This window comes from Micrococcus sp. R8502A1 (assembly GCF_006704135.1).
GTDB lineage: Bacteria > Actinomycetota > Actinomycetes > Actinomycetales > Micrococcaceae > Micrococcus > Micrococcus luteus.
The window spans coordinates 1-57,156 of sequence record NZ_VIGS01000002.1 but is presented as its reverse complement, the minus strand read 5'-3'; the positions used below and the strand labels follow the sequence as shown (position 1 = coordinate 57,156).

Below are 57,156 nucleotides of genomic sequence, written 5' to 3'. Positions count from 1 at the left end.
GAAGATGTCCCGGCTGAAGATCGGCAGGGCCACGACCTGGGGCAGGCACCACAGGACGGTGGCGAGGTTGACCGTGCGCAGGGCGCCGCGGCCGAAGGGGCGGATCGTCTGGCCCAGCCGCAGCCAGGCCCAGAACATCACCCAGCAGCCGAGGGTGAGGAGCGCCGTGCCGGCGAGCACGCCGGTCTCCTGGGTGCGCCACGGGATCAGCCACTGCCAGCGGTTGATCGGGGAGGCCGAGGCCAGCCAGCCGACGGAGTACGAGCCCACCACCAGGAGGAGGGAGCCGAGGGTCCCCACCAGGATGGGCCACCAGTCCGCGCCGGCGACCTGGGGGTCCGAGCGGAGGCCGCCGACTCCGACGTACTCCGGCCGGTGGGCCGTGGACCCGGACGGACGCGGGGTCGACACGCTCATGCGACGGGTCCTTCCGTGCGGTCCTGCGAGGGCGCGCGAGGGCGCGGCTCGCTCGAATCTACCATCGTGACACGCGAGTAGCCTGGGGGCATGAGCGAGACGAGCACCCCCACGCCGGAGAGCGCCCCCCTGGTCTGGATCGACTGCGAGATGACCGGCCTGCACCCCCAGGTCGACGAGCTCGTCGAGGTGGCGGTGCTCATCACGGACGCCGAGTTGAACATCCTGGACGAGGGCATCGACCTGGTGATCCGTCCCTCCGAGGCGGCCCTCGAGCAGATGGACCCGTTCGTCCGGGACATGCACACCACCTCCGGCCTGCTGTCGGAGCTGGCGGAGGGCCTCGAGCTCGACGACGCCGCCGCGCGCGTCCTCGAGTACATCGCCGCCCGCGTGCCCGCCGGCAAGGGCCTGCTGGCCGGCAACACGGTGGGCCAGGACAAGCTGTTCCTCGCCCGCTACATGCCCGCCGTCGTCGACCACCTGCACTACCGGATCGTGGACGTGTCCACCGTGAAGGAGCTGGCCCGGCGCTGGTACCCGCGCGCCTACTACCAGGCCCCCGCCAAGACCGGCGGCCACCGCGCCCTCGGGGACATCAAGGACTCCATCACCGAGCTGCGCTACTACCGGGCCGCCGTCATGGCCCCCGCCCCCGGCCCCACCACGGAGGAGGCCCGCGCCATTGCGGAGGTGGTGTCCGGGGCGCAGGCCTGAGCCGGCACCCCGGCCCCGCCGCCCCGATTCGGCGCTGCGCGGGATCTCGTGTACTGTGGACCCCGCTGCGCCGCGCGGATCCGTCCGTGTGGAGCAGGCATGGTGGGCGTAGCTCAGTCGGCAGAGCGTCTGGTTGTGGTCCAGAAGGTCGCGGGTTCAATCCCCGTCGCTCACCCCAAATGGGTCAGGTTTGAACTTTCGACCAAGGGACCGCCCTTGGTCGAGGTTCGAGCCTGGCCCAACTTTCTTGCCTCGGCGGCCCAGGTGAGCGCGTCGTCCTGCAAGCCTTCGATGCTCAGCCCGTCGTATGGGGTCTTGTACCCAACTCGCACGTCGTTGTCCTCGTCAATGTAGATCGCCTTGAACAGCGCCTGATTGCATAGCCGCCGGTTGAAGCGTCCCGGGTGTGATGCCGCTTCCTTTCGAGTTCGAGAGGATGTTGTTCATGCCGAAGAAGTTCGATCCCGAGGTGAAGGACCGCGCGGTGCGGATGGTCCTGGACTGAAGCGCCCTGGGTTTGGTTCCGATCCAACTGAAGGAGAATCGGAACATGCCCAAGAAGTTCAGCCCCGAGCTGCGTGAGCGCGCCGTGCGGATGGTCCTCGAACGCCAAGCCGCCGAAGGCGGGCCCCGCTCGCACTCGATCCGGGCCATCGCCCCTCAGGTCGGCGTGGGCGAGGAGACGTTGCGGATGTGGTGCAACCGCTACGGCCACGAGGTAGCCCAGGAGCGGGCCGGCGAGGACTTGCGCGAGGAGAACAGGCGCCTGAAGCGCGAGCTCGCTGAGGCCCGGGTCAAGTCCCTGGAAGTGGTGTAACCGTCTTCGAGGCATGAGAATCAGGCCAGGGCCGGCATCACCTCCGTGTCCATCACGGTGCCCGGTTCTTGCGTGAGGGGCTCGCGGCAGCGGGCCAGCAGCTCGAGACCGAGGTACCGGCGGCCCTCGGCCCACTCATCCGTCTGCTCAGCCAACACGGCCCCCACGAGCCGCACCACGGCATCCCGGTTCGGGAAGATGCCCACCGCGTCCGTGCGGCGCCGGATCTCCCGATTCAGGCGCTCGGCAGGGTTGTTCGACCAGATCTGGGACCACACGTCCTTCGGGAACGAGATGAACGCGAGGATGTCCTCCCGAGCAGCATCGAGGTGCCCAGCCACGGCGGGCAACCGCTCGGCCACGTAGTCCAAGAGCCGGTCGAACTGGGCGTGCACCGCCGGCCCGTCAGGCTGGTCGTAGACGCTGTGGAGCATGGCCTTCACCGCCGGCCACATGGCCTTCGGGGTCACCGCCATCAGGTTCGCGGCATAGTGCGTGCGGCACCGCTGCCACACGGCCCCGGGCAGGTTCGCCGCGATGGCTTCGACCAGGCCACGGTGGGAGTCCGAAGTCACCAGTCTCACCCCGTGAAGGCCGCGGGCGACCAGATCAGCGAAGAACTCGTTCCACGCCGCGCCTGACTCCGTGGTGGCCACCCGCAGCCCGAGTACCTCACGTCGCCCGTCAGCGTTGACGCCGGTGGCGACCATGGCCACCGCGTTGATCACCCGACCACCCTCGCGAACCTTCATGGTCAGGGCGTCCGCGGCGAGGAACACGAACGGGCCGGCATCCCCCAGCGGGCGGTGCCGGAACGCGTCGATGTGCTCGTCCAGCTCGGCGGCCATCCGGCTGACCTGGGACTTCGAGAGCGAGTCGATGCCCAGCTGGCGCACGAGCTTGTCCATGCGTCGGGTGGAGACCCCAGCGAGGTAGCAGTCGGCGACGACCGTGATCAACGCGGACTCGGCCCGCTTGCGTCGCTCGAGCAGCCACTCTGGGAAGTACGTGCCGGCGCGCAGTTTCGGGATGGCCACGTCGATCGTGCCGGCGCGGGTGTCGAGGGGCCGGTGGCGGTACCCGTTGCGCTGTGCGGTGCGGGTATCAGAAGCGGTGCCGTACTCGGCGCCGCAGACCGCGTCTGCGTCAGCGCTGAGCAGGGCGTTGATCACGGTCTGCAGCAGGTGGCGCAACAAGTCCGGCGAGGCTTCGCCGATCGCTTCGCGTAGCAGGCGTTCAGAGTCGACAATGTGAGGAGCGGTCATCGTGGTGATGTCCCTTTCGAGAGTGCTGTGGAAGGTTCACTCGAAGGCTCCCACGGTGACCGCGTCCATGCTGGGGACGGTGTTGGCGGCCGGGGAGGGTTACACCACTATCAGGGACTCAACTCCCACCAGTTGAGTCCCGCATAGTGGTGTAGCGCCCGGTGGTTGGCCACGTCGTCTCGGACGTGGACGCGGCCACCGTGTGATCCTTCGAGTGAACCTCTCACAGCACCCTCGAATGGAGTCATCACGATGACCGCTCCTCATATTCTCGACCCTGCCGGCCTGCTGCGCGAAGCCCTGTCCGAGGCGTCCCCGGACATGATGCGCCACCTGCTGCAGACGATGATCAACACCCTGCTCTCCGCGGACGCCGACGCGGTGGTCGGTGCCGAATGGGGCAAACCCACCCCGGGCCGAGCTACCCAGCGCAACGGGTACCGGCACCGGGACCTGGACACCCGGGTCGGCACCGTCGATGTGGCCATCCCCAAACTCCGCTCTGGGACGTACTTCCCGGAGTGGCTGCTGGAGCGCCGCAAGCGCGCGGAGTCGGCGCTGATCACGGTGGTGGCGGACTGCTACCTGGCCGGGGTGTCCACCCGCCGGATGGACAAGCTCGTCAAGACGCTGGGCATCAACGCCCTGTCGAAGTCCCAGGTGAGCCGGATGGCCACCGAGCTGGATGAGCACGTGGAGTCCTTCCGCCATCGGCCCCTCGGCGAGGCCGGCCCGTTCACCTTTGTGGCCGCGGATGCGCTGACGATGAAGGTCCGCGAGGGCGGGCGGGTGGTCAACGCGGTGGTGTTGCTGGCCACCGGGGTCAACGGCGATGGCCACCGCGAGGTGTTGGGCCTGCGCGTGGCCACCAGTGAGACCGGGGCGGCGTGGAACGAGTTCTTCGCCGACCTCGTGGCCCGCGGTCTGGCCGGGGTCCGCCTGGTCACCAGTGACGCCCATGCCGGGCTCAAGGACGCCATCGCCGCCAACCTGCCCGGCGCGACCTGGCAGCGCTGCCGCACCCACTACGCAGCGAATCTGATGGGCATCACCCCGAAGAACATGTGGCCGGCCGTGAAGGCCATGCTGCACAGCGTGTACGACCAGCCCGACGCCCAGGCGGTGGACGCCCAGTTCGACCGACTGCTGGACTACGTGAGCGAGAAGCTGCCGGCGGTGGCCGAGCACCTGGACGCTGCCCGGGCGGACATCCTGGCCTTCACGACCTTCCCGAAGGACGTGTGGACGCAGGTCTGGTCGAACAATCCGGCCGAGCGGCTCAACCGCGAGATCCGCCGCCGCACCGACGCGGTGGGCATCTTCCCCAACCGGGCAGCCATCGTCAGGCTGGTCGGTGCGGTGCTGGCCGAGCAGACCGATGAGTGGGCCGAGGGCCGCCGCTACCTCGGCCTCGAAGTCCTGCACCGCTGCCGGCTCACCCCCGTGAGCAACACCGGAGACGAGGTGGACACCGACACCGCCCTCGAGCTCAGCGCCTGAGCACCCCCACGAAGGATCCAACCGCTACACCACTTCGAGGGACTTGACCCGCCCACCTACGGGCCGCTTGAAGACATCGCCTGGACCAGCCTCGACCACCTTGAGGGCCCCCAGCCCGTCGGCATGAAGAAAGCCAACCCGCACGGTCTGCACGACATGCTCGGCAACATCTGGGAATGGTGCTGGGACTACGCCGATCCCGCCCGCTACGGCGACTACCGCAGTCTGCGCGGGGGTGGCTGGGCGGATGAACCCTGGAGCGTGCGCGCCTCAGTGCGCCGGGGCAGCGCCCCGGACGCCGTCCTGGAGGACGTGGGACTCCGCCTGGCCCGGGGTCTGGTCGGCAGCCCGGGACAAGCTCAGGGCTGGTCCCATGAGGCAGACAGGCAACGAGCCGCCATCTGCGGGCCGCTTCCCGTGGGGTGGACACCCTTGCGGGAGATCTTCGCCTGAGAAGGGAACCGCCCAGCCTCATTCGGCGGAACGGAGCCGATCCGTAGGCAACGACAACATCACCGTCGCGGTGAGATCCGGCGCCTTGGCCACCGCCCTGTCATCGAGCCGCGGCGCCACTGTGACGGCCTCTCGTGAGAACTCCTGGATGCCCACGGGCACCCATGCGTCACCCTCGGTGCGAAGCAGCCATTGTTCGCCCAACGCCTGCAAACCGACGGTGTCAAGCAGTTCTTCGGCCTCGGTCGACTCCATGGGTTCACCGCATCGCCGACGCAGGAGGTCGTAGGGGATGAAGAGGCCTTCGTCGGTCATCTCGATGTACCCGACGTGCTCGCGGTCATCAGCGCGGAGGTGATCTAAAACAGTGGTCACGGTGACAGCCTAGAGTTGTCGACTCGATACCCCAGCCTGCTCCCCGCCCCAGCACGGCAGGGGCGTCCGGCCAGGCTCCCTCACACACCGGATCCCGCCCCCTCTCCGAACGGTTCACGGCGAGTCGCGTGCAGTCTTTGCTGCATCTCGACAACCCCGAGGGTGACGACGTCCTCCACGGGATCGGCCCGGCCACTGACTGTCCCCGTGCTGCTGCGCCCGCGCGCCTTCACCAGGGTCACCGTCAGAGACCCCTGCCTGGGGTCTCCGGCACCGCGCTTCCCGAGCGTTGACCCCACTCACTGACGGGTCTGGGCGCGAGTCGGTTTCGTACCAGTCTTCGCTGCCTTCGTCGATGCGGCAAGGCAGTCCACGGTTCTGATGAGCCGAGGGGTCACTACTCTCCGACGCGCAGCGCCAGAACCCAGCGGATCGCCCCGCAGCATCGGTGCACCACAAGGCACACCTCGGACGCTCCAACCATTGTTTGCAGCACTTGCGCAATGCAGCTCACACGATCGCCTCCCTCCTTGCGGAATACCTGACATGGGTATACGTTTGACTAGTACCCGTACCCGGTAGGGGTACTCCCGACGTACAACCCGACATACAAGGAGGACACCTGATGGCTTCGAACGATTACCAGGTGACGGGCATGACCTGCGGCCACTGCGAGATGTCGATCCGCGAGGAGGTCAGCGAGATCCCCGGCGTCCAGGACATCCAAGTCAGCGCGCAGACCGGCAAGCTCAACGTCACCGCCGAGGGCGAGATCGACGACGCCAAGGTCCTCGCGGCGGTCGAGGAGGCCGGCTACTCGGCGGTGCGCGTCTGATGAAGGCCGGAGGACGGCTCGCGCTCTACGGGGCCGGGTTGGTGGTGGCGTTCGGCGGGGCCTTCGGCCTCGCCAGCGCCGTCATTCCCGATAGCTTCGCAGCAGCATGGGCAGAAGGAAGCGGCGTGAACGCACACGGTGAAGGGCACGGCGACGCTGCGCAGGAAACCGCGGAGCCCGCTCTGAACGGGGTCTCCGCAAGCGCGGACGGCTTCGTGCTCTCTCCGGTCCAGGCCCCCACGGCCGCAGGCGAGGATGGAGACCTGAGCTTCCAGATCCTCGACGAGTCCGGCGAACCGGTGACCGAATACACCACCGCGCACGAGAAGGACCTGCATCTGATCGCCGTGCGCACCGACGGCGCCGGCTTCCAGCACGTGCACCCCGAACTCGACACGAGCACAGGCACCTGGTCGGTGCCGTGGACCTGGGACGAGGCGGGCACCTACCGCGTGTACGCCGACTTCACACCCGCGGGCGAGGAAGCCGAAGGCATCACTCTCACCCGCGCAATCGAGGTCGCGGGCGACTTCACCCCTGTCGAGACCGAGGCGCAGCCCACCGACGAGGTCGACGGATACACCGTCTCCCTCAACGGCGACCTCACTGCGGGCACCTCAAGCGAGCTCACCATCTCGGTCGAGCGTGACGGTCAGCCGGTGACCACGCTGGAGCCTTACCTGGGCGCGTTCGGCCACTTAGTGGCGCTGCGCGAGGGTGACCTCGCCTACCTGCACGTCCACGCCGAGGGCGACCAGCCCCAGGCCGGGGACACGGCCGGACCCGACATCGGATTCGCAGCGGAGGCCCCGACCGCCGACCGTTACCTGCTCTACCTGGACTTCCAGGTCGACGGGCAGGTGCACACCGCCGAGTTCGTGATCGACGCCGAGCATGGTGACGGCACGAAGACAGACGATTCGCATTCCGACGGCCACTGACCCGCAGGGCCCGGCGTCGCACGAGAGCTGAGAAAGAAGGAAGAGGATGAGCACATCAGCGCCCCCAACGGGTGGGCTGGACATCGAGTTGGAGATCGGCGGGATGACCTGCGCCTCCTGCGCGAACCGGATCGAGAAGAAGCTAAACAAGCTCGATGGCGTCGCGGCCACCGTCAACTACGCCACTGAGAAGGCTAAGGTCACCGTGCCTGCCGGCTACGATCCGTCACTGCTGGTCGCCGAGGTCGAGAAGACCGGGTACACGGCCGCACTGCCCAAGCCCAAGGACACTACGGCGAACACGTCGGAGACCGAGGCCGGGGAGGAGGAAGACAGTGAGCTCACCTCGCTGCGGCATCGGCTGATCGGCGCGATCGTGCTCACTGTTCCCGTAATCGCGATGGCGATGATCCCCGCGCTGCAGTTCACGTATTGGCAGTGGGCCTCACTCGCCCTGGCCGCACCGGTGATCATCTGGGGAGCTTGGCCGTTCCACAAGGCGGCGTGGACAAACCTCAAGCACGGTGCGGCGACGATGGACACGCTCATCTCGATGGGCACCTCCGTCGCACTGCTCTGGTCGCTCTACGCGCTCTTCCTCGGCACTGCCGGCACTCCCGGCATGACGCACCCCTTCGAGTTCACGATCGCTCCGTCGGATGGCGCGGCGAACATCTACCTCGAAGTCGGCGCGGGCGTGACGATGTTCATCCTCGCCGGCCGCTACTTCGAGAAGCGATCCAAGCGCCAGGCCGGGGCCGCGCTGCGCGCCCTCCTGGAGCTGGGCGCGAAGGAAGTCGCCGTACTCCGCGACGGCGTAGAGGTGAAGATCCCCACCTCTGAGCTGGCGGTCGGCGACGAGTTCATCGTCCGTCCAGGCGAGAAGATCGCCACCGACGGTCTCGTGACCTCCGGCTCCTCCGCGGTGGACGCCTCGATGCTCACCGGCGAGTCCGTGCCGGTCGAGGTCCGCGAGGGCGACTCGGTCACCGGTGCCACCGTCAACGCCGGCGGCCGCCTGGTCGTGCGGGCGACTCGTGTGGGTTCGGACACACAGCTCGCACAGATGGCGAAGCTCGTCGAGGACGCGCAGACCGGCAAGGCCGAGGTGCAGCGTCTGGCCGATCGCATCTCCGGCATCTTCGTGCCGATCGTCATCGTCGTCGCGTTCATCACCCTCGGCGCCTGGCTGGGAGGCGGGTTCCCCGTCGCCGCCGCGTTCACCGCAGCGGTCGCCGTGCTCGTCATCGCCTGCCCCTGCGCGCTGGGTCTGGCAACCCCGACCGCGCTGCTCGTCGGCACCGGGCGCGGTGCGCAGATGGGCGTCCTCATCAAGGGTCCGGAGGTGCTGGAGTCCACTCGCAAGGTCGACACCGTCGTGCTCGATAAGACCGGCACCGTCACCAGCGGCAAGATGACTCTGACCGACGTGATCACTGAGCCCGGTGTGGAGCGTGCGGAGCTGCTGCGTTTCGCCGGTGCACTGGAAGACTCTTCCGAGCATCCGATTGCGCAGGCGATCGCCAAGGGCGCGACCCAGGAAGTCGGCCAGCTGCCTACTCCAGAGGACTTCGCCAATGTCGAGGGCAAGGGCGTGCAGGGTATCGTCGAGGGGACCCCGGTCGTCGTCGGCCGCGAGTCTCTGCTGGCGGACTGGTCGCAGAAGCTCTCTCCGGAGGTCGCACAGGCGAAGGCCCAGGCCGAGGGCGAGGGCAAGACGGTCGTCGCGATCGGCTGGGACGGTGCTGCGCGTGGCATCCTGGTCGTCGCCGACACCGTCAAGCCCACGAGCGCCGAGGCGATCCGCGGGCTCAAGGAGATCGGCCTGACCCCGGTGCTGCTCACCGGTGACAACGAGGCCGTGGCCCGCCAGATCGCGTCCGAGGTCGGCATCGACGAGGTCATCGCCGAAGTGCTACCCAAGGACAAGGTCGACGTCGTCACCCGCCTCCAGGAAGAGGGCAAGATCGTCGCGATGGTCGGCGACGGCGTCAACGACGCCCCCGCGCTCGCGCAGGCCGACCTGGGCCTCGCGATGGGCACCGGCACGGACGTCGCGATCGAGGCCTCCGACATCACGCTCGTGCGCGGTGACCTGCGGGCCGCCGTCGACGCGATCCGCCTGTCCAGGAAGACCCTGTCGACGATCAAGACCAACCTGTTCTGGGCATTCGCTTACAACACCGCCGCGATCCCGGTCGCTGCGCTCGGCATGCTCAACCCCATGCTCGCAGGTGCGGCGATGGCGTTCTCCAGCGTCTTCGTCGTCGGCAACAGCCTCCGCCTGCGCGGGTTCACGAGCGTCGCCTCGAAGTGACGTACGAGAACCCACCCATCCACACGAATCCAATAACGAAGGAACACCAGAGAATGAGCAGCTGCTGCAGCACGAACGAGACCAACCCGGCCGTGGAGAACGGTGGACGCGAGAACCTTCTTGGCGGGGGCGCCGATGACATGACTACCTGCCCGGTCATGGTCGGCACCCCGGTCAGCAAGAAGACCGCCGAGGCCGCCGGCCTCTACCGCGACTTCGAGGATGAGCGCTACTACTTCTGCTGCGCTGGCTGTGGGCCCGCGTTCGATTCGGACCCAGCCAAGTACGCCGCCAACATGGCGTAATCCACCAGCGTGCGGGGTGCCGCGGCACCGCTGCGGCACCCCGCCACCTGATCGGAGCGAGCCGACATGACCACTACGACTCCCACCACCGAAACCCATCTCGACACCTGCCCCGCAGGAGGCGACGGCGACGCGTCCGTCCACGGATACATCAGCGATAAGACGAAGTACCGCAATCGCCTGCGCCGCCTGGAAGGCCAAATCCGCGGCATCGATCGGATGGTCGACGAGGACCGCTACTGCATCGACATCCTCACCCAGATCTCCGCAGTCACCAGGGCACTCGAAAACGTCGCCCTCGGCCTGCTCGACGATCACCTCAAGCATTGCGTCCTCGACGCCGCACTCGCCGGCGGACCAGTCAGCGAGCAGAGGCTCGGCGAGGCGTCCGAGGCCATCGCCCGCCTCGTGCGCTCCTGACGCCGGCGCATCATTTCGATCACGACCAGCATCCAGGAGTTCTTCTATGACCCCACAGCACGTCCTCATCCTCGGATCGGGAGCAGCCGGGGCCGCAGCCGCCCGCACTCTCGCCTCACGCGACGATGTCCGGGTGACGCTGGTGACCCGCACCGGGGAGACGCCCTATACGCGGATGCTCATCAAGGGAATCGCGTTCGGTCCGACACCGCCGGAGATGATCAAGCTCCCGCTGCCTCAGATCGAGGTCATCGCCGACACCGTGCTCAAAGTCGATACCTCGGCGAAGCAGGTCCAGCTGACCTCCGGCGCACAGGTCTCCTACGACGCGCTCATCGTCGCGACCGGGAGTATGCCTCGCTCCCTGCCCGCTGACGTGTTCGGCGGCGAAGACGCCGGACAAGGGCGGGTCACCGCTCTTCACTCCGTGGAGGATGCCCTGGGCATCCGAAAGCTGCTGACCGGACTGGGGCGACCCGCGCGGGTAGCGATCTACGGCGGTGGAATCATCGCAGCCGAGACAGCCTCGTCTCTGCAAGCCGACGGACACATGGTCACGCTGGTCTCCCGCAGTTCAGTTCCCGGCGTCGGAGCGTTTGGGGCGCCCGTGGCTGAGCGCCTCGCCGCCGACCATGCCGCCAAGGTGCAGGCCCGATTCGGTCGCACTCTCCAGCATGTCAACGAAACAGAATCCGGTGTCACCATCACCCTCAACGACGGAAATCCCGTCGTGGCTGACTTCCTTCTCCTCGCGCTCGGCACGACGCCCGCAGCCCCGTCACCGTGGACGAACGGTATCGACGTCGACGATCACCTCCGCGCCGCGGCAGAACACGTCTACGCAGCCGGAGGTGTGGCCACGCACCACGACGAGGCACTGGGCGCCTGGCGCATCGACCATTGGGAAGACGCCGCCGCACAGGGTGCGCATGCCGCGCAGGCCGCATTGCACGACCTCGGCATTAGCGACGATCCGGGCGCCTACCTGCCACGCAGCCCTTACATGGCAATGGTCTACGGTCAGATGATCTCCGGAGTCGGGTACACAGCCGGCGCAGACGCCCACCTGGAAGCCGGTGAGGAGTTCATCGTCCGCCACGAGACCGACGGCATCGTCGTCGGCGTCACTGGCATCGACGCAGTCGGCACCGTCTACCAGTGGGGGCAGCAGCTCCACGGCGTGCGGGCATAGGCGATGGCGGGAGACTGTATTAGGCAGATCCCACGGCGGGGCTTCGTGCTCTCGCTGGCAGCGACCATTCTCATGATGGCCGCTGCCAGCGCGCCGTCCTTGTTCTACCCCCAGATCGCCGAACGGCTCGGACTCATCCCCGTCGCCACCACACTCGTGTTCGCGGTCTACACCTTCACCCTCCTGGCCGCGCTGCTCTACCTCGGACCACTCTCCGACCACGTCGGCCGACGTCCGGTCTGGCCGCCGGTTCTTTGGCGCTGGCGCTGAGCGTGGCCATGTTCTGGTTCGCCGGTAGCCTCGCGGCGCTCCTGGTCGCCCGAGCCTTGCAAGGGCTCGCAGCGGGTGTGCTGATCCCGGCGCTGTCGGCGATGATGATCGACTTCGAGTCCCCGTCGCATCGGAACATCGCAGCCCTGTGGAACACGATCGGCCCGATGATTGGCCTTGGGGCCGGGGCTCTCGGTGCTGCGCTTCTCCTCGATCTCACCTCCGAACCGACAACTGCCGTCTTCGGGTCGCTCGTGCTTGCCTTCCTCATCGTGGCAACGGTCGTGTGGAGCACATCGGAACTGGCCCCGAAGACCCGGATACGACGTGGCGACCTCCGTCCGCGGTTCACCGTGCCACCGCACCTGCGCCGCATGTTCACCGCCGGAGTGCCCGTGATCATCGCCGGGTGGGCGACCAACGGGCTTTTCCTCGCGCTCGGAGCCGACCTCGTCGGCAGTGAGCTTGGGGGCTCCACGCACACCCAAGCTGGGATCGTCATCTTCGCACTGGCGATCTCCGGAGTCACCGCCTCGTCCGTCCTACAGCGGCGTTCCGCCCGCACCATCAGCCTGTATGCGACCAGTGCCCTGGCGTTCGGCACCGCAGTGAGCATCGGCGCCCTCGCACTCGGTTCCTACTCAGCCTATGTCGCCTCGGTCGCGATCGTCGGTTCCGGGTTCGGCACAGCGTTCCTCGGGGTACTGCGCACACTCATGCCCCACACGGCATCGTCGGAACGCGCCGCCGTGATGGCTGTGATCTACACAGTTGCCTACCTGGCATTCGGCGTGCCCACCATCGTCGCCGGATTGCTCGTGCCGGTGCTCACCCTGTCGGGGACGATGACGATCCTCGGTGCGATCATCATCGCCCTCAGCCTCGTCGCCACCGTCCTGCGCCTGCGCATCCCGCACCCGGCCGCAGGCCCGGCAGAGACTGACGACTTCCCCGAGCCTCCCACCGGCTCTCACCGCCGATCCGCACCCGACCGAGAGGAGCAGCCATGACCTACGTGATCGCGCTTCCCTGCGTGGACGTCAAGGACCGCGCCTGCATCGACGAATGTCCTGTCGACTGCATCTACGAGGGCGAACGCTCGCTCTACATCCACCCCGACGAATGCGTCGACTGCGGAGCCTGCGAACCGGTCTGCCCCGTCGAGGCCATCTACTACGAAGACGACCTGCCCGACGAATGGTCTGACTACTACAGGGCCAACGTCGAGTTCTTCGACGAGTTGGGTTCTCCCGGAGGAGCCGCGAAGATCGGACCGACGGGCTTCGACCATCCCCTCATCGCCGCATTGCCCATCCAACACGAGCAGACCCTCTGAGAAGGGGCTTCCGATTGATCCATACCGACACAACACACAAGCCTTGACTAGTACCCCCTAGGGGTATAGGGTAGGCATATTGATGAAAGGAAATGACATGCAGAGGAGACTGCGAACAGGACTGGCAGCGGGAGCGCTCGGAGTGGCGCTCGTGCTCGCCGGTTGCGCCAGCGGAGCAGACGACGACCAGCAGACCGACCCTTCGGCTACTGAGGAGCATCAGGGCCACGGCGGCAACAACGCAGAAAGCGCTGATGAGGAGATGGAGCACCCGATGGACGGCGGACCGGCACCCGAGGGTATCGCCGAAGCCAGTGAGCCCACCTACCCTGTCGGTACCGAGGTGCAGCTCACGGCCGACCACATGGAAGGCATGGAAGGGGCTACAGCAACGATTTCCGGCGCATTCGACACGTACACGTACTCCGTGAACTACACGCCCGCAGGTGGCGGCGACCCCGTCACTGATCACAAGTGGGTCGTGCAGGAAGAAATTGAGGATGCCGGCGACGAGCGTCTGGCCGACGGCACAGAGGTGACTCTGCTCACCGAGCACATGGAAGGCATGGAAGGCGTAAAGGCCACCATCGCTTCGTCCACCGATGAGACGGTCTACATGGTCGACTACGAGACGGACGGCATGAAGATGACGAACCACAAGTGGGTCGTCGAGAGCGAGATCCAACCAGCGTCCTGAGCCGACGTTCGCTTGCCCGGCCACCGGGTGAGCGGCAATCGGCCTGGCTCGATGACGGAGGAGAGGAATCATGACGGACCCGAACTCACACCAGCACCACGGCCACGAAACCGATACACCCGCCCACGGCGAGCATCACCACGGGTCTGTGTCCGCGCACGCCTCGGCGGATGCGCACGGCACGCTCGAGGGTCAGCACACCGGGCATCAGGGCCACGCCATGGACCACGGGCAGCACTCAGGCCACACGGGCCTCGACGAGCACGGCGGCCACGATGAGCATGCCCAGCACGGTGGGCACGGAGATCACAGCGGCCATGGCGGGCACGGGGACCACGTTGGCCAGTTCCGCCGGCTGTTTTGGATCAACCTCGTCATCGCCATCCCCGCGGTTGCCCTCTCACCGATGTTCGCCATGCTGCTGGGCTACGAGGTCCCCGGCTGGGCGGGCTGGGTCGCCGCGGCACTGGGCACCGTCATGTACGTCTGGGGCGGCAGGCCCTTCCTCACCGGTGCCGTCAGCGAGTTGAAGTCCCGCAAGCCCGGGATGATGCTGCTCATCGCTCTGGCGATCACGGTGGCCTTCTTCGCCTCCTGGGCCGCCACGCTCGGGCTCGTCCATCACGAGCTCGAATTCTGGTGGGAACTGGCGCTGCTGATCGTCATCATGCTGCTGGGCCATTGGATCGAGATGCGCTCCCTGGCCCAGACCACCTCGGCGCTCGACTCGTTGGCGGCACTGCTGCCAGACGAGGCCGAGCGCGTCGAGGGCGAGAACGTCGTCAAGGTGGCCCCAGCCGACCTCGACGTGGGCGACGTGGTCATCGTGCGCCCCGGCGGCAGCGTCCCGGCCGACGGAACCATCGTCGACGGCCGCGCCGAGATGGACGAGTCCATGATCACCGGCGAGTCCCGCCCGGTCTCTCGCGGCGAGGGCCAGACCGTCACCGCCGGCACCGTCGCCACCGACTCCGGCCTGCGGGTGGAGATTACCGCCACCGGTGACGACACCGCCCTGGCCGGCATCAACCGGCTCGTCGCCGAGGCGCAGAACTCATCCTCCCGCGCCCAGCGGATCGCCGACAAGGCCGCGGCCTGGCTGTTCTGGTTCGCTCTTGGCGCGGCGCTGGTCACTGCGGTCGTCTGGACGCTCATCGGCATGCCCGACGAGGCCGTCGTGCGCACCATCACCGTGCTCGTCATCGCCTGCCCCCACGCCCTCGGCCTGGCGATCCCGCTGGTCGTCTCCATCGCCACCGAGCGAGCCGCCCGCGGAGGCGTCCTAGTGAAGGACCGCCTGGCGCTGGAGTCCATGCGGCAGGTCGACGCGGTGCTGTTCGACAAGACCGGCACGCTGACCAAGGGCGAGCCCACCGTCACCGGCGTCGAGCCGACCGGCGAACTCGACGCCGACCAGGTCCTCGCCCTCGCTGCCTCGGCCGAGGCCGACAGCGAGCACCCGCTCGCCAAGGCCATCGTCACCGCCGCCAAGGACAAGGGCCTTGCCCTCCAGCAGGCCAGCGGCTTCTCATCCTCGCCCGCCGTCGGCGTCACCGCGACCGTCTCCGGCCAGGAGGTCCGCGTCGGCGGGCCCCGGCTGCTCGAGGAGACCGGTCAGCACGAGGTCGGCACGGCCGAGGCATGGCGCTCCGAGGGCGCGATCATTTTGCACGTTCTCCGCGGCGGCCAGGTGGTCGGCGGGCTGAGGCTCGCCGACGAGGTCCGGCCAGAATCCCGCGACGCCGTCGACGCCCTCCACGCCCTCGGTGTCGAGGTCGTCATGATCACCGGCGATGCCGAGGCGGTCGCAAACGAGGTGGGACGGGAGCTCGGCATCGACCGCGTCTTCGCCGGCGTGCGCCCGGAGGACAAGTCCGCGAAGGTCTCCCAGCTGCAGGAAGAGGGCAAGAGGGTCGCGATGGTCGGCGACGGCGTCAACGACGCCCCGGCTCTGGCGCAGGCCGATGTCGGCATCGCGATCGGCGCGGGCACCGATGTCGCCATCGCCTCGGCCGGGGTGATCCTGGCCAGTTCCGACCCACGCAGCGTGCTCTCGATCATCCAGCTGTCGCGACGCGCATACGGCAAGATGAAGCAGAACCTGTGGTGGGCCGCCGGCTACAACCTTCTTTCGGTGCCGTTGGCGGCCGGTATCCTGGCACCGGTGGGATTCGTCCTGCCAATGTCGATCGGCGCGATCCTGATGTCAGCCTCCACCGTGGTTGTCGCGCTCAACGCCCAGCTGCTGCGGCGCATCGACCTCACACCCGAAGCCAGCACGCGTTCCGTCCTGGAGCGCCAGAAGTAAGGACATGCCCATGTCTGTCGATACCGATTCCCACCAGCACGGCTACATCAGCGACAAGGAGCGCTATCTCGGCCGCATGAAGCGCATCGAAGGACAGGCGCGTGGGATCGCGAAGATGATCGATGAGGAGAAGTACTGCATCGACATCCTCACCCAGGTCTCCGCTCTGACCCGTGCCCTCCAGGGGGTTGCGACTGGTCTGCTCGACGACCATCTCAAGCACTGCGTGCTTGATGCCGCCAAGCTCAGCGACGAGGCGGCCGTCGAGAAGATCCAGGAAGCCACCGACGCCATCAACCGGCTCGTTCGCTCCTGAACCCGGACCCCGATCACCGCGTTCCAGGACACGGCGGGCACAAACCCTCAGGATGCCAGCGCGCTTGATCCTTGCCGACGCGCCGTCCGCCCGCGACGCGCTCACCTTCGCTAAGCGGGCCGCGCAGGCCGGTGCCCACGGCGTGCGCTTGCAGGCCGCGGCCGGGCTGCTGCGCATGAGCGCAGCCGCGCTAACGCCCCGTGGTGCGCTCGACCGCACTCCTACGATCCTCGTCCTTCGCACGCTCCGCTCCGACCCTCAGCTGCAGTGCGACGTCACCGTGGAAACGTTAACCGCGACCGCCGACCCTCTTACCCTGGCGTTGCCGGAAACCGCGCTGGCACCCGCCTGGACCAGCGTCGAACCCCCGCAACACGGGTGGAGACTTATTGCGGATGTGTCCAGCCTTACGCTGATGCGCAGCGCCCGTGCCGGCATCGAGGCCGTCGCCCAAGCACTTCCCGACAAACCCGGCGACGATGTCGTCCGCAAGATCCGGGGCACGGTTTGGGGCACCCCGGACACGGCACTCGCATCGCCGCCACAAGGCGTTGCGTTCGCCGCCTACGTCTGCGGGTTCCTCAGCCGAGGAAACGGGGCCACGATCTCAACCGCCGGCCGTTGGACGCGGTTGACCCTCCCGACTGGACACGTGCTCCTGCGCGGACCCGTCGCCTCTGGCCTCACCCCGATCCGCCGCACCCGGCCACGCGTTTCCGAGTCCGTCACATCGATTGAATAACCCTTGATACCCTATAGGGGTATGGGGTAGTATTGATGACTATGAAAAAGGTTGAGCACGTGCACGCCACGTATGACACACCGCATCTGAATGCGGCGGTCGGAGTCTTCGCGTTGCTGGCGAATCCGGTGAGTGTGAAGATGATCCTCGCCATTCGCGACATCGAGGTCTCTGCCAATCATCTGGCGGACATCGTCGACCTTCCCGTCGACCAGACCTCCCACGAGCTTCACCGCCTGGAGTCGGCCGGGATCGTGAGTCGGCAGCGACGCGAGTCCGGCGACTTCTACCTATTGAACGGTGTGCCTGCCGGGGCGCTGGCTGAGGCTGCGATCTTCCATGCCGAACATCAGCAGCAGGAACGCACTCGTGCGGGTTCTCCCACCTCGAACTCGCGACCGAACTGACAGAGGAGGCATCATGCCCCGTTTTTCCCGATTGACCCCTGAGACCGCAGTGGGGGCCTCACGAGACTTGCTCGGCGATCTCGTCGAGCGGCACGGCCAGGTCGGAGACATGGTCTCGACGATGGCGCACTCCCCGGCGGTGCTCGGCGGCTATCTGCAGCTGAGCAAAGCCATGCGTCGCGCCAAGCTCGACCGTAAGGTCAGCGAGCTCGTTTCGATCGCCGTGCAGTCGAAGCAGGGATGCGGAATGTGCCTGGCCTCGCACATCAGCGCGGCACGATCGCTCGGGGTCAGCGATGACGAGATCGCACTCGCCCAGCAGGGTACGGCGATGACCGGCCCGGTCGCGGCGATGATCGCGCTCGGCCTCCAGGTCTACCGTGACCCTACGTCGATCACCGACGAGCAGATTGACGAGCTTCGGGGATACGGGTACAGCGACCGTGAGATCTCTGATGTCGTCGGGGTCGTGTCGCTGAACATTCTCACCGGCGCCTTCAACCTGGTTGCTGGCCTCACGCCGGGCGACTGACTTCGCCGGCGACTTGGTGCCTTGGCCGAGAGGATAGGCAGCGGTCTGCAAAACCGTTTACACGGGTTCGAATCCCGTAGGCACCTCCACTTCCCGCTGAGCCCAATAGGACACACGTCGCTGGAGGCGAGTGATGGAGAGCCAGCACATCTTCAACGGTGACATGACACGCGCCGCGCGCATCCTCGTGAAGGTGAGCGCCCAATATATCGCCCGTGAAGCCAACGTGACCAAGGAAGAGTTGCGCGACTTCGAGAAGGGGCGACACGACTTGTCGTAGAAGAAGCAGGAGCGTGTGCGGGCCACCCTCGAAGAATTGGGGGCAGAGCTTCTGCCTGACGGACCCAACGGCGGCTACGGCATCCGTCTGAAGTTCGGCCGTTCCAGGATCTACTCACTTGAACGTTGCGAGGGCGAGGGCGGGCCGCGGCTCACAACAGAGTCTGATCGTCGGACCCAGGCCCATGTGCCCTTCTCGGAACCGGATTCAAACCTACCTTTTCACCTGGAAGATCGCACCACGGCCTCACTGCGCATCCTGGTGCCGTTGCGCCTGGGCCGGCTTTGGCCGTCACACCTTGCCTCTGCTCCAGGAATGGAAGCGTGGGCACGCTGAGCTCATCGAATACAGTCGCCCGACGGACCCGATCTGGGCCCTGCGCGACGGGGGCGATCGATGCCGCACTCATCCGCTCTTCTTCACCCAAACGTGCCATTGGTCCGGGTTTGGAGCGGTTACCGCTGTTCACCGAACGCCTGGTTGCATCGGTGACGAGTACCGACTCGCGTGCCCGGCAGGAGTCGGTGACCCTAGCCGATCTCGCTGACGGGCCGGTGGCGGTCTGCGCGACCGCTCCGACGGCCACCGGGGAGCTGTGGAGTACGACTGCTCGCATGCCGCGCACGATCTCGGTGGCGAACACGGACGAGTGGTTAACCCGCATCGCTGTCGGCGACGCCATCGGCATCACTGCAGAGGCGACAACGCACAACCACCGCGCGCCGGAGGTGGTCTATCTGCCCATCGAGGATGCCCCACGGGTGACCGTGGCGCTGACCTGGCCAGGGCAGAGGAGGAGCCACCCGCAGGTAGGGGTCTTCGCCACCTGCGCACAGGACTACTTCACCCGACTCATCGACATCGGCTCCCCACCCCGGCTGCTCTCCACCGGGGCCGATGGTCAGCTGACGTAGCTCCCCACTGCAGCTATGCGACCGACCATCCCCCAGGTAGCCCATCCTCGGGTGCGACGGGACCCCTGAGCTTCATTCCGTGTCGGAGCTACAGATCACACTCGACAATCTCGCTCTAGCGCGATATGATCGCCCTATGACGATGATTCAAGAGGAGGGGGCAACCCTCGACGAAGTGGCGACAGTAGCGTACGCCCACCTGTTCCAGGCATTTGCGGAGCCGACGAGGTTAGCGATCGTGCAGCACCTCGCCTCCGGGGAGCACCGGGTCCGGGACCTGGTCGAGCACATGGGCCTGGCCCAGTCCACGGTGAGCAAGCATGTCGGCTTCCTCGTCGAGTGCGGCCTGGCGACGATGCGCCCGGAAGGGCGCTCCACCTGGTACTCGCTGGCACAGTCCGAGCTCCTGCGTACCCTCATCGCCGCTGCCGAACGCCTCCTCGATGCCACCGGTACGCAGGCCCTGCTCTGCACGCACCTGCGACTCCCACATACCCACCACGCGACAGATACGGACCAGAAGTAGACATGGGCGCAGGACACAATCACGGCCCCGCCGCCAGCGAGACCGGTCACCCCGGAGATTTCCGCAAGAAACTCTGGATCGCATTCTCGATCACCGCGACGATCGTCGTCGCCCAGGCCATCGGCTCGATCATCACCGGCAGCCTCGCACTGCTGACCGACACCGCCCATGCCATTACCGATGCCTCCGGGCTGCTGGTCGCACTGATCGCCGCGACGCTGATGCTCAAGCCCGCCAACTCCAAGCGCACCTGGGGGTTCCGGCGTATCGAAGTGATCGCAGCCCTCGGACAGTCGGCACTGCTGCTGGCGGTGGGCACCTACGCCGCCATCGAAGGCATCCGGCGACTGTTCGAGCCGCCGGAGGTGCCCGCAAGCGAACTGCTGATATTCGGCATCATCGGCCTGGTCGCGAACATCATCGCCATCACCATCCTCGCCTCCAGCCGCGGCTCGAACTTCAACATGCGTGCCGCGTTCCTCGAAGTTCTCAATGATGCCCTCGGGTCGCTCGGAGTGATCATCGCGGCGATCGTCATCGCCACGACCGGGTTCATGCAGGCCGATGCCATCGCCGGACTGCTTATCGCCGCATTGATCGTGCCTCGCGCGTTCAAGCTCATGCGCGAGACCACTGGCGTCCTTATGGAGTTCACTCCCAAGGGCCTCGACCTCGACAAGGTGCGTTCGCACATCCTCGAACTTGACCATGTCAAAGATGTCCATGACCTGCACGCCTCCACTGTGGCGACCGGCCTGCCGATCCTGACCGCCCACGTCGTCGTCGAGGACGAGTGTTTCACCGACGGTCGTGCCGCGCAGACGCTCCACGAGATCAAAGATTGCGTCGCAGGACACTTCGAGGTCTCCATCCATCACTCGACCTTCCAGATCGAGACCGAGCACATTGCCGAACATGAACCGGAAATCAGCAAGCACGACTGAACGCAGTGCCCCTCCCGGGCTCGTTCCGGGCGGGGGCGCTTCCGCGTCACGCAGGTAGGCACTACCCCTATGGGGTAGTAAGGCCAATTGGCACCACGGGCAGACACGGGAAGGAATCCCATGAAAAACTTCAGGCCATTCCCGAAGTACGGCGGAACGAAAACCGCTGCAATCACCGTCGTGGTCGGTGCTTTCCTGCTCACCGGATGCACGGCCGCCAACGACTCATCCTCAGCCTCCCGGCACTAACGATCAGCTGTCACCAGTTCCTGCTTCACGCCCGCCAGCTGTTTCTCAACTGCTGACCTTTGCCTCGCAGCACGCTTCAGCACAGATTCGCAAGGCTGCACGCGAGAGCATCCCCGACTGATAGCCCGCCGTCGACCACGAGAGGTGACTCCTCTGCACCCGGTGCCTGAGGCGGAAGTCGAGCGGCAGGTGGCACGGCCTCAGAATCGCCTTCCCGGCATGAGCGCACTGTCAGGCGCGCGCCTGGGACATGTCCGCGACGCAGCGGTCAGGGTGGTCGGCTAGGGCGTGTCTGAGAATGGATCCGGGGTCTTAGCCCAACCCTCGAAGCATTATCAGACACGCCCTAGGTCGAGGTGGCGCTCACGACCCGACGAGCAACCTCACTCCCATGACCGCAATGAACAGCGGGGCCCCTTCCCCAGTGGCCTGCGTGTCTTGCATGCCCGGCACAATCGGTCGTTTGTGGCGAGGGACCCCGCCATGCGCCGTGCGCGCCACATCCGACCCTGTCCGCCCGCCACATGACTCGCCACAACCGACCCGCCAGAGCGGCAGCCGCCCGTACGTTTCTGGCGGGCCCTGGGGCGCGCGGGAGCGCCCACCGGGACACCCAGATTTCACGCCGACCGGATCCCGCCTGATATGCGAAGAGTTCACCGCGCGTCGTGTGAACTCTTCGTTGCATCTCGACAATTGGGCACCGCCGCGTAACGCGCCACGCTCACGACTGGGTTCGCCCTTCCTTCGACGGCCGGAGGGGACTCAGGATGGGCCCATGGCCACATGGGAACCCGACGACGCAGGCGTCCTCCCCCTGCCCAGCGGACGACTGGTCCGCGGACGCCGATGGTCCGCACCCGTACAGCAAGAGCCCGACTGGGGGGGTCTACGCCCTGTGGCGCCGACCCCACCCCTCCCGGCCTCACGTCCGGGTGCCGTGGCCGGACTTCGGTCTGCCCCTCGACTCCCGCCAGGCCCGGGACGCGATCGACCAGGCCTTGCAGCTCAGCACCCATCACCGGGTCGAAATCGCCTATGGCGGCGGCCGAGACCGCACCGACACGATTCTGGCCACCCTGGCCTGCCACGAGGGTCTCGAACCAGAGGCCGCCATCCGGTGGGTCCGGGAGCACTACGACGCCCATGCGGTAGAGACCCCGTGGCAACGCCGATGGGTCAGAGCATCACGTAAGGGCGGGGAGGCCCGCTGAGCTGCCTGCTCCTTCCCCTCGCCCGCACGGCCCCTCTCAAGGATCTGGATAATCGCCCGACAGAAGTTCTGGAAATCTCCGACGAGCTTGGCATCGCCGCCGTCCCGCCCGCCCATGGGGCCAGCCCCCTACGCTGACCCCATGTGGACCCGCATTCACGCCCGTCTGGGGCTGACCGATCCAGAGCTCAAACCTGAGCACATCGAGGCCGCAGTACGCGAGAGTCTCAAGGAGGAAGAGGAACTGGACTGGAAGGTCCAGCTCCCCCTACCTGACGACCTCAAGGGTCCTGATCTGGAAGCCAAAGCCCGCGAGCTGGCGAAGGATGTCGCCGCCATGGCCAACGGAGACGGCGGCGTGATCGTGTACGGAGTGCAAGAGAAACGCTCCAACACGCCGATGGCGATCGTAAGCGTCGGGGAAGTCTCCGAAGTACAGGAGCTGCAGATCCGGCGCGCCATCCTGGCCCGCACCTACCCACCTGTCTCTGGCGTGCAGTTCGAACACGTGATCTGGGACGACGGGCGCCGGGTCCTGGCATTGCACGTGCCAGCCAGCCCGGAGGCACCGCACTTGATCCGCCCTCCCAAAGACAAGTCGGATCAGGGATGGTTCCAAGCCCCGTGGCGCAACGGCTCCCACACGGCGAACATGACCGAACGCCAGATCGAGGAGGCCTACCGACGGCGGGAGCAACGGCGACGCGAGCAACGCGCGAGCGTGAGCGAGCGATTTCACGACTTCGTGGTGGCCGTCGGCGCCGACCCTGAACTGGGCTCGAACGCACGCACTGTCAACGGCACGACTATCATGGGGCCGCCTCCCATCTGGATGACCGCCGTGGCCGTCCCGCTCCAACCGCGCGTCGACCCCCGTCGACTGAGCGCTATCGGGGCAACCCGGTTCCTGGACGCCGTGAAGGCCCGTCGGCCAGAGCAATCGTTCGAGGGTCTCAGCGCATTGAGGACATCCGCCTTCTCCGAGCTGCGGCGGGGGTTGGGCCTGTACCACCACACCTACCTCCCCCGCCCCGACTACCCCCAAGGCGCCCGCCTGGAAATCCACGGGGACGGCGGCTTAGGTCTGGGCGTGACTCGAGACGGCAGATTCGGCAGGGATGACCTCACCCCGGAATTCGTGGCAGCCGAGGACGCCGAAACCCTCGCCTGGGACTTGACGGCCATGCTGGTGCGAACCGTCGAGGCCGGCAACGTGAGCGGCGACTTCCTTGTGAAGTTCGGCCCCTCCCGGCCACCAGAGGGGATCCGACGGCGCAGCTGGATGGGAAGCATGTACGCATCCATCAGCGACGACGACCGTCTTCGCGGGCTCAAGGCCGTATCGGGGACCGCAGTGGCCACACACGGCCGCCGGGAGCTTGTGCGCAGTGTGTGGGAACTGCTGGAGGACTTCTTGTCCCAGCGGGGTGCTCTGCCCAGCATCACGGCGGATCAGTTCGCCACGGCACTCGCCCTGGAGGATGACTAAGCCGCCAGCAGCTCCCTGGCCAATCCCTGGGCGATCTCGAGGCTCCGGCCATCCGGGTCGACGCCGCGCTGCGCGATTGCCCCCTCGAGCAGCAGGAACACATGCTCGGCCAGACGCTGAGCAGCCTCCTTGCCGCGCTCGGCCGCGATCAGGCGCTGGACTTTCTCCCGTACGGCCTGCTTGTGTTCCCGGATGACGGTCAGGCCAGGGTGGTCCCCCCGCAGTTCAGCGGCCGCGTTGAGGAACGCGCACCCGTGCAGGGCACCATCGGCGTCATCGCGGTAGGAGTCGAACACCGCCAGCACCCGCGGCTCCGGCGCCACGGCCAGGCGCTCCTGCAGGCGCACCCACCACCGCTCGTGACGCTGACGCAGGTAGGCCTCCACGAGGGCCTCCTTGGACCCGAACCGGTTGTAGAGGGTGCGCTTGGTCATGCCCGCCTCCGCGGCGATCGCCTCCACCCCCACCGCGTGGATCCCCTGGGCGTAGAACAGCCGTTCCGCCGCGTCCAGGATGCGACGGGCCCCCGGCGTGAGCGCCGGCGTCTGAACCTGAGCCATGGGACCTCCTCGTTGACTTCACCGACCAGTGTACGTAGTCTCCTGCAGAATTCACCGATCGGTGAATTCTCTTTGTCGGGCGGCCACGCCCAGATAGGACCGCCGCGATGTCCCGCACCGAGACCACCCCCGTCGGACGGGCCGACAACGGCGCCCGCCCCCTCACCCCTCGGGCCACAGTGGCGCTCACGGCGGCCGGCGCGAGCCTCATCGCCGCCTGCTATGGGCTTGCCCGCTTCGCCTACGGCTTGTTCTTGCCCGCCTTCCGCGAGGCGTTCGCGCTGGACGCGGCCACCGCCGGGCTGATCGCCTCGGCCAGCTACACGGCCTACTGCGTGGGCATCCTGGCCGCTACGGCCCTGACGCCGCGGGTTGGGGCACGCCCGGTGGCGGTGACCGCGGGGGCGTTGGCCACGGCCGGGTGCGCGATGATCGCCGCGACCCCTTCAGCGTTGGTCCTCGGGGTCGGGGTGGCGGTGGCCGGCTCCAGCACGGGCGTGGCCTCCCCGCCCCTGGCCCGCGCGGTCTCCGAGCACGTGACGGCGGCCCGGCAGGACCGGGTCCAGACGGTGGTGAACGCCGGCACCGGGGTAGGGGTGATGGTCTCCGGCCCCGTCGCCCTGCTGACCCAGGAGCAGTGGCGCACCGGATGGTGGATCTTCACCGCCCTGGCCGCGCTGGTCACCCTCTGGATCTGGAGGACCGTGCCCGCCGGCCGGCAGGGGGCCGCCCGCGCAAAGGCAGAGTCTGCGCAGGCCGACGGGCGGCCCCCACTGTTTCCGCCGGGCGCGTGGGCCCTGGTCACCGCCTCCGCGGTCATGGGAGCTTCCAGCGCGGCGGGGTGGACGTTCGGTCAGGACTTCCTGCAGACCGCCGGCGGTCACGGGCCCGGTCTGGCTACGGCGGCGTGGATCGTGCTGGGTGCGTGCGGGTTGGCCGGGGCGGCCGCCGGGGATCTCGTGGGACGGATGTCCCTGCCCACCGCCTGGACCGGACTGATGGCCGTCTTCGCTGCGGCGACCGCGGCGTGGGCGCTGTGGCCGCAGGACCCGGTGGTTGCCGTCGCCGCCTCAGGCGCATTCGGAGCGATTTACATCGCCCTGACCGGGGTGCTGCTGCTCTGGGGCACGCGCCTCTATCCCGGCCGCGCCTCCACCGGGGTGGGTCTGGCGTTCTTGGCCATCGCCGCCGGCCAGGCCGCGGCCTCCCCCGCTCTGGGCGCCCTGGCGGGGGCCGCGGACATGCGCCTGGCGTTTCTGATCGCCGCCGGAGCCGGGGTGGCCGGCGCGATGCTGCGTCCATCACGGGCTCACACACGCACGTGAGGGTCATTCCCCCGCGGGAAGGTGCCTGCAGGACGCGATCCAGCACGGGGTGGTCTGAGTGATGGCGACCTGGCGAGCGACGACCAGGAAGGACGCCGCGGCCAAGGCCACGACCATGGTCCGCGCGTCGGCGGGAGGGCAGGTCACTCCAGACGACGCAGCGCCGCCTCGATGAGGGCACGCCCGTTGCCCTCTGTAAGTGCGCCCAGGAACACGGCCTGCGCAGCACCGTCGGACAACAGAACGAGCTCCCAGGCCACTGAACCCGGGTCGGCCACCTGGGGGCACTGAGCGGCAAGACAGGCCGCCACTGCGTCGACGAGGCCCTTCTTCGCCTCGGCGAGGAGGTCGGCGATCCAGGGGTCGGACACCGCCGCAGCCACATAGGAGTAGTAGACGGCCATCCCGGTCCGAGACGACGCCGCCGGGCCGAAGGCGTGCATCAGCAGGGACTTCAGCGTGGTCGGATCGTCGCGGGGCCCCAGTGCTTCGGAGTGGTGATCAGCCGCACCACGCAGCATCAGCTCCGCACTGGCACGGACGAGCTCCGTCTTCGCCGTGAAGTAGTACTGGACCCGCCCGGGCGAGACACCGGCCGCCTCCGCCACGGACCGTACGCTGACAGCGGCGATTCCCCTGGTGGCGATCACCTGCCAGACGCCGGCCAAGATCTCTTCTCTTTTGCCCTGATCCATGTTGACCATCCTATCGATACGAACGTATCCTTACCGTCATGCAATACAAACGTATCGTTCAGCGGGTGGGTCGTGTGATGAAGGTGGTGGCCGTCGCGGTCATCCTGGGCCTCGCCGCCAGCAAGGTGGTGGATCTCTTCACCGCCGACCCACAAGTCGGGCACTGGCGCACTCAGGAGGCGCGGTCCGCCTATGAGAGGGCCTACCGCGACGTCCTCGCCGGTCTGCCGGCACCAGACGTCACACGCGAGGTGAAGACGGACTACGGCATTGTCCATGCCCTCGTGTGGAACGGCCCCGACGACGCCGGAGCACCAGTCCTCCTCATGCCCGGCCGGTCCAGCGGTGCACCGATGTGGGCCGAAAATCTGCCGTCGTGGATCGGACAGCGCACTGTCATCGCACTCGATCCGATCGGGGATGCCGGCCTGAGCGCACAATCGATGCCCCTGGGAGAGCCCGCAGATCAGGGCGCATGGGTGTCCCAAGCCATCGACGGGTTAGGCATGAACACGGTCCACGTGGTCGGTCACAGCTTCGGTGGCGCCACCGCGACCGAGCTGGCCCTGGCCCACCCAGAACAGGTCGCTTCCCTCACCCTGCTCGAGCCGATCATGGCCGCCAGCGGAATGCCGGCCTCGATCTACTTCTGGTCGACCATCGCAGCACTCCCCACCCCGCAGTCCTGGCAGGACCGCGCGCTGGCGGAGATCGGGGGCACCACAACAGACGACGTCGCCGAACGCTCTCCGATGTCCGTGATGATCAGCGAGGCAACGCAGGGGTATACGGCTGCGCTGCCCATGCCGCGCACCTTGACGGACGATCAGTGGCGTTCCTTGACGATGCCGGTGAGGCTCGACATCGGCGGCGAATCAGCACTCGCCGGCGGTCCGGGTGCCGCGGAACGCGTCACCAGGCTCGTTTCACAAGCCGAGGTCACCGTGTGGCCTGGGGGCACGAACTCGCTGCCCATGGACGAGGCAGACGCGCTAGGACGGGAGCTTCTCGACTTCTGGGACGCCAGCGAGGGGCGGTGAGCCGGTCGGGACTGCTGCACGGATAGGTGACAGGGTGGGTCAGGCTGCCTGAGCGGCCGGTGCGGTCATGATGGTCTCGTATTCAACGGGAGTCAATCGGCCCAGGGCTGTCTGCCTGCGCCGGCGGTGGTAGGTCCGCTCAATCCAGGTGACGATCGCGATCCGCAGCTCCTGGCGAGTGGCCCAGGTGCGACGGTCCAGGACGTTCTTCTGCAGCAGCGCGAAGAAGCTCTCCATGGCCGCGTTGTCACCGGCGGCACCGACCTTGCCCATCGAACCGACCATGTCGTGGTGGTGCAGGGCGCGGACGAATTTCCTGGACCGAAATTGCGATCCGCGGTCTGTGTGCAGGATACAGCCGGCCACCTCGGTGCGTCTGGCCACGGCATTGTTTAGCGCATTCACGGCCAGGCGCGACTTCATCCGGTCGCTGATCGAGTAGCCCACGATCCGGTTGGAGTACACGTCCTTGACCGCGCACAGGTAGAGCTTGCCTTGACCGGTGCGGTGTTCGGTGATGTCGGCCAACCAGAGTTCGTTCGGGGCGTCGGCGGTGAAATCGCGTTTCACCAGATCGTCGTGGACCGGTGGGCCCGGCTTCTTGCCGTTCTTGCCGCGCTTCTTGCCGAACGCGCTCCACCAGCCGTTGGCCGAGCACACCCGCCACATCGTCCGGTCACACGCGGCGTGGCCGGCGTCTCGGGCCTCATCGGCCAGGTACCGGTAGCCGAACTCGGGGTCGTCGCGATGGGCGTCGAACAACGCGTTGGCCAGGTACGCCTCGGCCAGTTCGGCGTCGGTGACCGGGGTGGCGCGCCAGCGGTAGTAGGGGCTGGCGGGCGAGCTTGAGGACCCGGCACGTCACCGTGACGGGGATCCCGTCGGCGGCCAGCTCACGGACGAGCGGGTATTTCATTTTCCCGGCAGGTTCGCCTGGGACAGATAGGCCGCCGCCCGGCGCAGAACCTCGTTCTCCTGCTCCAGCAGCCGGATGCGCTTCTTGGCCTCCCGGAGCTCGGCGTGCTCGGCGGCGCTCGTTCCGGGTGTGGAGCCCTCTTCCACGTCCGCCCGGCGCATCCAGTTGCGCAGGCAGGACTCGGCAATGCCGAAGTCCGCGGCGATCTGCTTGATGGTCTGGCCAGGTTCACGATCGCGGACGACGCGCACGACGTCGTCGCGGAACTCCTGGGGATAGGGCTTGGGCACGGTGTTCATCCTTCCAGCAACGCCTCACAGCGTCACAGATCAGATGTCACCTATCCGTGCAGCAGTCCCTTGCCATCGTGCGACTACGCGCCGTGAGGGCCAGGGGACGCACGCGGGCCTCCTGAGTGGGCGCGTCGATTGAAGCGTCGGAACAGCAGGGGGCGCCCCCTGCCGCGTGGTGGGGCCGAGCCATCGCCCGACCCCGCCGCGAGGCACGAGTCACGCCGCGTGGGGCTCGTCGGAACGCAGTTGCCCGGCCAGTGCCAGGACGCCGGCCAAGGCCAGCGGGACCATCCCCGCGGCCACGAACAGTGCTCCTGGGGCGACGGCGGCGGAGACCGCCCCCACGAGCCCGACGGACAGCGGCATGAACGCGATCGAAACGAAGAAGTCCAGGCTCGCCACCCGTCCGAGCATGTCCAAGGGCACGTGCGCCTGGAGGACGGTCCCCCAGATCACCATGCCCACTCCGATGCCGGCCCCGTAGAGCATCAGACCGGCCCCGATGATCCAGGGGTTCAGCGTCCAAGCAGGCAGGGCCAGCGGGACACAGGCCAGAGCCCAGACTCCCACCATTACGGGCAGGAACCGCCGCGGCGCCTCCATGCCGCCAGCAAGCAGCGAGCCGACCAGCCCGCCGACGCCCAGCGCCGCCAGCACCGCCCCGTAGACCGCGGCACCGTTCTCGTGGCCGTCGCGCAGCAGCACCGGCAGCAGCACCTCGAGGACGCCGGTCGTCACCAGGCCCATGACGGCGGCGAACAGGACGCTGCTCCTCACCCAGCGCGTCCGGAGGACGTACGTGAATCCCTCGGCCAGGTCCCGGAACGGGTGCTGAGGCGCCGCATTCGTATCTGGAGGGCCCACCGCAGGCAGGCGGGCGGCCAGCACCGCGCCGGCCGCGAGCGAAAGGGCAATGAGCAGCCCGCCCGCAGGAGGTGTCGTCGCACCGATGACCGCCCCGGTCAGGGCTGGTGCCAGGGCCTGACCGACGACGGGCCGCGTCGCCCCCTCGAGGCCGTTCACGGCCATCAGCTGCTCTTCCTCGACGAGCAGCGGCACCAACGCCGTGTAGGCCGGGAAGAAGAACGCCGTCGATGCCCCGACGATCAGTGCTGACAATCCCAGGAGCCAGTACTGAACGGCCCCCATCGTGGCGAGGCCGGAGACGACACCGGCCGCCACCGCATTGACGACCAGGACGGCCACCAGGATCCCCTTCTTCGACAGGCGATCGGCGACGACGCCGGCCGGCAGTGAGGCAGCCAGCAGGCCGACACCGCTCCACATGACGACGCCGGCCAGCGTCGGCGGATCAGCTCCGAGCTCCAGCACTTGCATGGCCAGGTACAGGTTCCAGGCACCCTGGCCGAAGATGGCCAGCACCATCGCCAGGAACAGCGGCCGATACCGGGGAGAGGACAGAGGTGCCAGTGCGGTGATCGAGGTCAACGGCTCACCCCCTCGGTGCTCAGCTCGAGACGCGGCCAGTCGGTCAGGTCTCGGAGCATCTGGCGGTCGTGAGTGGCCACCACCACGGCCGCCCGGGTCTCCCGGATGGCGTCCGTGAGCTCGTCCACCAGCGCGGCGGAGAGGTGGTTGGTCGGCTCGTCGAGCATCAACAGGTCCGGCTGTTCAGCCAGGCACAGCGCCAGGTGGAGCCTTCGCTGCTGCCCCTGAGACATCCGCCCAACGGGCGTGTCCAGGCTCCGCGGTTCTAGCAGGCCCAATGACCCGAGTGACGGCACACCGTTGTTCCTCGCCATCAGACCGTTGCGGTGCAGGTGCGCCTCGAACGCCTGCCGCGCCGTGTGTCGCGGGTTCCATGCGGGCACTTCCTGGGCGAGCAGCGCGATCTTCGCGCCCGTGTGCCGCAGGATGCGGCCGGCAGTGGGCTCGAGGATGCCGGCGAGGACCTGGAGCAACGTGGACTTGCCGGCGCCGTTCGGGCCGGTGAGCAGCAGGCGATCCCCGCCGTGGAGCTCGACGGAGGCCGGCCCGTGGAGGCGGCCGGCCAGGCCGACCCCCTCCGCACTGAGCAGTGGCCGGCCTGCCCTGGTCGTCGAGGCCGGCCACGTCAGGGACCGGGGCGGGTCCGGCACGGTGATCTCGTGCGCCGCCAGATCCCGCATCCTGCGGTTGAAGGTTTGGACCACGCCGCCGGCGCGAGTGGCCCGCTGGTGCTTGCCCGTCCCCTTGTCCGGACGCCACCGGTCCTGGAGACGTCCGCGGGCGGCCTCGGCCGCGCTGGTGAGGGCGGCGTGTTCGGCCAGCTGCTGCTCATGCTCCTGTTCCCAGGCGGCCCGCTCGGCACGCCGCCCCTTCTCCCAGGCCTCATAGCCTCCGGTGTACTGCCGGGGGCGACCGTCACGAGTGGGATCCAGGTCGAGGAAGACGTCGGCGACGTCCTTCATCAGTGCGCGGTCATGGGTGACCACGGCGAACCCCCCAGCGTGCTCCCTCAGTGCCCGTGTCAGGTACTCCAGGGCCCCGGCGTCGAGATGGTTGGTGGGCTCGTCCAGCAAGAGCAGGTCCACCGCAGAGCCCAGGACGACGGCCAGCCGGACGCGGTACCGCTGTCCGACGGACAGTGCCCGCAGCGGACAAGCCCGATCCGTGCAGGCGGACAGGCCGTGCAACGCGAGGTCGATGCGCCGCTCGGCGTCCCAGGCGTCGAGGGCGGTGGCCGTCTCCAGCGCTCGGGCGTAGGCGTCATCGGCTCCAGGCCTGCCCTCTGCCATGGCGAGGGTGGCCTCCTCGAGGCGGTCCAGGACACGGAGGGACTCGCCGATGGAGTCGTGGACGAGGTCACCGACCGTGCGGTCGTCGTCCACGTCGAGGTCCTGTTCGACGAGGGCGACCGTCCCTGCGCGGGTCACGGTGCCGGAGTCCGGCATCAGGGTGCCGGCGAGCACATGCAGCAGCGTGGTCTTGCCGCGGCCGTTCTCACCGACGACGGCCAGCCGGGATCCGGCGGAGACCGTGACGTCCACGTCGTTCAGCACGGTTCGATCGCCCAGGGTGAGGGTGATGCTCTCGGCTCGGATGTGGGCGGCGCTGCCTGCAGGCAGGGCAGGGGTGTTCAGAGGGGTCAGGGTCATCGTGGTCTCTCAGCTCGTCATGGAGCCGGGCAGCACGAGAAAGCCGCCCGGCAGGGTGCCAGGACGGCGAGCGGGTTTCGTCAGGAGTGGTCCGCCGCCGTCAGCGGGCGGAGCGGAGCTTCATCGACGCGATGCCTCTGTACATGGACTCGACGATATCAAACGCGGCAGAGGAGTCCCGGATCGCCACAGACCTGTATGTCGAGCTATCGAGCGTCCCGGGGAGGCAGAGACTGGAAAACTGACGAGCGAGACAGTCATGGTTTGGCCTCTGCGGCCCCGTCAGAGGTCTGCGGCTCGATAGAAGGCCCTCGCAAGCCTCTTGAAGCCTCAGCCTTGCCCATATGCGACCGTTTCACGAAAAGTTCTAGGACTGTCCACGTGCCACCGTCTGCCACGTCCGCCACACCGATTGGTGCTTTTTCTGATGACTTTCACTATCACTCGCGCAATTGAGACCTTGTCAGATCCGAATGTGCAGATCGAACACGCATTGCGGCAATGTCTGGTAGTGGCAAAGCGAATCCAGTCCGACCCTATGGTGGAATGGGTGAAGGGCGAGCTTCAGGGGTACGGGTCACCAGACGTTAAACCTCCGAACTATCGCTCAACTCTCTTCGCTCCATACAGGCTCACATTCCATGGTCCGATGGGCGCCTCGTTGCGTCAGTCACTCAGTCGTTCGGACATCCCAGAGTCATTACGAGTACCCGCAGAAGCAGACTTCCTACGCCAGCCCGTGGCGGAGGTCAGCGCCCTGACCCGAGACCGGGAGAACTCACCGGAGCTTAGCCTTCCTCTCATTTGGGTCGATGAGTTCCGTCGCCTCGGCAATGAAGGCAAAGCGCCCAGAGTTGAGATGATGGAGCTCGCATCGGCCTGCAGAGTCCTGCCCCGGACGCATCTGGAGGGCATCGTCGATCGTGTGCGCACCTCTGCCCTAGAGCTGCTGTTGGAGCTCGAAGCCATTGATCCATCAGTGGGCGATGTCGGCAAGGATGCGGAGGGCACACGGGGAGAAGCACGCAGCGTCTCTCTTCAAATCATCACCCAAAACATCTATGGCGACCGGGCATCGGTGGTCTCACAAGGGCAGGTTGACGGCGCCGCCTCAGTTGCAATTGACGCTCGCGTGACTCCTGGAGATCGTGAGGGACTTTTGGATGCTGCCGCCAAGCTTCTCGAGCCCGATCAGGTTGCAGATCTTCGACAAGCTCTCGATGAGGACGGCAATACGGTCGGTGAGTCCACACGCTCGTTTCTGACAAAATTGCGCGACGGGGCCGCCGAAGCTTCCGGCCAAGCTGCCGTGAGTGGCCTCACTGCACTACTGACCCAGTTCTTGGGCGGCACGTTTCCCTGGTGAGAGGAGCACGGCCCCCACTGATCGCCTACTAGGACACCCTGCCGCCGGACGTGGCAGATGGCGATCCAGTAGCAACTCTTAGACATGCAGAGTGTTCGGAGTGGGCGTGGATGCGCTCGTGCGACCCGCAGGAAGTACCGCGGCTCCAGTCTGGAGGCGCCTTCTACGCACCCAGGCGAATTCGCACGGCCCCGTCCTGGATGCCCTTCTTCACTCATCTCCAGCTCGGCCTACTTTGCAGAGACGAACGTGTGGCGCGTGTTTGTGAACTCTTGGCCGCGCGTCGTGTGAAATCTTCGCTGCATCTCTACACTCGCCTTCCCTTGTGCCCTGCGCCATCGCCCGGTTGTCGAGATGCAGCGAAGATTGCACAAACGCTGTCGAGTTGCAGCGAAGATTTCACAAACGCACGAATATGTTTCATACCGCGACACGCCTCTAGAGACTTGACGGCGACGACTGTTGGCGCCGCTACGGGAAGTCCGCGTTGTCTACTTTGACAGGAACCCGCAGCATCGCGGATGACAATCAGGTCTATGCCTGACCTCATCGACCGCGCCGGAATAGAGCTGAACCTTGCCGGCGACCCGCATGAACTGCTGACGCAGTTGCAGGCGGCCGGAGTGCAGGTCAACGATTCAGCGCGCACCCTGCTCTTCCATCCCGCCGTCTTCAGGGACCTACAGACCTCCCGCCCGGTGCGCGTCGTCGAGCGCTCCCTCGCCGAGGTGGGCCTGCCCAATTGAGGCACCCTGCCGCAGCTGCGCCGGGCAGTCCTGGCTGCCGGCCTCGCTCCCTGTCCGCCGGCTGTCGCCCCCTTGCTGCGTCTGCGCACCCTGGATCAGGTCAACGCCCCGGATTCCGTGCTCCGGCATGGTCGGGCGCCGGAGGGATCCGTGCATGTGCTCTCCCCCTCGTTGGGTGAGGATCCCCGCGTGCACCGTGGCTTCTACCTGCGTGTGGTGGATGAGGTCCCCTGGCTGCGGGGATTCATGTGCGATGACCTGCACGTGATGGACGCGAATGACAGGTGGGTCCTGAGCACTCCCAGGACGTCTCCCTGACCAGGGGCGCCGGCCAGCATGGCCAGCAGTGGGTGAGGCGCACAGTCTGGGCGGAGACGCGCGCATGCCTGTGCGGCCCCCGCTGCCTCTCGGCACCCACCGCCTTCAGCTACCGGGCCAGATTCCGCTCAGCCGAGCCGACTCGGAGGCAGGCCACTGCCTGTCCAACCACGCCTCAGACCCCCCGCCAGGTGTGTCCAACAGCCCGATGCTGAACCGTCTTTGACGTGTCGGTCTCGTGGGACCGGCGGTGTCCAAAGGGGTATACCCAAAAGGGTCGGCATAGAGGAGATTGCCGCCGCGAACCTCCGTAGCGGGCGAGAGTTAGCCGAAGGCGGCGATACCGGCGAGGCGTTCCCGCCCGCCGGTCGTGAGTAGCGCAGGGGCCGCGCGAAGACCTGCAGCGACGGATCCCAGCGCATTGGTGGAGCGATCTCGGAACGTGGGGTGGGTGATGTACTCCACGGCTCGCGCGGTGACCTCTTGGCGGCTCTCGACGAAGGGGCGCACCGTCTGCTCGTACTCAGCGAAGGCGGCCGGATCGTCCGGTCCGTGCTCGCGGAGCTTCTGGGCCAACGTTACGGCGCCGAGCAGGGCTCCGTGGGCGCCGAGGCCGGAGAGGGGATCGATGCAGTGCGCCGCGTCTCCGACGAGGACGACTCTGCGAGTTGACCAGTGGGTGGTGCGCACCTGGGTGAAGCGAGTAAGCAGCACGTCGGTCGTCTCGAGCATTCCGTTAGCGATCGGGTTCAGTTCTCCGCCGATGCTGCGCAGCGCCCGCGCGACAGCCACAGCCGGCGCACGCGGATCATTCCGGGGTGCGTCGGGGGACGGGAGCGCGGCTACGATCTGCGTCGCGCCGACCGCGGGCAGCGGGTAGGCGAACACGACCGTCCGGTGACGACCGACGACCACAGCGTTCGGGCCCTCCATGGCGTGATCCACCGTCGCCCAGACGTGGGAGAGGCCGTTGCGGTAGAGACTGGCCTCGCGAGGTGAGAAGACGAGGCTACGCACCGTGGAGTTCACTCCGTCGGCCCCGACGACGAGATCGAAGATGCCGCGCGTTCCGTCGTCGAATCGCGCCACGACGTCATCGGATCGGTGCTCCAGGGATGACAGCCGACAGCCGAGCCGCGTCTCCACTCCTGAGGGCACATGCGCCAGCAGCTTCTCAATCAGCCGGGCGCGATGCGCCAGGCGAGAGGTCCCGCCAGAGAAGGTCATCTGCAACGGACGGGCACCCTTGGTGAGGCGGAAGGTCGTCGCCGGACTGGGTGTGCTCACGCTGTCGATGACGTCGCTGACACCCATCCGCCGGAGGATCTTCTGCGCGACCGCGTCGAGGTCGAGGACGTAGCCGCCGCTCGGTGCTGACTCGTTCGCATCGATCAGCGTCACCTGCCAGCCGGTGTGATGCAGCCACCATGCTGTGGCGCTGCCGGCGATTCCTCCGCCGACGACCAGTGCACGTCGTCCCGTTGCGCTTGCGGGGCCCATAGATCTCCTCCTGCTCGGTACGTATACAGCTACTGTACACCAGTACTAGTACGCTGGTACAGTACTGGCGTCAAGACGAGGAAAGTGAGGATCAGATGGGTGCCGAGGGTGCATCGCCTACACGGCGGAAGAGGGATCCTGAGCGGAGACGGCAGGAGATCGTGCGGGCGGCGACGGAGATGCTCTTGGAAGGGTCGACCCTTTCGCATCGCGCGGTGGCGCAGCGCGCCGGTGTTCCTCTGGGAGCTACTACCTACTACTTCAGCTCGCTGCACGACCTGCGGGAAGCCGCGGTGTGCCAGCTTGCGGAGGAGGTGACCGTCGAGCTCACCGACCTTGCTGAGCAGGTCGCCGCCGCCGACGGCGACCCTCGAGTCCTCGCCCGGCTGCTGCACGACTACCTCACGGACACCGCGCAGGTGCGGGCAGACGCGGCCCTCTATAGCGCTGCTTCCCAGCATGAAGATCTGCGACACATCGCTCTGCGATGGGTTGACGGTTTCGTCGAGCTCGCCTCGGGCTGGACCGACCCCGCCACCGCCCGCGCCATCGTCGTCTTCATCGACGGTGCCAGCATGCACACGACGCTGACGGGCACACCGATCGACCTGAACACCCTCGAGCGCGCGTTCGTCGCGCTGCTCCGTCCTGAAAGCGAGTCGGCGTGAGCACAGACCTGACCCTGAAGACATCACCGTTGAGCAAGACGCGACGCTGGGCAGCGCTGGCGGTTCTCAGCGCCAGCCTCGTCGTCATCAGCATCGACATGACGATCCTGAACGTCGCCCTCCCCCACATCACAGCGGATCTCGAGGCGACGTCCGCGCAGCAGCTGTGGATCGTGGACATCTACTCCCTGGTCCTCGCCGGACTGTTGGTGCCCATGAGCGCGATCGCTGATCGTTTTGGTCGCAAACGAATCCTTCTCGGCGGGTTTGCGGTGTTCGCCCTTGCCTCACTGCTGGTGCTGTTCGCGCAGGATGCGGGAACCCTCATCGCGATCCGTTCGCTCCTCGGGATCGGGGGCGCGATGATCATGCCGACGACACTGTCGATGATCCGTGTCATCTTCACCGATCCGCGCGAGAGGGCCACCGCGCTCGGCATCTGGGCCGCTGTGTCCTCGGTCGGCATGGCCATCGGGCCAGTCGTCGGCGGGCTGCTGCTGGAGTACAGCACCTGGCACGCTGCTTTCTTGATCAACGTGCCCCTGATGGTGATCGCGGTGATCGCCGGGCTCTTCCTGCTGCCCGAGTACAGGGCGGCCGTCCCGCCCAGCTGGGACACGGCCGGGACCATCGCGATTGTCGGTGGGATGGTGGCGCTGGTCTGGTCGATCAAGCACATCGCGAAGGAGGGCCTGACCGACCCGGTGTCGTGGGTCTCCTTCCTGGTCGGGGCCGCGGCGCTGGCGTGGTTCGTCCGCAGGTGCCTGCGTCGGCCCAACCCGATGCTTGAGTTGCGGCTGTTCCGCAGCTCGACGTTCACTGCCGGCATCCTCGCCGCGCTGTCCTTCATGTTCGCGATGTCTGCGCTGCTGCTGCTGTCGGCACAGTGGTTGCAGGTCGTCCTCGGAGTCTCTCCGTTGCAGGCTGGCTTGGCCATGCTCCCCGCGGTGTTCGCCGTGGGCATCGCCTCCCCGCTCGCGCCACGACTGGCCGCCCTCGTCGGACCCCGCGCCGTGCTCGGCGGTGGCCTCGCCATCGCTGGCCTGGGCTTCCTGGCCATCTACCTCGCCCCGCAGCCGCTGACCTACACGTCGATGGCTATCGCCTTGGTCCTGCTCGGCACCGGAGGCAGTTCGCTTGCCGTGGGGTCGGCACTGATCATGTCTGGCGCGCCGCAGGACAAGGCCGGCAACGCCGCAGCGCTGGAAGAGACCAGCTATGAGCTTGGAGCCGTCCTTGGTGTGGCGATCCTGGGCAGCGTCGCCAGCGCCGTCTACAACTCGGGATTGTCCCCGCGTGACATCAGCGCACTGGGACTGACCGATGCCCAGGCGGACGCTGTTCGGGAATCGATCAGCGGCGCTGCAAGCGTCGCCTCCTCCACCGGGTCCGCCGAGCTCATGCCGCTGGCCAACGATGCCTTCACCACCGCCCTGTCCCAGACCGGCCTTGTCGGCTTCATCGTCATGACCGCCGTCGCCATCGCGGTCACGGTCCTGGTGCCCCGCCATCACACCCTCACCTCGCAAGCGCACTGAAGACCGCCCGCCCTCCCGAGGAGCAGCGCCCGAACATCAGAAAGGAACCCGCCATGGCTTGGAAAAACCTGCTGTCCTGGCTCCCGTGGACGAGGCCTGCCTCCACCTCATCGTCGGCGGAGGCATCACCGGTCTCATCCACGCCCTCGCACTGACCGAAGCCGGGCACACCGTCACCGTCCTGGAGAAGGAGGAACACAGCACGACAGACCCCCGCACCATCGTCTTCACCCAGACCGACCTCCCCACGCTCGACGGGATCGGGATGGAGGGAGTCGTCCTCCGCGAGAGCGTGCCCTTCACCAAGCCCGTGCTCGACATCGGGACCAGAGGTATTCCAGAGCTCTTCAGGGCTCCTGCTCTCGCGGGATCTCGAATCATGCCCCGACAGAACCTGCACCGCCTGCTCGAGCACACGGCGTACTACCAGGGCATCGACGTCCGCAACGGCCACCACGTCACCGCCATCAAGAACACCCCGGGCGGGCTCCGGCTCACCATCGACGGCAGGCCCAACATCACGGCCTCACAAGTCGTGGGTGCCGACGGTGCCGACTCCACCGTTCGTCGAGAACTACATGAGCTGCGGGGGCCGAGGAAGAACGTCCGATACCGCAGACCCTCCGTCTGGGCCATCTCCGGGAAGACCCGGCTGAGGGGCGTGGAGCCTACTGCGCGTTCCGCGCTGGAGGACGGTCTGACCCTCACCGCGGCCATCGGCGAGTCCTGGTTCGTCGCCAAACTGGCCGATCTCGTCGAAGACGGCACCGTCTTCTGGAGCATCCGGTACGACGAACTGTCGCTCACTTCAGCGACCGAACAGTCCCCTCGCACCGGGCTGAGCCCTCTGCGGAGCGCCACCAGCCTCTTGAGCGAGCATGCCGCGAAGGCTGCCGACATCGTCGCCTCCGCCTACCTCACCACCCAGAGGAAGGTCACCGGCGTCAACCAGACGCGCCTGCGCAGGAGAAAGCGGTCAGCACTCATCGGACACGCACGCACCGGCGACTTGAAGCGCCCTGGGTTTCGTTCCGATCCAACTGAAGGAGAATCGGAACATGCCCAAGAAGTACACCCCCGAGCTGCGTGAGCGCGCTGTGCGGATGGTCCTGGAACGCCAAGCCGCTCAAGGAGGGCCTCGCTCGCACTCCATCCGAGCCATCGCCCCGCAGGTCGGAGTCGGTGAAGAGACGCTGCGCATCTGGTGCAACCGCCACGGCCACCAGATAGCACCAGCGCCTGCCGGCGAGAGCATGCAGGAGGAAAACAAGCGCCTCAAACGTGAGCTCGCTGAAGCCAGGCGCGCGAACGAGATCCTCAAAGCCGCCTCGGCTTTTTTCGCCAGGGAACTCGACCGCCCCACGACGAGATGATCCGGTTCATCGACGAACACCGCGATCAATTCGGGGTCGAGGCCATCTGTCGCACCCTGCGTGCGACGGAATGTGGGTTCATCACCTCCCGCGGCTACCGCGCCGCGAAGACACGACCCAGGTCTTCGAGAACGCTGCGGGACGGGATCCTCGTGGAGGAACTCCGCCGGATCCACGCGGAGAACTAGGCGTCTACGGGGTCCGCAAGATGCACCACGCGATGCGCCGCGCCGGGTGGGAGATCGGCCGTGACCAGGTCGCCCGCCTGATGAAGCTCGCCGGCGTGGAAGGGGTTCGGCGCGGCCGCAAGCCGATCACCACGAGGCCGGCAGGCGAGCCGGATGCTCGTCCTGACCTCGTGGAGCGCTGCTTCACCGCCGAGCGGCCGAACCAGCTGTGGGTCGCTGACATCACCTACGTCAGGATCCTGGGCGGGTTCTGCTATGTCGCTTTCATCACCGACGTCTACTCCCGGCGCATCGTGGGATGGGCGGTCTCGGACAACCTTCACACCGCGGGGCTGCCGTTGCTCGCCCTTAAGCACGCACTGGTCTCCACCGGCGCCAGCCGCGACCGGCATGGCCTGGTGCACCACAGTGACAGGGGCAGCCAGGGTGGATTCAATCGGTCGTCGCAACACCCCCGGAGTCACTGGAGGTATGGGCGATGGCCAGCAAGGACTGGGCAAGGAAGATCAGTGACGCGCCCGAGGGCGCGCGTCGGCAGTGGAGAGCAGATCGGGCTCTGCGGGCCCCCATGCGCTCTCCTGGAAGGCCGCAGCCCTCACGAGAGGTGCAACGTCAGTTTTGGCGTGTGATCGCCACCGGTGTCACCACGGTCGAGGCGTCCCTGAGTGTGGGCGTGTCCTGGCCCGTCGGGGCGCGCTGGTTCCGTCACGCTGGCGGCATGGCCCCACTGTCCCTGGTCGAGCCCACCGGCCGGTACCTGTCCTTCGCTGAGCGTGAGGAGATCGCGATCCTCCACGCTCAGGGCCACGGGGTGCGTCAGATCGGGCGTGCCCTGGGACGTGATCCCGGCACGATCAGTCGCGAGCTGCGCCGTAACTGCGCCACCCGCTCCGGGAGCAAGGAGTACCGGGCCACGGTGGCGCAGTGGAAGGCTCAGGAGGCGGCCAGGCGGCCTAAGCCGGCGAAGCTGGCCACGAACCAGCGGCTGCATGACTACGTCCAGGCACGCCTGAACGGGGTGGTCCTGGGCCCCGATGGCGTGGCCGTGCCAGGACCGGTCGGGCCCGGTTTCAAGGGGCGGAAGATGAAACCGCGCCGGGCGGACCGGCGGTGGTCCACGGCGTGGAGCCCTGAGCAGATCAGCCGCCGGCTGCGCGTGGAGTTCCCTGATGATGAGTCCATGCGGATCTCTCACGAAGCGATCTACCAGTCGCTGTTCATCCAGGGGCGTGGGGCGCTCAAGCATGAGCTCGTCGCGTGCCTGCGTACCGGGCGGGCTCTGCGCGAGCCGCGGGCACGTTCCCGGAACAAGCCCCAGGGCCACGTCACCGAGGACGTGGTGTTCAGCAAGCGCCCACCCGAGGCCGCTGATCGTGCTGTGCCCGGGCACTGGGAAGGGGACTTGATCATCGGGACCGGGCGTTCAGCGATCGGGACTCTGGCCGAGCGCAAGAGCCGGGCCACGATCCTGGTCCACTTGCCCCGCCTGCAGGGATGGGGTGAGCAGCCGCCGGTGAAGAACGGGCCCTCGCTGGGCGGGTACGGGGCCGAGGCGATGACCGCGGCCCTGATCAAGGCGATGGCGACGGTGCCGGAGCAGCTGCGTCAGAGCCTGACGTGGGACCGGGGCAAGGAGCTGGCCGGGCATGCTCAGTTCACGATGGCTACGGGCACGAAGGTGTTCTTCGCGGACCCGCACTCTCCGTGGCAGCGGCCGACGAACGAGAACATGAACGGGCTGCTGCGGCAGTACTTTCCCAAGGGAACTGACTTGTCGCGCTGGTCTGCGGACGACCTCGCCGCGGTCGCGTACACGCTGAACAATCGGCCCCGCAAAGTCCTGGGGTGGAAGACCCCTGCAGAAGTCTTCGCGGAGCAACTAAGCTCCCTGGAGACAAGCGGTGTTGCAACGACCGGTTGAACCCGCCCAGTTCCGGTCACGGAAGTTCGTGCACGCCCTGAACCGTCATCACCTCATCGGCTCGATGGGCCAAGTCGGTGCTGCCGGAGACAACGCCGCCATGGAGTCCTTCTTCGCGCTGCTACAGAAGAACGTTCTGGACCGTAAGCGTTGGCGGACCCGAGAAGAGCTCCGAATCGCAATCATCACCTGGATCGAAAGGACGTATCACCGACACCGCCGACAGGCCCGCCTGGGCCGATTGACCCCCGTCGAATACGAGGCCATCATGAACCCGGCCGTGAGCCTCGCGGCCTGACACCCCAACTGTCACCTAAACGTGCGGCAGTCCCCATCGTGCGGATGCGCTTCCACGAGCCCACGATCGCCTACGTGGCACGACGCACTGCGGAGGGCAAGTCCAAGCGAGACATCATCCGCTGCCTCAAGCGGTACGTGATCCGTGAGGTCTACCACCTCGTGAAGACCGACCCTCGCATTGGTGAGATTGCGAGTTGACAACTATAGGAGCATCAACGCCCTGGCTTCAGAGCGTGAACGGCCTCTACAAGGCCGAGCTCATCCACTCCGAACGGCTCTGGGAGTCGACCGAGGCGGTCGAGCTGGCCACGATGGGGTGGGTGCACTGGTGGAACACCGCCCGCCTGCATGAGGCCCTGGGCTACCGCACTGTCGCGGAGGTTGAGGCGGCTTACACGCACGATCAGGACTCAGCGCCCGTTGCGTCCTGACCTCGGAACCAAACCCAGGGCGCTTCACACCGGTTCGGATCGGCCACGCCCGCACAAACCCGATTCAAACCGCAGCCGGCCCGGTAGGCTTGCTGGTGTCGCCCCGTCCGGGGTCGCACCGTGCAAGGGAGGATCAACGTGGCTGAACCGTGGCTCTCCGCAGACGACATCGCCACCCACCTCGGGATCACCAAAGACACCGTCTACACCTGGATCGCTGAGAAAGCCATGCCCGCCCACAAAGTCGGTCGCCTCTGGAAGTTCCAGGCCAGCGAGATCGACGACTGGGTACGTCGAGGCGGCGCGGCCGCCGGCTCTGACCCCTCGCCGCCAGGGTGATCGTCCCGCTCGATTTGAGCCGCTGCTGACACTTTGTCGGTGGTATCCCATATCCTGATCCACTGCCTAAAACCGGAAGGAGGCATCCCGTGACAGAAGCAGCAACCGACGAACCACTGACCCTCGCCACTCTGCGTGCGGGCCAGCGCCTCCGAGGGCTTGTGCCAAGTCAGACCGTCACACTGATCGCAATCGACCCCATCGACGCTGGGCTGTGCGAAGTGTTCTACCGTGACGATTCCGGCCGCAGCGGAGCCCGCGCGATCACCGATGCCGACACTGCCCGATTCGAGATCGCAGGCGACTTCGACTCCGCCCCGGCCTACGACGCAGACCCGGACGAGTTCCGGCTCGCGGCCGAGGCGCTGCGGATCAAGTACGCGGCACTGTACGACCCGATGGTCGCGGTCAACAGCTCCGACGTTGACCCGCTGCCGCACCAGATTCGCGCGGTTTACGAAGAACTCCTGCCGCGCATCCCGCTGCGATTCCTGCTGGCTGACGACCCTGGCGCGGGAAAAACGATCATGGCCGGCCTGTACCTGAAGGAGTTGATCCTGCGCTCGGACTGCGAACGCGCGATCATCGTTGCCCCTGGTGGTCTGGTTGAGCAGTGGCGCGAGGAGCTGTCGCAGAAGTTCGATCTGCGCTTCGAGGTGTTCAGCCGCCAGATGGTCGATGACGCCCAGGGCCGCAACGTCTTCACCGAGCACCCGTTCCTGATCGCCCGCATGGATCAGCTCTCGCGCAGCGAAGACCTGATCGAGCAACTCGGTGAGGTCACCTGGGATGTCGCGGTCGTAGACGAGGCGCACCGTATGTCTGCGCACTACTCGTCATGGGCGGGCGAGGTCGACGAGACTAAGCGGTTCAAGCTCGGACGACTGCTGTCGGAGACCGCGCACAACTTCCTGTTGATGACCGCGACCCCGCACGCGGGCAAGGAAGAGGACTTCCAGCTGTTCATGTCGCTGCTGGATCGCGATCGTTTCGAGGGTCAGTACCGCCAAGGCGTGCACCGCACCGACACCCACGGTCTGATGCGCCGGATGGTGAAGGAAGACCTCCTGACGTTCGAGGGCAAGCCACTGTTCCCTGAACGCAAGGCTTACACCGTCGAGTACGAACTCAGCCCCGCCGAGCGGGAGCTCTACGAACTCGTCACCGACTATGTCCGCACGGAGATGGGACGTGCCGAGCGGATCGCCCAGGCGGGTGACAAGAAGCGCGGCAACAACGTTGGCTTCGCACTTACCGTGCTCCAGCGGCGTCTGGCCTCCAGCCCGGAAGCAATCCTGCGCTCGCTGGAACGACGCCAACAGCGGCTCGATACGAAACTGCGCGACATGCAGCGCGTCACCGAGACTGCTCGCTTGACCGGCGCTGTCGCCCCGCTGCCGGTTGACGATGCGGCGCTCCCGGCGTTCTCGATTGAAGACTTCGAGGACTTCGACGACGAGACCACCGACGAAGAACGCGCCCAGTTCGAGGAGCAAGCCGACCAAGTCGTTGATCTCGCGACCGCTGCGCAGACGATTCCCGAGCTGCGGGCAGAGATCGCGATCCTCGAAGACCTCATCAGGGTCGCCCGCCGCGTCCGGTTGCAGGACGACGACAAGAAGTGGGTGCAGCTGCGCACCATCCTCGACGAGCAGCTCCTGACCCACGACGGTTCCGGCGACGCGCGCAAGATCATCATCTTCACCGAGCACCGCGACACACTCGACTACCTGCAAACCAAGATTACCGCTCAGTTCGGCCGCGCGGAATCGGTCATCACGATTCACGGCGGCACCCGCCGCGAAGATCGCAAGCTCGCCCGCGAACGCTTCACCCACAACCCCGACACGGTGGTCCTGCTCGCCACCGACGCCGCCGGTGAGGGTTTGAACCTTCAGCGCGCGCACCTGATGGTGAACTACGACCTGCCGTGGAACCCGAACCGCATCGAGCAGCGCTTCGGTCGTATCCACCGCATCGGCCAGCGCGAAGTGTGCCACCTGTGGAACATGGTCGCCCGAGACACCCGCGAGGGCGACGTGTTCACCCGGCTGCTGGCGAAGATCGACCAGATGTCGATCGCCTACAACGGCAACCTGTTCAACGTGCTCGGCGACGCCGACGCCTTCCAAGAGCGCTCACTGCGTGACCTGCTGATCGAGGCGATCCGCTACGGCGACCAGCCGCAGGTCAAAGCCAAACTCGACCACATCATCGACGCGGGTGTCTCGCACGGGCTCGATGAGATGCTCGCCGAACGTGCGCTGCACCCCGAGATGTTCAGCGCGCTCAATCTCGACGAAGTCCGAGCACGGATGGAGAAGGCCCGCGAACGCAGGCTCCAGCCGGGCTACATCGCTGCGTTCTTCATCCCAGCCTTCGAGCGTCTCGGCGGACGCATCCGCAAGCGCGAGAAAGGCCGCTACGAAATCACCCGTGTTCCCGCACGTGTCATTGACGCCGCGCGTCGCCTCAACCGCTGGGCACCCGTCGCTGAACAGTACGAGCGCATCACCTTCGAGCTCGGCCGCATGCACCCCGACGGACTCGCCGACGCATCCCTCATCGCCCCCGGGCACCCGCTGCTGCACGCCGTGATCGAAGCCACCATCGACGACCTCGGCCCCACCCTCAAGCAAGGCACCGTGCTCGTTGACCGCCGCACCAAGCAGACTGACGCGCCGATGCTGATGTTCAGCGTCGAGCAGCGCATCGAGAACACCGCGGCCGATGCCGACACCGTCTCCCACCACTTCGACTACCCGCTCCTCGAACAAGACGGCACCGTCACCGTCTCCGCAGCCCCGCCTTACCTCGACTACGACCGACCTGAACCCGCCGAAACCGAAGCCATCACCAAGATCGTCAGCAGTGACTGGGCGCGGCAGAACCACGAGAAACTCGTGCGCGCCTGGGCCTACCGTGAAGGGCTCCAGCCCCGCATGGACGAGATCAAGACCCGCCTCGACATCGAAACCGCGCGAACCCGAGCACAGGTCAAGGATCGGCTGCTGGCCGAGATCAACCACTGGGACCGCGAGCACAACCGCCTCGAAGCACTCGAACGCGCAGGAACCGTCGGCAGACTCCGCGCCGAGACCGCAATCGTCCGCGCACGCCAGCTCGACGAACGCCTGAACCACCGGCTCGAACAACTCGACGAGGCAACCAACCTCGTCGCCGTACCCGCCGTGATCCGTGGCGCAGCACTCGTCATCCCCAGCGACCTCCTCACCACCGACGAAGCCCCCGAGCCGCAGACCTTCGCGCGGCAGACCGAGGAAGTCGAACGCCGCGCCGTCGACGCCGTGCTCGCTGCTGAGCGCGCACTGAGACGCGAGCCGGTCGAGATGCCACGCAACAACCCCGGCTACGACATCCAGTCCACCGACAGCCAAGGCTTCGTCCACTTCATCGAGGTCAAAGGCCGGATCGAGGGCTCGGACACCTTCACGATCACCACGAACGAGATCACCTTCGCCCAGACCCAGGGAGAAAGGCACCGGCTGGCCCTAGTCGAAGTATCGACCAGCGGCGCAGACCACGATCAGCTGCGCTACGTGAGCGATGCCTTCGCCCACCTCGAACCATCCGCGACCACCCGTTCCTACAACGAGGTCTGGCGCGACTACTGGGAACGCGGAGGACCACCGCGATGACCCACACCACCGACAACCAGCCCAACGCCAGCGAGAGAAGCACCGTGACCGCACCGAAGAAGAAACTCATCGAAGTCTCGCTGCCGCTCGAAGCGATCAACGCCGAGGCATCCCGTGAAAAGTCGATCCGTCACGGCCATCCCTCAACCTTGCACCTGTACTGGGCACGCCGACCACTCGCCGCAGCACGAGCGGTCCTGTTCGCGCAGCTCGTCGATGATCCCTCGTCACGACCCGAAGAGTTCCCCACGATCGAAGCGCAGGACGCCGAGCGCGCTCGCCTTCATGCACTGATCGAGAAGCTTGTCGTGTGGGAGAACAGCAACGACGAGACACTGCTTAGGCGAGCTCGTGACGAAATCCGTAGGAGCAACAACGGCGAGCTTCCTGCCGTGCTCGATCCCTTTGCGGGAGGAGGGGCAATCCCGCTTGAGGCGCAACGGCTTGGCCTAGGAGCCAACGCCAGTGACTTGAACCCGCTCGCCGTGCTCATCAACAAGGCACTCATTGAGATTCCGCCCAGGTTCGCCAACCGCGCGCCTGTGTTTCCGGGCGTTGCCGAAACCCGCAACGGCTGGGGGCAGGCTGAAGGCCTGGCCGAAGACGTCCAGTCCTATGGCGAGTGGATGCGGGATCAGGCGCGCGAGCGCATCGGACACCTGTACCCCAGGGTCGAGGCCCCGGACGGCACGGAGCATTCAGTAATTGCGTGGGTCTGGGCGCGTACAGTCAGGAGCCCCAACCCGGCTAACCAAATAGAGGTGCCGCTCGTGCGCTCGTGGTGGCTAAGCAAGAAGAAGGGTAAGGAGGCATGGGTCCACGCAAAGATCGTCGACGGTCACGTCCGTTACGAGGTGCGGAATGACAACTGCGGACCCACGGGGCAAGACGACGGCACAGTTGGCCGACGAGGCGCGGTGGCCATCGATGACGGCGCACCGATCGAGCTCAAGTACGTTCGGGCAGAGGCACGAGACGGCCGCTTGGGAGCCCATCTGATCGCGGTGGTCGCTGAGGGGCACCGTGGTCGCCAGTACCTCACTCCACCTGCGGCACATGAAGCGGCTGCACGCGTCCCGCGCCCAGAGTCTGCTCCTATGGGGTCGTTGCCACCTCACGGACTACAGCCCGCAAATCCACAGACCATTCGCATCTACGGATTCGAAGAATGGTCGGATCTGTTCACCAATCGGCAGTTAACTGCGCTTGTCACCTTCAGTGACCTCGTCGGCGAGGCGCGAACGAGGGTTCTCCAGGATGCGATTGACGCTGGCCTTCCTCATGGGGACTCACTCGAGCTCGGAGGCACCGGTGCTGAAGCCTATGCCGACGCCGTCGCCACCTACCTCGGCCTCGCAGTCAGCAGAATGACCGACTACAACTCATCTTTCACGGGTTGGAACGTCGCCCGTGAGGGGACACGTGGGGTCTTCGCAAGGCAGGCAATACCGATGGTTTGGGATTACATCGAGGTGAACCCACTCTCCGATTCCTCTGGCAACTTCGCAGGACAGACAGACTGGATCGCGCGGGTGCTACGCCGACTCCCCGGGGAACCGGGGGGAACTGCGACGCAGGAAAACGCGATGGCTCGTGACTACTCGGGGTTCGTTGTCTCCACCGATCCGCCCTACTACGACAACATCGGCTATTCCGATCTCTCGGACTACTTCTACGTCTGGCTACGTCGTTCCTTGCAGGATGTGCATGCTGAGACGGTCGGAACAATGCTTACGCCGAAGACCGAAGAACTGGTGGCGAATCCGCATCGTCATGGCGGTAAGAGTGGCGCTGAGACCCGGTTCATCAATGGGTTCAACTCGGTGTTCCGCAGGATTCGTAAAGATGCAAACCAGGCCGTTCCCATGACGGTCTACTACGCGTACAAGCAGCAGGACACGCGTGATGCCGGTACTTCATCGACCGGGTGGCACACACTGCTAGACGGACTCATTGATGGTGGTTGGGAGATCACTGCGACGTGGCCCATGCGGAGTGAGCGCGGTGGCCGAATGCTCAGCGTGGGGACGAACGCTCTTGCCTCCTCCATCGTTCTCGCCTGTCGGCCGCGACCCACAAGCGCGCAGGCGACGACGCGCCGGGCGTTCGTTGCTGCCCTCAAGTCTGAGCTGCCCGAAGCCCTTCGAAAGCTCATTCAGGGTTCGATCGCACCTGTCGACCTCGCCCAGGCAGCGATTGGCCCCGGAATCGCAGTGTTCTCCCGCTACTCGCGGGTCCGCGAGGCGGACGGTTCGGACATGAGCGTGAAGGATGCGCTTCTTCTCATCAACTCAACCCTTGACGAGGTGATCGGCGAGCAGGAGTCCGACTTCGATCCAGATACCCGATTCGCTGTGAAATGGTACCGCCAGTACGGGTGGCGCGAGGAGAACTCCGGAATCGCGGATCAACTCGCGCGATCATCCGATACCTCGATTGGAGCTTTGGAACGCGGCGGGATTTTCGAAGCAAAGGGCGGAAAAGCTCGTTTGCTTTCGCCATCTCAACTGGACGGTGAATGGGACGCGTCAGCCGACGAACGAGTCAGCGTCTGGGAGGCTGCGGTTCGATTGGCTGCAATGATGGCGAAGGACGGTGTCGACAAGGTGGCGGAGCTGCTGCCGTTGGTGCAGACGCGTGTGAACCTGGATGCGGTGAAGGAACTGGGCTTCCTGCTGTTCCACGAGGCAGAGAAGAAGAAGGACACGAAGGACGCGATCCTCTTCAACGGCCTGGTGAGCGCCTGGGGCGACGTGAACGAGCAGGCGCGCAAGTTCGCCTCGACACCGCGTTCGTCGCAGCAGGAGTTCGACTTCGATGAGGACGAGGATTAGGTCATGGCTCGGAACCCGGACGAGGCCCAGATTGGTGCCACGGTGGCCGTGCTGCGAGAAGGACGCGCCGGACATGACCATGAACTTGTTGCGTCACTGGCGCAACAACTGACCGCCCGCTATGGGCGAGGCTACGACCGGACAAACCTGTACCGGATGGTCCGCTTCTCCCAGCAGTTCACCGATCCCGGACTTGTTGCGTCACTGGCGCAACAAGTTAGTTGGACACACTTCCGCGAACTACTCCCACTCGCAACCGACGACGCCAGAGTCTTCTATGTGAGGGAGACCATCGAACGCCGCCTCGGCGTTCGTGATCTGCGCCGGGCCATCGAGCGCAAGGCCTTCGAGCGCCGGGAGATCGCTGACTCGCAGATTCCAGAGGGATCGGCGGTACCACTCGATGCCTTCCGTGATCCGATGCTGTTGGACATGCTGGGGCTTGCCGACACCTTCTTGGAGCGGGACCTCGAAGCCGCGCTCCGCCGTGACATGGAGTCCTTCCTGCTAGAGGTGGGGCGCGGGTGGGCGTTCGTCGAGCGTCAAAAGCGCATGACGTTCGACGGCGATGACTACTACCTCGACTTGCTGTTCTACTCGCGCCCGCTGCGCCGGTTGATCGCCGTGGAGTTGAAGGTCGGCAAGTTCAAGCCGAGCTACCAGGGGCAGATGAACTTCTATCTCAAGTGGCTGGATCGGCACGAGCGTCAGGCGGATGAGAACCCACCGATCGGTCTGATCCTGTGTACCGAGGCGAGCCGGGACCAGATCGAGCTGCTGGAGATGCACAAGGACGGGATTGTCGTCGCGGAGTACTGGACGGCACTGCCCCCAAAGGCCGAGCTTGAGGCCAAGATCAGGGAAATCTACCGAGAGGCCCAGGAGCGGCTCGCTCGTAGACAGCTCGCAGCAGGCGGAGACGACGACAGTGATGAGTAGCAGGGATTGGCCGTCGTGGGGAATGCTTACGACGGTCGTAGGTAGCAGGTCATAGGAGACAGCGATGGCGATGAACAACCGAGATCGAGTGGGCAAGGCGTTTGACCTGCTCTCCGAAGGGCTGCTCGATGAGGTCGATGAGGTCATGACGCGCGCCTACAAGACCACTGACTGGCCTGCCGCGTGGGCGAAGGAAGATGCCCAGCGCCGGGGTGGGCCGCTGCGCACGATGACGAAGCACGACGTTCAGGTGCAGCTCCGTGCCATCACTGAGCAGGGCTACCAATTCAAGGACGTGCTCTCCCGTGCACAGCAGGGCTTCGCATCGGAGCTGCGGGAGACCCGGAACCTGTGGGCGCACAACGAACCGTTCAGCTCCGATGACGCCGCTCGCGCGTTGGACACGATTGAGCGGCTGCTCCACGCCGTTGGCGCGGTCGATTCCGCCGAGGACGTACGGAAGCTCCGTGTCGATCTGCAGCGCACCGTTTTCGAGGACCAGACCCGCAAGCAAGTCAAGCGCACCAGGGTGTCCCTCGATCCCGGTTCCGGGCTTCGGCCCTGGCGTGAAGTGATCCGCCCCCACGACGACGTGGCCCGCGGCGCATTCACTGCCTCGGAGTTCGCCGCCGACCTGCACCTGGTCCACACCGAGCAGGCGACCAGCCCCGAGTATGGCGACCCGGTCGAGTTCTTCACCCGGACCTACCTCACCGAGGGTCTGCGCGATCTGCTCTCGCGCGCGCTGCGACGGGTGAACGGTGAGGCTGGCGCGAGCCCGGTGGTGAACCTTCAGACCAACTTCGGTGGCGGCAAGACCCACTCCATGTTGGCGCTGTATCATCTGTTCAGCGGCACACCCGCGAAGGACTTCCCGCAGGAACTCCAAGAACTGATCGCAGCGAACGGCAACCCCGACCTTGGCACGCTCGACGTCAAGCGGGTCGCGCTGGTCGGCACCTATCTGAAGGCCGGCTCTCCGCTTATCAAGGATGACGGCACCGAGGTCCGGACCCTGTGGGGCGAACTCGCCTGGCAGTTGGGCGGCCGCGAAGCCTACGACCTGATCGCCGAGGACGACCGCGCCGGAACCAACCCCGGCGAGGCGCTCCGCACGTTGATCGTGCGGTACTCGCCGTCGCTGATCTTGATCGACGAGTGGGTGGCCTACGCGCGGCAGCTCGTCACCGACAAGGAACTCCCGTCGGGCTCGTTCGAGACCCAGTTCACCTTCGCCCAGTCCCTGACCGAGATCGTGCGTTCCGTGCCCGGCGTGATGCTCGTGGTGTCGATCCCGGCATCCGATACCGGCACCGAGGGCCGCGGTAGCGACATCGAGATCGGTGGCGCGAACGGTCAGCTGGCGCTGGAGCGTCTTCAGAACGTGATCCGTCGTGTCGCGGACCAGTGGCGCCCGTCGAGCAAGGACGAGTCGTTCGAGATCGTGCGCCGTCGCCTGTTCCAGGCACCGAACGCCGAGGGGCTCACCACCATCTCGGCGGTGGCGCGAAGCTTCGCGAACCTATACCGGAACAACACCGCACTGTTCCCCCGGGACGTTGCCTCACCGAACGATGACTACGAGAAGCGCATCCGCGCCTCCTACCCGCTGCACCCCGAGCTCCTTGACCGGCTGTATGAGGACTGGTCGACCCTGGAGCGGTTCCAGCGCACCCGCGGTGTGCTGAAGCTCGTCTCGTCGATCGTGCACGAGCTGTGGGCGTCCAACGACACCTCGCCGCTGATCCTGCCCGGCAACGTGCCGCTGGATGCAACGACAGTGAACACGGACCTGACCCAGTACCTCGAAGATCAGTGGAAGCCGATCATCGACTCCGACATCGACGGCCCCGGATCGACCGCGCAGCAGATCGACCTCGACCGCCCCAACCTTGGTCAGCGGTTCGTCACCCAGCGCATTGCCCGCTCGATCTTCATGGGCGCCGCCCCCAGGATCAAGAGCAGCCGCAAGGGACTCGACAAGCAGTACCTCTGGCTCGGCACCGCGATCCCTGGCGACACACTCGGGAACTTCGGCAGCGCCGTTGAGTTGCTGGCGCAGCGCTCGACGTACTTCTACGAAGAGCAGGGCCACTACTGGTTCGACACCCAACCCTCGGTCACGAAGACCGCGAACGACTATGCCGAGCGACTCCGCGAGGATGTCGAGACGGTGTGGAACGAGATCAGCCGCCGCCTCCAAAGCGAAGAGAAGGCGCGCGGCGTGTTCGACCGCGTACACATCGCCCCGTCGTCCTCAGCCGACATTCCCGATCTAGAGGGCACGCGCCTAGTGATCGCTCACCCGCGGCATGCCCGCCGCAAGCAGGACGGAGCCGACTCCGCGGCGCATGCCTGGGTCCGCGACGCTATCGAGAGCAAGGGCGCGAGCCAGCGCATCCACCGCAACACGCTGATCTTCCTGCTCGCCGACAAGAGCGAACTGGAAAGCCTCGAAGCCGCCACTCGCAGCTACCTCGGTTGGAAGCGCGTGCAGGCAACCAGCGACAGCCTCAACCTCTCGGCGCAGCAGCGCAAGCAGACCGACGACTGGGTGGGACGGCTTGACCAGACCGTCTCAGACCGAATCCGCGACACCTTCGTCTGGGCCGTCTACCCCGAGCAGTTCGATCCGACCAGGCCCTTTGAGTTGATCGCTGACCGAGTGCCCGACTCCGGCGGGCGATCCCTCGCGGAACGGGTCGGCACCAAACTGGGGCGCGAAGACCAGCTTGTCACCGACTTCGGTGCGCCGATCCTCGGCGCCACCCTGCACAACGAACTCGGCGCACTCTGGAGTGACGCAGGTGAGATCAGCGTTGGTGTGCTGTGGGGATACTTCACCCGCTACACCTACCTGCCTCGTCTCGTCCGGCGCGAGGTGCTCGACGTTGCGATTCGGCAAGCGTTGACCACTGTCCTCGTCGACAGCGAGCGCTTCGGCATCGCGGCAGGCAAGGACACCGACACTGGCCGCTACCGCGGGCTCGTCGTGCCGCCCGATCCGAACTCAAGCATCCAGGTCACGAACAGCACCCTGCTCATCAACGCCGACAAGGCCCAGGAACAGGTCGATTCTGACCGCGCAGCAGCCCGAGAAGCCGCAGCCCGGCAGACAGAAGACGGTGCCGAGGGCGTCGGCCCGGTGGACTTCGCATGGACTGGAGGTCAGCAACCGACATCCGACGCTGACGCGCTGTCGCCGGCTGAGTCTGCGCTCGAAGCTGCGCTCGCTCGTTTCTTCGGTTCGGTGAAGATCGACCCCGACCGGTACTCCCGCGACATCGGCAACGTCACACGCGAGGTCATCGACCGGCTCTCCGGGGCGGGAGCACGGTTGGAGATCACAATCGACATCCAAGCGACTAAGCCCGAGGGCTTCGATGAGGCAGAGATCAGAACGATCAGCGAGAACGCGCGCGTGCTCAAGTTCGATCCCAGCTCCGGCTTCGAGAAGAGCTGAGCCGCCCGAGCATGTATCTGAAACGCCTTGAAGTCGAGGGATACCGCGCCTCCGCGAACTCACCGATCGTTTGCGAGCTGAGCGGACGTTTCTCGCTGATCCTTGGAGCGAACGGCTCAGGGAAGACGACGATCAACGAGGCGATCGCGTTGGCGCACCCACGTAGTTTTCCTCGGCTCGCGCCGATAGACGCAACAGCGTTGGGTGCCACGCCGCGGGCGGTTCGCGTGGAGTATGAGTTCGAGGCGGATGCGAGCCGCGAAGGTGCGCTCGGCAAGTACCGGAAGAGGCAAGGTCTCGGCGCTCCGAAGTGGGGCCGTCCGTTGGAACGCTCGCTTGGGCAGGTCCGAGCTGGACGACCCGTTGAGCCCACGTCTGAGTACGACAGCGTTCGACTCGTCCATCTTCCGGCGTTGCGGAACCCGGTCGATGATCTCTCACGCCGCGACGCGCGCATCCTCCTTGAACTGCTCCGCGCCGACGAACGGAGACACCCTGAGACCGGCGGGCTCCGCTCCTTGCGTGCGCAGGCCGAAAGGATGCTCAGCTCCCTCATCAAGCACAAGCTTGTCGGGAACGTCGAGGACCGCATCGCAGAGAACCTTCGCATCATCAGCGGCGGGGTTCAGGAACATCATGCGTTCGTGGGCACCCAGACGGTTGATGACACCTACTTGGCCCGAGTGTTCGAGATGCTTGTGGGCCTGCTCCCAGACCGTGGCGAGGCCCGACGCTTGCAGGTGTCGAGTCTGGGGTACGTCAATCTGCTCCACATCGCTGTGACTCTCGCCGGCATCCCCGACGCAGGGAGCACACCGCTGCCCGACGAAGCGAAGGAGAGGGCCGAGGAAGATGCGAGTTCGTCGGAGGCGAGCAACGACGAACTTGCCGATGCCGCGAGGGAGAGGCTTGCCCAGACAGCAGAGGCCGCTGATGCTGACGCAGACTCCTTCTACCCAGAACTCTTCCACGCGACAGTTCTGATCGAGGAACCGGAGGCGCATCTCCACCCGCAGCTTCAATACGGACTCATCCGCTATCTTCGCCGGCTGGTCGACGATCGCCCAGACATCCAGGTCATCGTGACCACGCACTCCGCCGATCTCGCGGCCGCCTGTGATCCCGAGGAACTCATCGTTGTACGAAAGGACGCCGAGAACCGCACACTCTCACGGCGCGTCGCCGACCTCCCGGTGAAGGATGCGCTCAAGAACAGCCTGTTCCAACAGACTCGACTACACCTCGACGCGACGCGGTCAGCGGGGCTGTTCGCAGACAGAGTCCTCGTGGTTGAAGGCGTGACAGAAGCCAGCCTGCTGCGGTTGCTCGGCCGTGCGTGGGCGGGAGACGACGCCACCCGGATCGGCTTCATCGACGCACTTTCGATTCTTCCTGTCGGCCACAAGGTCGGGCAGTGGCCGATCCGCCTCATTGCCACGCCAGGTCACGAACTCGTCACCCGCGTTGCCGCTGTCGCCGATACGGACCTGCGTGGCACGCCGCTTCCCGATCCTCAGCCACCCAAATGGCACTCAGAGCTTGATGGAAGCTCCGCACGCTTCTTCTGGTCGAAGCCCACACTCGAACCATCACTCGTCGACGGGAACGAACAACTCATCGAACGAGCATTCATTAGGTGCAATCTCACTCCGCCCGACCCCGTCACCGCCGACGCTGTTGACCAGTTCTTCGTGCGCCACCCACGACACAAGGGCAAGTTCGCCCTCGCCCTCGCGCTGGAACTCGACAAGAGCCTTGGCGCGGTCGTGTTGCCTGCGCACATCGCCGAGATGTTCGGGTGGCTCTATGGCGGCCCGGAGCCGGGATCAACTCCTGCGGACGACACCGACTGAGTCCTCGATGGTGCAACTTACCAATGCGCAGGCACTCGCCGCAGCGGCGCCAGACCGCCTCGTCAACATCGTGTCCGCACCTGGCAGTGGCAAGACGACGATAGCGGCCGAGCGGTATGGGTATCTTCGCTATCAACGCGGTGATACTCGTGGTGTTCTTGGCCTGACCTTCAACCGCGCGGCTGCGGCAGAACTGCGTCGTCGGATTCACGCACGCTGGGGCGAAAACTGCATCAGACCCGCGCATCGAGTCGCGACCTTCGATCACCTCCACATAGACCTGCTGACCCGACTTCTCCGCCTCGGCAAGCTCACCTGGCCAAACGGAATCACTGCGCTCGATGTCCGCGATGACTACCGTGGCTTCAAGGGTTACAGGTTCTTGCCGATCACCAGCTACGAGCGGTTCGCCAGCCTTAACGCGAACGGACATGTCGTCTCAAACGGCCGTAAAGTCGCAAAGCCCGGCCCAGGGATCGGCGGTGTGGCCGATCATCGAGCTGTGCTCGACACTGGCGTGGTCAGCCACGACGACGTTCGCAGCATCCTGCGGTCTGCCTTGCAACTCGACGACATTCAGCGTGTGGCAGCGGACTGGCTGTCGGGGAGCTATCGCGCGCTGGTGATTGACGAGGTGTACGACGCCGATGACCTCGACCTCTATGTCGCGTACCTTGCAGCGGAAGCTGGCCTGTCGGTGACTCTCATCGGGGACCCGTGGCAGGCACTCTACAAATGGCGGGGCGCAAAACCAGAGGTCGTCGAGAAGCTGCTGAGCGGCACCTCCGAGCCGTTCAAAGCATACGAGCAGCCGGAGTCATTCCGATTTCACGGCGACCAGATGCCGCAACTCGCGGTCGACCTGCGAGCCGGAGTCGGAGCGACACTGCCTGAGGTCGACAGCTCACAGATCGACGTCGCGCTCGCGCGGAACTGGACACAGCTGTGGTCTGTTGGAGACAACATCCTCCCGCTCTCCTTTCACACCGTGAACAACGCAACAGATGCGGCTCTAAATCTCCTGCTCGATGTGGTCACGCGATCACGTCTGGGGACTCAGTCCTATGGCCGCGAGGGTGCGATCACGAAGCTCGGACTCGATCGTGACCGGTTCTTTGCGCAGCAGGAGGAGGTCTTCGCGCCCCTGGTCGTTGGCCTACGTGAAGGCAGATCGGCGGCTGCCGTGCTCGACGAACTTCGTGAGGCGATCAAGGCGTTGGGTGCCCGCCGGCCGAATCGGCTATCAGACGAGAAGGAAGCCGCAGCTGAAGCTCAATTGGCTCGGCTCGCTGCCCGTTTGAACCAGCCGACTGTAGTTCCCGGTCTTACAATCTTCCAGGCCAAGGGGCGTGAGTGGGATCGGGTCGGTGTTGTGTTATCGCGTGCGCAGGTCACCACGCTTGCCTCGGGACTGCGTGAACTCGATGAGGAGCACAGCATCATTTATGTCGCGATCACACGGGCCAAGGTCGCGTGCGGTCGGCTGTCGGACACTTCCGGTGTCGAAGCCGAGCGCCTTCGGGTCTGCCGTGAGTTTGGTTGACATCTGATCTGTGGTCCCGGGATGGACTGCTGGAAGGATGACCCCATGCCCGCTGCATACCCCCGAGAGTTCCGCCAGGACGTGGTCGCGATCGCCCGCAAGGGCCAGATGCCGATCGCGCAGGTCGCGAAGGACTTCGGCATCGCCGAGTCCTGCCTACGGCGCTGGCTGGCCCAGGATGATGTCGAGGCCGGGATCCGGCCCGGCGTCACCAAGGCTGAGAACGAGGAGCTGAAGGCTCTCAAGCGCCGCAACCGTGAATTTGAGATGGAGAACGAGGTCCTACGGCGTGCGGCCGCGTATCTGTCCCAGGCGAACCTGAAATTGGGTCAGTCCCCAAAATGAGCTATCCCGTCGTGAAGGACCTGGCCCGCGACGGGATTCCCGTGAAACTCTCCTGCCGGGTCCTCGGGTTCTCCCGTCAGGCCTACTACCAGTGGCTGGCCGAACCTGTCAGCGAGCGGGAATGGTCC

General features: G+C 66.1%; 52 protein-coding genes, 2 tRNA genes and 3 pseudogenes (1 of these 57 only partly in view). 47 read left to right on the top strand and 10 right to left on the bottom strand.

Features of this window, described 5'->3' with window-relative positions; all coding sequences use genetic code 11:
- Positions 1-417 carry the beginning of a polyprenol phosphomannose-dependent alpha 1,6 mannosyltransferase MptB gene (mptB, locus tag FLM69_RS00910; protein WP_141842718.1) on the bottom strand. Its footprint begins 1,239 nt before the window's first position, so 417 of the gene's 1,656 nt are visible here — the first part of the coding sequence; the start codon lies at positions 415-417; its stop codon lies off the left edge, out of view.
- 90 nt (positions 418-507) lie between these two features.
- Here mptB and orn point away from each other — a divergent pair, with 90 nt between their 5' ends.
- The 3 genes from orn (at position 508) to FLM69_RS00890 (ending at position 1,951) form a co-directional block, all read left to right on the top strand.
- Entirely contained in the window at positions 508-1,134 is a 627-nt protein-coding gene (gene orn, locus FLM69_RS00905; protein WP_036384868.1) for an oligoribonuclease, read from the top strand.
- Between the two features lie 102 nt (positions 1,135-1,236).
- Positions 1,237-1,312 (top strand) — tRNA-His (locus tag FLM69_RS00900).
- Positions 1,313-1,684: 372 nt separating this feature from the next.
- Positions 1,685-1,951: a transposase gene (locus FLM69_RS00890; protein ID WP_141842716.1), complete on the top strand. Its 267-nt coding sequence runs from the start codon at positions 1,685-1,687 to the stop codon at positions 1,949-1,951.
- 20 nt (positions 1,952-1,971) lie between these two features.
- Here the strand turns inward: FLM69_RS00890 and FLM69_RS00885 are convergent, their stop codons facing one another.
- A complete protein-coding gene (locus FLM69_RS00885; RefSeq protein WP_141842714.1) occupies positions 1,972-3,216 on the bottom strand; it encodes an IS256 family transposase in 1,245 nt (414 codons plus the stop codon).
- A 252-nt stretch (positions 3,217-3,468) separates the two neighbouring features.
- Between FLM69_RS00885 and FLM69_RS00880 the strand changes: the two genes are divergently transcribed.
- Positions 3,469-4,716, top strand: coding sequence for an IS256 family transposase (locus tag FLM69_RS00880; RefSeq protein ID WP_141842712.1), 1,248 nt, complete (start codon positions 3,469-3,471; stop codon positions 4,714-4,716).
- 15 nt (positions 4,717-4,731) lie between these two features.
- Positions 4,732-5,169 (top strand): formylglycine-generating enzyme family protein, encoded by a 438-nt coding sequence (locus FLM69_RS00875; RefSeq protein ID WP_370510493.1) that lies wholly within the window; start codon positions 4,732-4,734, stop codon positions 5,167-5,169.
- A gap of 18 nt (positions 5,170-5,187) precedes the next feature.
- On the opposite strand, the gene FLM69_RS00870 is transcribed toward FLM69_RS00875, so the two are convergent.
- Positions 5,188-5,544, bottom strand: a complete 357-nt coding sequence (locus FLM69_RS00870) for a hypothetical protein (protein ID WP_061873204.1) — start codon at positions 5,542-5,544, stop codon at positions 5,188-5,190.
- Between the two features lie 625 nt (positions 5,545-6,169).
- Here FLM69_RS00870 and FLM69_RS00865 point away from each other — a divergent pair.
- The 10 genes from FLM69_RS00865 to FLM69_RS00820 all read left to right on the top strand — a co-directional run bounded on the left by FLM69_RS00865 (position 6,170) and on the right by FLM69_RS00820 (position 13,857).
- A complete protein-coding gene (locus FLM69_RS00865; protein WP_006213359.1) occupies positions 6,170-6,379 on the top strand; it encodes a heavy-metal-associated domain-containing protein in 210 nt (69 codons plus the stop codon).
- Complete coding sequence (locus tag FLM69_RS00860) at positions 6,379-7,320, top strand: hypothetical protein (protein ID WP_181743460.1); 942 nt, start codon at positions 6,379-6,381, stop codon at positions 7,318-7,320. The genes FLM69_RS00865 and FLM69_RS00860 overlap by 1 nt, the downstream gene beginning before the upstream one ends.
- A gap of 46 nt (positions 7,321-7,366) precedes the next feature.
- A complete protein-coding gene (locus FLM69_RS00855; RefSeq protein ID WP_141842710.1) occupies positions 7,367-9,637 on the top strand; it encodes a cation-translocating P-type ATPase in 2,271 nt (756 codons plus the stop codon).
- Between the two features lie 140 nt (positions 9,638-9,777).
- The gene (locus tag FLM69_RS00850) at positions 9,778-9,942 is read left to right on the top strand and encodes a hypothetical protein (protein ID WP_306462451.1); all 165 of its coding nucleotides are present in this window, start codon (positions 9,778-9,780) and stop codon (positions 9,940-9,942) included.
- A gap of 66 nt (positions 9,943-10,008) precedes the next feature.
- Complete coding sequence (locus FLM69_RS00845; RefSeq protein WP_006214162.1) at positions 10,009-10,362, top strand: metal-sensitive transcriptional regulator; 354 nt, start codon at positions 10,009-10,011, stop codon at positions 10,360-10,362.
- Between the two features lie 46 nt (positions 10,363-10,408).
- Positions 10,409-11,554: an FAD-dependent oxidoreductase gene (locus FLM69_RS00840; RefSeq protein ID WP_141842708.1), complete on the top strand. Its 1,146-nt coding sequence runs from the start codon at positions 10,409-10,411 to the stop codon at positions 11,552-11,554.
- Between the two features lie 75 nt (positions 11,555-11,629).
- Positions 11,630-11,824 carry an MFS transporter gene (locus FLM69_RS00835; RefSeq protein ID WP_141842707.1) on the top strand — a complete coding sequence of 65 codons (195 nt, stop codon included), beginning with the start codon at positions 11,630-11,632 and terminating at the stop codon, positions 11,822-11,824.
- A gap of 8 nt (positions 11,825-11,832) precedes the next feature.
- Positions 11,833-12,834, top strand: coding sequence for an MFS transporter (locus tag FLM69_RS00830; RefSeq protein WP_141842705.1), 1,002 nt, complete (start codon positions 11,833-11,835; stop codon positions 12,832-12,834).
- The gene (fdxA, locus tag FLM69_RS00825; RefSeq protein WP_141842703.1) at positions 12,831-13,160 is read left to right on the top strand and encodes a ferredoxin; all 330 of its coding nucleotides are present in this window, start codon (positions 12,831-12,833) and stop codon (positions 13,158-13,160) included. The genes FLM69_RS00830 and fdxA overlap by 4 nt, the downstream gene beginning before the upstream one ends.
- 97 nt (positions 13,161-13,257) lie before the next feature.
- The gene (locus FLM69_RS00820; RefSeq protein ID WP_141842701.1) at positions 13,258-13,857 is read left to right on the top strand and encodes a YdhK family protein; all 600 of its coding nucleotides are present in this window, start codon (positions 13,258-13,260) and stop codon (positions 13,855-13,857) included.
- An 85-nt stretch (positions 13,858-13,942) separates the two neighbouring features.
- Here FLM69_RS00820 and FLM69_RS11465 read toward each other — a convergent pair whose 3' ends face one another.
- Entirely contained in the window at positions 13,943-14,074 is a 132-nt protein-coding gene (locus FLM69_RS11465) for a hypothetical protein (RefSeq protein WP_255502629.1), read from the bottom strand.
- 3 nt (positions 14,075-14,077) lie between these two features.
- Between FLM69_RS11465 and FLM69_RS00815 the strand changes: the two genes are divergently transcribed.
- The 11 genes from FLM69_RS00815 to FLM69_RS00765 all read left to right on the top strand — a co-directional run bounded on the left by FLM69_RS00815 (position 14,078) and on the right by FLM69_RS00765 (position 23,777).
- On the top strand, positions 14,078-16,165 hold the full coding sequence (locus tag FLM69_RS00815) for a heavy metal translocating P-type ATPase (RefSeq protein WP_141842700.1): 2,088 nt from the start codon (positions 14,078-14,080) through the stop codon (positions 16,163-16,165).
- A 10-nt stretch (positions 16,166-16,175) separates the two neighbouring features.
- Complete coding sequence (locus tag FLM69_RS00810; protein ID WP_006214168.1) at positions 16,176-16,481, top strand: metal-sensitive transcriptional regulator; 306 nt, start codon at positions 16,176-16,178, stop codon at positions 16,479-16,481.
- Between the two features lie 64 nt (positions 16,482-16,545).
- Positions 16,546-17,223, top strand: a complete 678-nt coding sequence (locus FLM69_RS00805; protein ID WP_255502628.1) for a hypothetical protein — start codon at positions 16,546-16,548, stop codon at positions 17,221-17,223.
- 41 nt (positions 17,224-17,264) lie between these two features.
- A complete protein-coding gene (locus tag FLM69_RS00800; protein ID WP_181743458.1) occupies positions 17,265-17,630 on the top strand; it encodes a helix-turn-helix domain-containing protein in 366 nt (121 codons plus the stop codon).
- Positions 17,631-17,643: 13 nt separating this feature from the next.
- Positions 17,644-18,162: a carboxymuconolactone decarboxylase family protein gene (locus FLM69_RS00795; RefSeq protein WP_141842694.1), complete on the top strand. Its 519-nt coding sequence runs from the start codon at positions 17,644-17,646 to the stop codon at positions 18,160-18,162.
- Between the two features lie 15 nt (positions 18,163-18,177).
- Positions 18,178-18,251: transfer RNA gene (locus tag FLM69_RS00790), tRNA-Cys, on the top strand.
- Positions 18,252-18,295: 44 nt separating this feature from the next.
- On the top strand, positions 18,296-18,442 hold the full coding sequence (locus FLM69_RS11345) for a hypothetical protein (protein ID WP_156491183.1): 147 nt from the start codon (positions 18,296-18,298) through the stop codon (positions 18,440-18,442).
- A 323-nt stretch (positions 18,443-18,765) separates the two neighbouring features.
- Entirely contained in the window at positions 18,766-19,356 is a 591-nt protein-coding gene (locus FLM69_RS00785) for a LysR substrate-binding domain-containing protein (RefSeq protein ID WP_197464198.1), read from the top strand.
- Between the two features lie 136 nt (positions 19,357-19,492).
- Positions 19,493-19,882: a helix-turn-helix transcriptional regulator gene (locus FLM69_RS00780; protein WP_141842693.1), complete on the top strand. Its 390-nt coding sequence runs from the start codon at positions 19,493-19,495 to the stop codon at positions 19,880-19,882.
- 2 nt (positions 19,883-19,884) lie between these two features.
- Positions 19,885-20,826, top strand: a complete 942-nt coding sequence (locus FLM69_RS00775) for a cation diffusion facilitator family transporter (RefSeq protein ID WP_101966191.1) — start codon at positions 19,885-19,887, stop codon at positions 20,824-20,826.
- Between the two features lie 1,604 nt (positions 20,827-22,430).
- Positions 22,431-23,777, top strand: a complete 1,347-nt coding sequence (locus FLM69_RS00765) for a helix-turn-helix domain-containing protein (protein ID WP_181743457.1) — start codon at positions 22,431-22,433, stop codon at positions 23,775-23,777.
- Here FLM69_RS00765 and FLM69_RS00760 read toward each other — a convergent pair.
- Positions 23,774-24,337, bottom strand: coding sequence for a TetR/AcrR family transcriptional regulator (locus tag FLM69_RS00760; RefSeq protein ID WP_141842689.1), 564 nt, complete (start codon positions 24,335-24,337; stop codon positions 23,774-23,776). The two genes, FLM69_RS00765 and FLM69_RS00760, sit on opposite strands and share 4 nt — an antisense overlap.
- A gap of 107 nt (positions 24,338-24,444) precedes the next feature.
- Here FLM69_RS00760 and FLM69_RS00755 point away from each other — a divergent pair, with 107 nt between their 5' ends.
- Complete coding sequence (locus FLM69_RS00755) at positions 24,445-25,662, top strand: MFS transporter (RefSeq protein ID WP_141842686.1); 1,218 nt, start codon at positions 24,445-24,447, stop codon at positions 25,660-25,662.
- Between the two features lie 143 nt (positions 25,663-25,805).
- On the opposite strand, the gene FLM69_RS00750 is transcribed toward FLM69_RS00755, so the two are convergent.
- Positions 25,806-26,357, bottom strand: a complete 552-nt coding sequence (locus FLM69_RS00750) for a TetR/AcrR family transcriptional regulator (protein ID WP_181743456.1) — start codon at positions 26,355-26,357, stop codon at positions 25,806-25,808.
- 38 nt (positions 26,358-26,395) lie between these two features.
- On the opposite strand from FLM69_RS00750, the gene FLM69_RS00745 reads away from it, so the two are divergent.
- A complete protein-coding gene (locus tag FLM69_RS00745; RefSeq protein ID WP_141842682.1) occupies positions 26,396-27,397 on the top strand; it encodes an alpha/beta fold hydrolase in 1,002 nt (333 codons plus the stop codon).
- Positions 27,398-27,436: 39 nt separating this feature from the next.
- On the opposite strand, the pseudogene FLM69_RS00740 reads toward FLM69_RS00745, so the two are convergent.
- From FLM69_RS00740 to FLM69_RS00730, 3 genes and pseudogenes are all read right to left on the bottom strand, one after another.
- A pseudogene (locus FLM69_RS00740) lies at positions 27,437-28,603 on the bottom strand (IS3 family transposase).
- Positions 28,604-28,822: 219 nt separating this feature from the next.
- Positions 28,823-30,055 (bottom strand): MFS transporter, encoded by a 1,233-nt coding sequence (locus tag FLM69_RS00735; RefSeq protein ID WP_240009023.1) that lies wholly within the window; start codon positions 30,053-30,055, stop codon positions 28,823-28,825.
- Positions 30,052-31,704: an ABC-F family ATP-binding cassette domain-containing protein gene (locus tag FLM69_RS00730; RefSeq protein WP_135019341.1), complete on the bottom strand. Its 1,653-nt coding sequence runs from the start codon at positions 31,702-31,704 to the stop codon at positions 30,052-30,054. The genes FLM69_RS00735 and FLM69_RS00730 overlap by 4 nt, the downstream gene beginning before the upstream one ends.
- Before the next feature lie 427 nt (positions 31,705-32,131).
- Here FLM69_RS00730 and FLM69_RS00725 point away from each other — a divergent pair, with 427 nt between their 5' ends.
- Both FLM69_RS00725 and FLM69_RS00720 read left to right on the top strand, forming a co-directional pair.
- A complete protein-coding gene (locus FLM69_RS00725) occupies positions 32,132-33,070 on the top strand; it encodes a hypothetical protein (protein WP_127435182.1) in 939 nt (312 codons plus the stop codon).
- A gap of 536 nt (positions 33,071-33,606) precedes the next feature.
- A complete protein-coding gene (locus tag FLM69_RS00720; RefSeq protein ID WP_141842680.1) occupies positions 33,607-33,816 on the top strand; it encodes a hypothetical protein in 210 nt (69 codons plus the stop codon).
- A 642-nt stretch (positions 33,817-34,458) separates the two neighbouring features.
- Here FLM69_RS00720 and FLM69_RS00715 read toward each other — a convergent pair.
- A complete protein-coding gene (locus FLM69_RS00715; protein WP_080695943.1) occupies positions 34,459-35,634 on the bottom strand; it encodes an NAD(P)/FAD-dependent oxidoreductase in 1,176 nt (391 codons plus the stop codon).
- Positions 35,635-35,849: 215 nt separating this feature from the next.
- Here FLM69_RS00715 and FLM69_RS00710 point away from each other — a divergent pair, with 215 nt between their 5' ends.
- From FLM69_RS00710 to FLM69_RS00630, 17 genes and pseudogenes are all read left to right on the top strand, one after another.
- Entirely contained in the window at positions 35,850-36,302 is a 453-nt protein-coding gene (locus tag FLM69_RS00710) for a TetR/AcrR family transcriptional regulator (RefSeq protein ID WP_006214762.1), read from the top strand.
- On the top strand, positions 36,299-37,840 hold the full coding sequence (locus tag FLM69_RS00705; RefSeq protein ID WP_220125174.1) for an MFS transporter: 1,542 nt from the start codon (positions 36,299-36,301) through the stop codon (positions 37,838-37,840). Before FLM69_RS00710 ends, FLM69_RS00705 begins: the two co-directional genes overlap by 4 nt.
- A gap of 85 nt (positions 37,841-37,925) precedes the next feature.
- The gene (locus FLM69_RS00700) at positions 37,926-38,930 is read left to right on the top strand and encodes an NAD(P)/FAD-dependent oxidoreductase (RefSeq protein ID WP_017489778.1); all 1,005 of its coding nucleotides are present in this window, start codon (positions 37,926-37,928) and stop codon (positions 38,928-38,930) included.
- The gene (locus FLM69_RS00695) at positions 38,899-39,213 is read left to right on the top strand and encodes a transposase (protein WP_141842676.1); all 315 of its coding nucleotides are present in this window, start codon (positions 38,899-38,901) and stop codon (positions 39,211-39,213) included. The genes FLM69_RS00700 and FLM69_RS00695 overlap by 32 nt, the downstream gene beginning before the upstream one ends.
- A 70-nt stretch (positions 39,214-39,283) precedes the next feature.
- A complete protein-coding gene (locus FLM69_RS11700; protein WP_141842673.1) occupies positions 39,284-40,030 on the top strand; it encodes a DDE-type integrase/transposase/recombinase in 747 nt (248 codons plus the stop codon).
- Between the two features lie 89 nt (positions 40,031-40,119).
- Complete coding sequence (locus FLM69_RS00685; RefSeq protein ID WP_141842671.1) at positions 40,120-41,322, top strand: IS30 family transposase; 1,203 nt, start codon at positions 40,120-40,122, stop codon at positions 41,320-41,322.
- Positions 41,323-41,326: 4 nt separating this feature from the next.
- Positions 41,327-41,620: pseudogene (locus FLM69_RS00680) on the top strand (IS3 family transposase); the annotation flags it as partial.
- A gap of 44 nt (positions 41,621-41,664) precedes the next feature.
- Complete coding sequence (locus tag FLM69_RS00675; RefSeq protein WP_370510492.1) at positions 41,665-41,820, top strand: hypothetical protein; 156 nt, start codon at positions 41,665-41,667, stop codon at positions 41,818-41,820.
- Between the two features lie 29 nt (positions 41,821-41,849).
- Positions 41,850-42,053: pseudogene (locus FLM69_RS00670) on the top strand (integrase core domain-containing protein); the annotation flags it as partial.
- A 138-nt stretch (positions 42,054-42,191) separates the two neighbouring features.
- On the top strand, positions 42,192-42,392 hold the full coding sequence (locus FLM69_RS00665; protein ID WP_141842667.1) for a helix-turn-helix domain-containing protein: 201 nt from the start codon (positions 42,192-42,194) through the stop codon (positions 42,390-42,392).
- An 89-nt stretch (positions 42,393-42,481) separates the two neighbouring features.
- Complete coding sequence (locus tag FLM69_RS00660; protein WP_141842665.1) at positions 42,482-46,051, top strand: helicase-related protein; 3,570 nt, start codon at positions 42,482-42,484, stop codon at positions 46,049-46,051.
- Positions 46,048-48,885, top strand: coding sequence for a DUF1156 domain-containing protein (locus FLM69_RS00655; RefSeq protein ID WP_141842663.1), 2,838 nt, complete (start codon positions 46,048-46,050; stop codon positions 48,883-48,885). Before FLM69_RS00660 ends, FLM69_RS00655 begins: the two co-directional genes overlap by 4 nt.
- A 3-nt stretch (positions 48,886-48,888) precedes the next feature.
- Positions 48,889-49,824, top strand: coding sequence for a YhcG family protein (locus tag FLM69_RS00650; protein ID WP_141842661.1), 936 nt, complete (start codon positions 48,889-48,891; stop codon positions 49,822-49,824).
- A 64-nt stretch (positions 49,825-49,888) separates the two neighbouring features.
- Entirely contained in the window at positions 49,889-53,287 is a 3,399-nt protein-coding gene (locus FLM69_RS00645) for a Swt1 family HEPN domain-containing protein (protein ID WP_141842659.1), read from the top strand.
- An 11-nt stretch (positions 53,288-53,298) separates the two neighbouring features.
- Positions 53,299-55,140: an ATP-dependent endonuclease gene (locus FLM69_RS00640; RefSeq protein ID WP_141842657.1), complete on the top strand. Its 1,842-nt coding sequence runs from the start codon at positions 53,299-53,301 to the stop codon at positions 55,138-55,140.
- Positions 55,141-55,147: 7 nt separating this feature from the next.
- Positions 55,148-56,683 carry a UvrD-helicase domain-containing protein gene (locus tag FLM69_RS00635; protein ID WP_181743453.1) on the top strand — a complete coding sequence of 512 codons (1,536 nt, stop codon included), beginning with the start codon at positions 55,148-55,150 and terminating at the stop codon, positions 56,681-56,683.
- Between the two features lie 45 nt (positions 56,684-56,728).
- Positions 56,729-57,028 carry a transposase gene (locus tag FLM69_RS00630; protein ID WP_181743452.1) on the top strand — a complete coding sequence of 100 codons (300 nt, stop codon included), beginning with the start codon at positions 56,729-56,731 and terminating at the stop codon, positions 57,026-57,028.
- The last annotated feature ends 128 nt before the right edge of the window (positions 57,029-57,156 follow it).

Excerpts from the sequence above, each read along its gene's own strand:
- orn (WP_036384868.1), top strand. The coding sequence starts at position 508 with ATGAGCGAGACGAGCACCCCCACGCCGGAGAGCGCCCCCCTGGTCTGG.
- FLM69_RS00890 (WP_141842716.1), top strand. The coding sequence starts at position 1,685 with ATGCCCAAGAAGTTCAGCCCCGAGCTGCGTGAGCGCGCCGTGCGGATG.
- FLM69_RS00885 (WP_141842714.1), bottom strand. The coding sequence starts at position 3,216 with ATGACCGCTCCTCACATTGTCGACTCTGAACGCCTGCTACGCGAAGCG.
- FLM69_RS00880 (WP_141842712.1), top strand. The coding sequence starts at position 3,469 with ATGACCGCTCCTCATATTCTCGACCCTGCCGGCCTGCTGCGCGAAGCC.
- FLM69_RS00865 (WP_006213359.1), top strand. The coding sequence starts at position 6,170 with ATGGCTTCGAACGATTACCAGGTGACGGGCATGACCTGCGGCCACTGC.
- FLM69_RS00860 (WP_181743460.1), top strand. The coding sequence starts at position 6,379 with ATGAAGGCCGGAGGACGGCTCGCGCTCTACGGGGCCGGGTTGGTGGTG.
- FLM69_RS00855 (WP_141842710.1), top strand. The coding sequence starts at position 7,367 with ATGAGCACATCAGCGCCCCCAACGGGTGGGCTGGACATCGAGTTGGAG.
- FLM69_RS00850 (WP_306462451.1), top strand. The coding sequence starts at position 9,778 with ATGACTACCTGCCCGGTCATGGTCGGCACCCCGGTCAGCAAGAAGACC.
- FLM69_RS00845 (WP_006214162.1), top strand. The coding sequence starts at position 10,009 with ATGACCACTACGACTCCCACCACCGAAACCCATCTCGACACCTGCCCC.
- FLM69_RS00840 (WP_141842708.1), top strand. The coding sequence starts at position 10,409 with ATGACCCCACAGCACGTCCTCATCCTCGGATCGGGAGCAGCCGGGGCC.
- FLM69_RS00835 (WP_141842707.1), top strand. The coding sequence starts at position 11,630 with ATGGCCGCTGCCAGCGCGCCGTCCTTGTTCTACCCCCAGATCGCCGAA.
- FLM69_RS00830 (WP_141842705.1), top strand. The coding sequence starts at position 11,833 with ATGTTCTGGTTCGCCGGTAGCCTCGCGGCGCTCCTGGTCGCCCGAGCC.
- fdxA (WP_141842703.1), top strand. The coding sequence starts at position 12,831 with ATGACCTACGTGATCGCGCTTCCCTGCGTGGACGTCAAGGACCGCGCC.
- FLM69_RS00820 (WP_141842701.1), top strand. The coding sequence starts at position 13,258 with ATGCAGAGGAGACTGCGAACAGGACTGGCAGCGGGAGCGCTCGGAGTG.
- FLM69_RS00815 (WP_141842700.1), top strand. The coding sequence starts at position 14,078 with ATGGACCACGGGCAGCACTCAGGCCACACGGGCCTCGACGAGCACGGC.
- FLM69_RS00810 (WP_006214168.1), top strand. The coding sequence starts at position 16,176 with ATGTCTGTCGATACCGATTCCCACCAGCACGGCTACATCAGCGACAAG.
- FLM69_RS00800 (WP_181743458.1), top strand. The coding sequence starts at position 17,265 with ATGAAAAAGGTTGAGCACGTGCACGCCACGTATGACACACCGCATCTG.
- FLM69_RS00795 (WP_141842694.1), top strand. The coding sequence starts at position 17,644 with ATGCCCCGTTTTTCCCGATTGACCCCTGAGACCGCAGTGGGGGCCTCA.
- FLM69_RS11345 (WP_156491183.1), top strand. The coding sequence starts at position 18,296 with ATGGAGAGCCAGCACATCTTCAACGGTGACATGACACGCGCCGCGCGC.
- FLM69_RS00780 (WP_141842693.1), top strand. The coding sequence starts at position 19,493 with ATGACGATGATTCAAGAGGAGGGGGCAACCCTCGACGAAGTGGCGACA.
- FLM69_RS00775 (WP_101966191.1), top strand. The coding sequence starts at position 19,885 with ATGGGCGCAGGACACAATCACGGCCCCGCCGCCAGCGAGACCGGTCAC.
- FLM69_RS00765 (WP_181743457.1), top strand. The coding sequence starts at position 22,431 with ATGTGGACCCGCATTCACGCCCGTCTGGGGCTGACCGATCCAGAGCTC.
- FLM69_RS00760 (WP_141842689.1), bottom strand. The coding sequence starts at position 24,337 with ATGGCTCAGGTTCAGACGCCGGCGCTCACGCCGGGGGCCCGTCGCATC.
- FLM69_RS00755 (WP_141842686.1), top strand. The coding sequence starts at position 24,445 with ATGTCCCGCACCGAGACCACCCCCGTCGGACGGGCCGACAACGGCGCC.
- FLM69_RS00750 (WP_181743456.1), bottom strand. The coding sequence starts at position 26,357 with ATGGATCAGGGCAAAAGAGAAGAGATCTTGGCCGGCGTCTGGCAGGTG.
- FLM69_RS00745 (WP_141842682.1), top strand. The coding sequence starts at position 26,396 with ATGCAATACAAACGTATCGTTCAGCGGGTGGGTCGTGTGATGAAGGTG.
- FLM69_RS00730 (WP_135019341.1), bottom strand. The coding sequence starts at position 31,704 with ATGACCCTGACCCCTCTGAACACCCCTGCCCTGCCTGCAGGCAGCGCC.
- FLM69_RS00725 (WP_127435182.1), top strand. The coding sequence starts at position 32,132 with ATGACTTTCACTATCACTCGCGCAATTGAGACCTTGTCAGATCCGAAT.
- FLM69_RS00720 (WP_141842680.1), top strand. The coding sequence starts at position 33,607 with ATGCCTGACCTCATCGACCGCGCCGGAATAGAGCTGAACCTTGCCGGC.
- FLM69_RS00715 (WP_080695943.1), bottom strand. The coding sequence starts at position 35,634 with ATGGGCCCCGCAAGCGCAACGGGACGACGTGCACTGGTCGTCGGCGGA.
- FLM69_RS00695 (WP_141842676.1), top strand. The coding sequence starts at position 38,899 with ATGCCCAAGAAGTACACCCCCGAGCTGCGTGAGCGCGCTGTGCGGATG.
- FLM69_RS11700 (WP_141842673.1), top strand. The coding sequence starts at position 39,284 with ATGTGGGTTCATCACCTCCCGCGGCTACCGCGCCGCGAAGACACGACC.
- FLM69_RS00685 (WP_141842671.1), top strand. The coding sequence starts at position 40,120 with ATGGCCCCACTGTCCCTGGTCGAGCCCACCGGCCGGTACCTGTCCTTC.
- FLM69_RS00675 (WP_370510492.1), top strand. The coding sequence starts at position 41,665 with ATGCGCTTCCACGAGCCCACGATCGCCTACGTGGCACGACGCACTGCG.
- FLM69_RS00655 (WP_141842663.1), top strand. The coding sequence starts at position 46,048 with ATGACCCACACCACCGACAACCAGCCCAACGCCAGCGAGAGAAGCACC.
- FLM69_RS00650 (WP_141842661.1), top strand. The coding sequence starts at position 48,889 with ATGGCTCGGAACCCGGACGAGGCCCAGATTGGTGCCACGGTGGCCGTG.
- FLM69_RS00645 (WP_141842659.1), top strand. The coding sequence starts at position 49,889 with ATGGCGATGAACAACCGAGATCGAGTGGGCAAGGCGTTTGACCTGCTC.
- FLM69_RS00640 (WP_141842657.1), top strand. The coding sequence starts at position 53,299 with ATGTATCTGAAACGCCTTGAAGTCGAGGGATACCGCGCCTCCGCGAAC.
- FLM69_RS00635 (WP_181743453.1), top strand. The coding sequence starts at position 55,148 with ATGGTGCAACTTACCAATGCGCAGGCACTCGCCGCAGCGGCGCCAGAC.
- FLM69_RS00630 (WP_181743452.1), top strand. The coding sequence starts at position 56,729 with ATGCCCGCTGCATACCCCCGAGAGTTCCGCCAGGACGTGGTCGCGATC.